At 67.6% G+C, this 55,936-nt stretch carries 54 protein-coding genes, 2 tRNA genes, 1 rRNA gene, 1 other RNA gene and 1 pseudogene (1 of these 59 cut by a window edge); 23 read left to right on the top strand and 36 right to left on the bottom strand.

The genetic code is table 11. The features are described 5' to 3' along the window. A 16S ribosomal RNA gene (locus GO308_RS15585) occupies positions 1–1,315 on the bottom strand; it reaches 170 nt to the left of the window's first position. A 453-nt stretch (positions 1,316–1,768) separates the two neighbouring features. Here GO308_RS15585 and GO308_RS15580 point away from each other — a divergent pair. Beyond that, positions 1,769–3,256, top strand: a complete 1,488-nt coding sequence (locus tag GO308_RS15580) for a lipopolysaccharide biosynthesis protein (protein WP_240886092.1) — start codon at positions 1,769–1,771, stop codon at positions 3,254–3,256. Here the strand turns inward: GO308_RS15580 and GO308_RS15575 are convergent. Continuing rightward, positions 3,181–4,182, bottom strand: coding sequence for a hypothetical protein (locus GO308_RS15575; protein ID WP_240886091.1), 1,002 nt, complete (start codon positions 4,180–4,182; stop codon positions 3,181–3,183). The genes GO308_RS15580 and GO308_RS15575 overlap by 76 nt on opposite strands. A gap of 43 nt (positions 4,183–4,225) precedes the next feature. Then, positions 4,226–4,654 (bottom strand): CBS domain-containing protein, encoded by a 429-nt coding sequence (locus tag GO308_RS15570; RefSeq protein WP_066478993.1) that lies wholly within the window; start codon positions 4,652–4,654, stop codon positions 4,226–4,228. Between the two features lie 76 nt (positions 4,655–4,730). On the opposite strand from GO308_RS15570, the gene GO308_RS15565 reads away from it, so the two are divergent. Continuing rightward, positions 4,731–5,030 (top strand): hypothetical protein, encoded by a 300-nt coding sequence (locus GO308_RS15565; protein ID WP_066478994.1) that lies wholly within the window; start codon positions 4,731–4,733, stop codon positions 5,028–5,030. A gap of 64 nt (positions 5,031–5,094) precedes the next feature. Here GO308_RS15565 and GO308_RS15560 read toward each other — a convergent pair whose 3' ends face one another. From GO308_RS15560 to GO308_RS15530, 7 genes are all read right to left on the bottom strand, one after another. After that, on the bottom strand, positions 5,095–5,640 hold the full coding sequence (locus GO308_RS15560) for an NAD(P)H-dependent oxidoreductase (protein WP_240886090.1): 546 nt from the start codon (positions 5,638–5,640) through the stop codon (positions 5,095–5,097). Positions 5,641–5,752: 112 nt separating this feature from the next. Continuing rightward, positions 5,753–7,324, bottom strand: coding sequence for an alpha,alpha-trehalase TreF (gene treF, locus GO308_RS15555; RefSeq protein WP_240886089.1), 1,572 nt, complete (start codon positions 7,322–7,324; stop codon positions 5,753–5,755). Between the two features lie 22 nt (positions 7,325–7,346). Continuing rightward, positions 7,347–9,983: a TonB-dependent receptor gene (locus GO308_RS15550; RefSeq protein WP_240886088.1), complete on the bottom strand. Its 2,637-nt coding sequence runs from the start codon at positions 9,981–9,983 to the stop codon at positions 7,347–7,349. A gap of 152 nt (positions 9,984–10,135) precedes the next feature. Beyond that, a complete protein-coding gene (locus tag GO308_RS15545; RefSeq protein ID WP_240886087.1) occupies positions 10,136–11,035 on the bottom strand; it encodes a FecR domain-containing protein in 900 nt (299 codons plus the stop codon). A 139-nt stretch (positions 11,036–11,174) separates the two neighbouring features. Further along, positions 11,175–11,741, bottom strand: a complete 567-nt coding sequence (locus GO308_RS15540) for a sigma-70 family RNA polymerase sigma factor (protein ID WP_231727495.1) — start codon at positions 11,739–11,741, stop codon at positions 11,175–11,177. A 54-nt stretch (positions 11,742–11,795) separates the two neighbouring features. Further along, positions 11,796–14,315 carry a DNA ligase D gene (gene ligD, locus GO308_RS15535; protein WP_240886086.1) on the bottom strand — a complete coding sequence of 840 codons (2,520 nt, stop codon included), beginning with the start codon at positions 14,313–14,315 and terminating at the stop codon, positions 11,796–11,798. A gap of 2 nt (positions 14,316–14,317) precedes the next feature. Continuing rightward, entirely contained in the window at positions 14,318–15,205 is an 888-nt protein-coding gene (locus GO308_RS15530; RefSeq protein ID WP_066479085.1) for a Ku protein, read from the bottom strand. Between the two features lie 173 nt (positions 15,206–15,378). On the opposite strand from GO308_RS15530, the gene GO308_RS15525 reads away from it, so the two are divergent. Next, entirely contained in the window at positions 15,379–17,169 is a 1,791-nt protein-coding gene (locus tag GO308_RS15525; protein WP_240886085.1) for an SLC13 family permease, read from the top strand. On the opposite strand, the gene GO308_RS15520 is transcribed toward GO308_RS15525, so the two are convergent. Continuing rightward, complete coding sequence (locus tag GO308_RS15520; RefSeq protein ID WP_240886084.1) at positions 17,163–17,513, bottom strand: hypothetical protein; 351 nt, start codon at positions 17,511–17,513, stop codon at positions 17,163–17,165. The two genes, GO308_RS15525 and GO308_RS15520, sit on opposite strands and share 7 nt — an antisense overlap. A gap of 125 nt (positions 17,514–17,638) precedes the next feature. Here GO308_RS15520 and truB point away from each other — a divergent pair, with 125 nt between their 5' ends. The 4 genes from truB to GO308_RS15500 all read left to right on the top strand — a co-directional run bounded on the left by truB (position 17,639) and on the right by GO308_RS15500 (position 22,621). Continuing rightward, positions 17,639–18,640 (top strand): tRNA pseudouridine(55) synthase TruB, encoded by a 1,002-nt coding sequence (gene truB, locus GO308_RS15515; RefSeq protein ID WP_240886083.1) that lies wholly within the window; start codon positions 17,639–17,641, stop codon positions 18,638–18,640. Between the two features lie 15 nt (positions 18,641–18,655). Then, complete coding sequence (gene rpsO / locus GO308_RS15510) at positions 18,656–18,925, top strand: 30S ribosomal protein S15 (RefSeq protein WP_066479010.1); 270 nt, start codon at positions 18,656–18,658, stop codon at positions 18,923–18,925. Positions 18,926–19,103: 178 nt separating this feature from the next. Next, positions 19,104–21,413: a polyribonucleotide nucleotidyltransferase gene (pnp, locus tag GO308_RS15505; protein WP_240886082.1), complete on the top strand. Its 2,310-nt coding sequence runs from the start codon at positions 19,104–19,106 to the stop codon at positions 21,411–21,413. A 185-nt stretch (positions 21,414–21,598) separates the two neighbouring features. Further along, on the top strand, positions 21,599–22,621 hold the full coding sequence (locus tag GO308_RS15500; RefSeq protein WP_240886081.1) for a histidine kinase dimerization/phosphoacceptor domain -containing protein: 1,023 nt from the start codon (positions 21,599–21,601) through the stop codon (positions 22,619–22,621). A 100-nt stretch (positions 22,622–22,721) separates the two neighbouring features. On the opposite strand, the gene ssrA is transcribed toward GO308_RS15500, so the two are convergent. Continuing rightward, positions 22,722–23,090: a transfer-messenger RNA gene (gene ssrA, locus GO308_RS15495) on the bottom strand. A gap of 48 nt (positions 23,091–23,138) precedes the next feature. Here ssrA and GO308_RS15490 point away from each other — a divergent pair. Beyond that, positions 23,139–23,570 carry an Rrf2 family transcriptional regulator gene (locus GO308_RS15490; RefSeq protein WP_066479029.1) on the top strand — a complete coding sequence of 144 codons (432 nt, stop codon included), beginning with the start codon at positions 23,139–23,141 and terminating at the stop codon, positions 23,568–23,570. Positions 23,571–23,574: 4 nt separating this feature from the next. Here the strand turns inward: GO308_RS15490 and mscL are convergent, their stop codons facing one another. Further along, complete coding sequence (gene mscL, locus GO308_RS15485) at positions 23,575–24,021, bottom strand: large conductance mechanosensitive channel protein MscL (RefSeq protein WP_240886080.1); 447 nt, start codon at positions 24,019–24,021, stop codon at positions 23,575–23,577. 103 nt (positions 24,022–24,124) lie between these two features. Here mscL and GO308_RS15480 point away from each other — a divergent pair, with 103 nt between their 5' ends. Genes GO308_RS15480 through GO308_RS15465 form a run of 4 tightly spaced genes read left to right on the top strand, consistent with a single transcriptional unit; the run spans position 24,125 to position 26,777 of the window. After that, the gene (locus GO308_RS15480) at positions 24,125–24,724 is read left to right on the top strand and encodes a LemA family protein (protein ID WP_240886079.1); all 600 of its coding nucleotides are present in this window, start codon (positions 24,125–24,127) and stop codon (positions 24,722–24,724) included. Between the two features lie 21 nt (positions 24,725–24,745). After that, positions 24,746–25,561 (top strand): TPM domain-containing protein, encoded by an 816-nt coding sequence (locus tag GO308_RS15475; RefSeq protein WP_240886078.1) that lies wholly within the window; start codon positions 24,746–24,748, stop codon positions 25,559–25,561. Further along, positions 25,561–26,241 carry a TPM domain-containing protein gene (locus GO308_RS15470; RefSeq protein ID WP_240886077.1) on the top strand — a complete coding sequence of 227 codons (681 nt, stop codon included), beginning with the start codon at positions 25,561–25,563 and terminating at the stop codon, positions 26,239–26,241. Before GO308_RS15475 ends, GO308_RS15470 begins: the two co-directional genes overlap by 1 nt. Then, positions 26,238–26,777: an NUDIX hydrolase gene (locus GO308_RS15465; protein WP_240886076.1), complete on the top strand. Its 540-nt coding sequence runs from the start codon at positions 26,238–26,240 to the stop codon at positions 26,775–26,777. The genes GO308_RS15470 and GO308_RS15465 overlap by 4 nt, the downstream gene beginning before the upstream one ends. On the opposite strand, the gene GO308_RS15460 is transcribed toward GO308_RS15465, so the two are convergent. The 10 genes from GO308_RS15460 to GO308_RS15415 all read right to left on the bottom strand — a co-directional run bounded on the left by GO308_RS15460 (position 26,774) and on the right by GO308_RS15415 (position 35,240). Beyond that, on the bottom strand, positions 26,774–27,055 hold the full coding sequence (locus GO308_RS15460) for an ETC complex I subunit (protein ID WP_066481649.1): 282 nt from the start codon (positions 27,053–27,055) through the stop codon (positions 26,774–26,776). The genes GO308_RS15465 and GO308_RS15460 overlap by 4 nt on opposite strands. A gap of 34 nt (positions 27,056–27,089) precedes the next feature. Beyond that, positions 27,090–29,603 (bottom strand): ATP-dependent helicase HrpB, encoded by a 2,514-nt coding sequence (hrpB, locus tag GO308_RS15455; protein WP_240886075.1) that lies wholly within the window; start codon positions 29,601–29,603, stop codon positions 27,090–27,092. 173 nt (positions 29,604–29,776) lie between these two features. After that, positions 29,777–29,852 (bottom strand) — tRNA-Val (locus GO308_RS15450). Positions 29,853–29,904: 52 nt separating this feature from the next. Then, entirely contained in the window at positions 29,905–30,813 is a 909-nt protein-coding gene (locus GO308_RS15445) for a MarR family winged helix-turn-helix transcriptional regulator (protein ID WP_240886074.1), read from the bottom strand. Between the two features lie 19 nt (positions 30,814–30,832). Continuing rightward, positions 30,833–32,260, bottom strand: a complete 1,428-nt coding sequence (locus GO308_RS15440) for an NAD(P)(+) transhydrogenase (Re/Si-specific) subunit beta (protein WP_240886073.1) — start codon at positions 32,258–32,260, stop codon at positions 30,833–30,835. A 103-nt stretch (positions 32,261–32,363) separates the two neighbouring features. After that, positions 32,364–32,660 (bottom strand): NAD(P) transhydrogenase subunit alpha, encoded by a 297-nt coding sequence (locus GO308_RS15435; RefSeq protein WP_066481642.1) that lies wholly within the window; start codon positions 32,658–32,660, stop codon positions 32,364–32,366. A 6-nt stretch (positions 32,661–32,666) separates the two neighbouring features. Further along, positions 32,667–33,611 carry an alpha/beta hydrolase gene (locus GO308_RS15430; protein WP_240886072.1) on the bottom strand — a complete coding sequence of 315 codons (945 nt, stop codon included), beginning with the start codon at positions 33,609–33,611 and terminating at the stop codon, positions 32,667–32,669. A 5-nt stretch (positions 33,612–33,616) separates the two neighbouring features. Continuing rightward, positions 33,617–33,988, bottom strand: coding sequence for a PH domain-containing protein (locus GO308_RS15425; protein WP_066481639.1), 372 nt, complete (start codon positions 33,986–33,988; stop codon positions 33,617–33,619). After that, positions 33,988–35,112, bottom strand: coding sequence for an NAD(P) transhydrogenase subunit alpha (locus tag GO308_RS15420; protein ID WP_066481636.1), 1,125 nt, complete (start codon positions 35,110–35,112; stop codon positions 33,988–33,990). Before GO308_RS15420 ends, GO308_RS15425 begins: the two co-directional genes overlap by 1 nt. 2 nt (positions 35,113–35,114) lie before the next feature. Then, the gene (locus GO308_RS15415; protein ID WP_082730865.1) at positions 35,115–35,240 is read right to left on the bottom strand and encodes an aa3-type cytochrome c oxidase subunit IV; all 126 of its coding nucleotides are present in this window, start codon (positions 35,238–35,240) and stop codon (positions 35,115–35,117) included. A 158-nt stretch (positions 35,241–35,398) separates the two neighbouring features. Between GO308_RS15415 and GO308_RS15410 the strand changes: the two genes are divergently transcribed. Continuing rightward, entirely contained in the window at positions 35,399–36,829 is a 1,431-nt protein-coding gene (locus tag GO308_RS15410) for a sigma-54 dependent transcriptional regulator (RefSeq protein ID WP_066481635.1), read from the top strand. A 120-nt stretch (positions 36,830–36,949) separates the two neighbouring features. On the opposite strand, the gene folP is transcribed toward GO308_RS15410, so the two are convergent. From folP to GO308_RS15385, 5 genes are all read right to left on the bottom strand, one after another. Next, positions 36,950–38,080 carry a dihydropteroate synthase gene (gene folP / locus GO308_RS15405; RefSeq protein WP_240886071.1) on the bottom strand — a complete coding sequence of 377 codons (1,131 nt, stop codon included), beginning with the start codon at positions 38,078–38,080 and terminating at the stop codon, positions 36,950–36,952. Positions 38,081–38,289: 209 nt separating this feature from the next. After that, positions 38,290–39,411, bottom strand: a complete 1,122-nt coding sequence (locus GO308_RS15400; protein ID WP_276616613.1) for a site-specific DNA-methyltransferase — start codon at positions 39,409–39,411, stop codon at positions 38,290–38,292. 381 nt (positions 39,412–39,792) lie between these two features. Then, positions 39,793–40,389, bottom strand: coding sequence for a ribonuclease HII (locus GO308_RS15395; RefSeq protein ID WP_066481623.1), 597 nt, complete (start codon positions 40,387–40,389; stop codon positions 39,793–39,795). Next, entirely contained in the window at positions 40,382–41,581 is a 1,200-nt protein-coding gene (thiD, locus tag GO308_RS15390; RefSeq protein ID WP_240886168.1) for a bifunctional hydroxymethylpyrimidine kinase/phosphomethylpyrimidine kinase, read from the bottom strand. Before thiD ends, GO308_RS15395 begins: the two co-directional genes overlap by 8 nt. 159 nt (positions 41,582–41,740) lie before the next feature. Beyond that, complete coding sequence (locus GO308_RS15385; RefSeq protein WP_240886070.1) at positions 41,741–41,965, bottom strand: DUF1272 domain-containing protein; 225 nt, start codon at positions 41,963–41,965, stop codon at positions 41,741–41,743. 160 nt (positions 41,966–42,125) lie between these two features. Here GO308_RS15385 and GO308_RS15380 point away from each other — a divergent pair, with 160 nt between their 5' ends. Next, positions 42,126–42,479 (top strand): GIY-YIG nuclease family protein, encoded by a 354-nt coding sequence (locus tag GO308_RS15380; protein ID WP_240886167.1) that lies wholly within the window; start codon positions 42,126–42,128, stop codon positions 42,477–42,479. 255 nt (positions 42,480–42,734) lie between these two features. Here the strand turns inward: GO308_RS15380 and glmM are convergent, their stop codons facing one another. Beyond that, positions 42,735–44,075, bottom strand: a complete 1,341-nt coding sequence (glmM, locus tag GO308_RS15375; RefSeq protein ID WP_066670837.1) for a phosphoglucosamine mutase — start codon at positions 44,073–44,075, stop codon at positions 42,735–42,737. Positions 44,076–44,147: 72 nt separating this feature from the next. On the opposite strand from glmM, the gene GO308_RS15370 reads away from it, so the two are divergent. Continuing rightward, a complete protein-coding gene (locus GO308_RS15370; protein ID WP_240886069.1) occupies positions 44,148–45,422 on the top strand; it encodes a cation:dicarboxylase symporter family transporter in 1,275 nt (424 codons plus the stop codon). A 36-nt stretch (positions 45,423–45,458) separates the two neighbouring features. Here the strand turns inward: GO308_RS15370 and gorA are convergent, their stop codons facing one another. The 4 genes from gorA to pgi form a co-directional block, all read right to left on the bottom strand. Then, entirely contained in the window at positions 45,459–46,802 is a 1,344-nt protein-coding gene (gene gorA / locus GO308_RS15365) for a glutathione-disulfide reductase (RefSeq protein WP_240886068.1), read from the bottom strand. Then, positions 46,799–47,212 (bottom strand): PIN domain nuclease, encoded by a 414-nt coding sequence (locus GO308_RS15360; protein WP_240886067.1) that lies wholly within the window; start codon positions 47,210–47,212, stop codon positions 46,799–46,801. Before GO308_RS15360 ends, gorA begins: the two co-directional genes overlap by 4 nt. Next, positions 47,209–47,403, bottom strand: a complete 195-nt coding sequence (locus tag GO308_RS15355) for a type II toxin-antitoxin system VapB family antitoxin (protein WP_066481614.1) — start codon at positions 47,401–47,403, stop codon at positions 47,209–47,211. The genes GO308_RS15360 and GO308_RS15355 overlap by 4 nt, the downstream gene beginning before the upstream one ends. Before the next feature lie 186 nt (positions 47,404–47,589). Continuing rightward, positions 47,590–49,083 carry a glucose-6-phosphate isomerase gene (pgi, locus tag GO308_RS15350; RefSeq protein WP_240886066.1) on the bottom strand — a complete coding sequence of 498 codons (1,494 nt, stop codon included), beginning with the start codon at positions 49,081–49,083 and terminating at the stop codon, positions 47,590–47,592. Between the two features lie 292 nt (positions 49,084–49,375). On the opposite strand from pgi, the gene lepB reads away from it, so the two are divergent. From lepB to GO308_RS15330, 4 genes are read left to right on the top strand one after another with little or no spacing between them, the layout of a single operon-like run. Beyond that, positions 49,376–50,185: a signal peptidase I gene (gene lepB / locus GO308_RS15345; protein ID WP_240886065.1), complete on the top strand. Its 810-nt coding sequence runs from the start codon at positions 49,376–49,378 to the stop codon at positions 50,183–50,185. Beyond that, positions 50,182–50,853 (top strand): ribonuclease III, encoded by a 672-nt coding sequence (gene rnc, locus GO308_RS15340; protein WP_240886064.1) that lies wholly within the window; start codon positions 50,182–50,184, stop codon positions 50,851–50,853. Before lepB ends, rnc begins: the two co-directional genes overlap by 4 nt. A gap of 7 nt (positions 50,854–50,860) precedes the next feature. Then, the gene (gene era, locus GO308_RS15335; RefSeq protein ID WP_240886063.1) at positions 50,861–51,775 is read left to right on the top strand and encodes a GTPase Era; all 915 of its coding nucleotides are present in this window, start codon (positions 50,861–50,863) and stop codon (positions 51,773–51,775) included. Continuing rightward, positions 51,772–52,728 (top strand): carbon-nitrogen hydrolase family protein, encoded by a 957-nt coding sequence (locus GO308_RS15330; RefSeq protein WP_066670815.1) that lies wholly within the window; start codon positions 51,772–51,774, stop codon positions 52,726–52,728. Before era ends, GO308_RS15330 begins: the two co-directional genes overlap by 4 nt. A gap of 4 nt (positions 52,729–52,732) precedes the next feature. Here the strand turns inward: GO308_RS15330 and GO308_RS15325 are convergent, their stop codons facing one another. Continuing rightward, on the bottom strand, positions 52,733–53,434 hold the full coding sequence (locus GO308_RS15325; RefSeq protein WP_240886062.1) for an NAD-dependent deacylase: 702 nt from the start codon (positions 53,432–53,434) through the stop codon (positions 52,733–52,735). 99 nt (positions 53,435–53,533) lie between these two features. On the opposite strand from GO308_RS15325, the gene dapB reads away from it, so the two are divergent. From dapB to GO308_RS15305, 4 genes are all read left to right on the top strand, one after another. Then, entirely contained in the window at positions 53,534–54,262 is a 729-nt protein-coding gene (gene dapB, locus GO308_RS15320) for a 4-hydroxy-tetrahydrodipicolinate reductase (RefSeq protein ID WP_240886061.1), read from the top strand. A 16-nt stretch (positions 54,263–54,278) separates the two neighbouring features. Beyond that, on the top strand, positions 54,279–54,938 hold the full coding sequence (gene nth / locus GO308_RS15315) for an endonuclease III (protein ID WP_066481593.1): 660 nt from the start codon (positions 54,279–54,281) through the stop codon (positions 54,936–54,938). 64 nt (positions 54,939–55,002) lie between these two features. After that, positions 55,003–55,341, top strand: a complete 339-nt coding sequence (locus tag GO308_RS15310) for a hypothetical protein (protein WP_231726239.1) — start codon at positions 55,003–55,005, stop codon at positions 55,339–55,341. Between the two features lie 80 nt (positions 55,342–55,421). Next, positions 55,422–55,498 (top strand) — tRNA-Arg (locus GO308_RS15305). Here GO308_RS15305 and GO308_RS15300 read toward each other — a convergent pair. Both GO308_RS15300 and GO308_RS15295 read right to left on the bottom strand, forming a co-directional pair. Next, positions 55,469–55,675, bottom strand: coding sequence for a hypothetical protein (locus GO308_RS15300; RefSeq protein WP_240886060.1), 207 nt, complete (start codon positions 55,673–55,675; stop codon positions 55,469–55,471). The genes GO308_RS15305 and GO308_RS15300 overlap by 30 nt on opposite strands. A gap of 49 nt (positions 55,676–55,724) precedes the next feature. Continuing rightward, positions 55,725–55,936 (bottom strand): annotated as a pseudogene (locus GO308_RS15295) (hypothetical protein); the annotation flags it as partial.

The following is a 55,936-nucleotide window of genomic DNA, read 5'->3' as shown; positions in this document are numbered from 1 at the left end:
ACCGCGGCATGCTGATCCGCGATTACTAGCGATTCCGCCTTCATGCTCTCGAGTTGCAGAGAACAATCCGAACTGAGATAACTTTTGGAGATTAGCTCACCCTCGCGGGATTGCTGCCCACTGTAGTTACCATTGTAGCACGTGTGTAGCCCAGCGCGTAAGGGCCATGAGGACTTGACGTCATCCCCACCTTCCTCCGGCTTATCACCGGCGGTTCCTTTAGAGTACCCAACTAAATGATGGTAACTAAAGGCGAGGGTTGCGCTCGTTGCGGGACTTAACCCAACATCTCACGACACGAGCTGACGACAGCCATGCAGCACCTGTGTTCCAGTCCCCGAAGGGAAGAGACCCATCTCTGGGAATCGTCCGGACATGTCAAACGCTGGTAAGGTTCTGCGCGTTGCTTCGAATTAAACCACATGCTCCACCGCTTGTGCAGGCCCCCGTCAATTCCTTTGAGTTTTAATCTTGCGACCGTACTCCCCAGGCGGATAACTTAATGCGTTAGCTGCGCCACCCAAGCTCTAAGAGCCCGGACAGCTAGTTATCATCGTTTACGGCGTGGACTACCAGGGTATCTAATCCTGTTTGCTCCCCACGCTTTCGCACCTCAGCGTCAATACCAGTCCAGTGAGCCGCCTTCGCCACTGGTGTTCTTCCGAATATCTACGAATTTCACCTCTACACTCGGAATTCCACTCACCTCTCCTGGATTCAAGCGATGCAGTCTTAAAGGCAATTCTGGAGTTGAGCTCCAGGCTTTCACCTCTAACTTACAAAGCCGCCTACGTGCGCTTTACGCCCAGTAATTCCGAACAACGCTAGCTCCCTCCGTATTACCGCGGCTGCTGGCACGGAGTTAGCCGGAGCTTATTCTCCCGATACTGTCATTATCATCTCGGGTAAAAGAGCTTTACAACCCTAAGGCCTTCATCACTCACGCGGCATTGCTGGATCAGGCTTTCGCCCATTGTCCAATATTCCCCACTGCTGCCTCCCGTAGGAGTCTGGGCCGTGTCTCAGTCCCAGTGTGGCTGATCATCCTCTCAGACCAGCTAAGGATCGTCGCCTTGGTGAGCTTTTACCTCACCAACTAGCTAATCCTACGCGGGCTCATCCTTGGGCGATAAATCTTTGGTCTTGCGACATTATTTGGTATTAGCAGCAATTTCTCGCTGTTATTCCAAACCCAAGGGCAGATTCCCACGCGTTACGCACCCGTGCGCCACTAAGGCCGAAGCCTTCGTTCGACTTGCATGTGTTAGGCATGCCGCCAGCGTTCGTTCTGAGCCAGGATCAAACTCTCAAGTTTGATGTTCACATCCAGCGAGGAGGAATAGTCCCCGTCGGACGCGCTCATTTCAAGGAGCCGTTCCTGCACAAATCATTTCACGTATGGAAACGTGTAAGGACATGTTTGAACCGGGCCGCCGAAGCAAACCCAAGTCCATGGAACGGCTTGGCTTTTACCGAGTTACTGACACCTTGAATGCCAGACCCGGGGCCGCCGCCCACATGTCCCTTCATCTAAACTAACAATGTCAAAGAGCGCAAAAGACCGACGCCCTGTCTTACCCCTTTTTCTCGGGGCGACCCGTGCGCCTGGTTTTTGGTGACTGACGAAGCGTTCCGGTGAGGAGCACCGCGTCGGTGAAGGGGCATATATGGGGGGTGTTGGAGGCCGTCAACGCCCTTTTGCAATTTTGTGTCACTTTTTTCTCAGAGCCCGGAAAACACGGGGTTTACGCGATCTAAAGCCGCGCGCGTGCACGACGCCGCGGTGACCAATTCACCCGAATCGCTGGCGACTCGCCCCGCAGAATCGCTGCATGCGCAAGTGCGAAGCGCGGTATTCTGGCGCACCGGCACCCAAATCCTGGGCCAGGCGATCGCGTGGCTGTCCACCTTCGTCGTGATTCGTCTGCTCGACCCGGCCGATTACGGCCTGTTCGCGATGACGCAGGTGGTGTTGTTCCTGCTCAACATGCTCAACGGCTATGGCCTCGCCAATGCCGTCATCCAGAAAGCGGAGGTGACGCGGCGCGACTTGCGCCAGCTGATGGGCATGCTCGTGCTGCTCAACCTCTCGCTTGCGCTCGTTCAGCTCCTGCTCGCCCCCGTTGCCGCCGCCTATTACCGCCAGCCGGTCGTCGCCGACCTGCTGCATGTCCAGGCGCTGCTCTATCTGACCACGCCGTTCAGCGCGTTCGGCTATGCCCTGCTCGCCCGACAGATGCGTTTCGATGCGCAGTCCAAGGTCAATCTGGCCTCCGCTGCGCTCGGCGCGCTCGCCGCGATCGGCGGGGCGAGCCTGGGCTGGGGGGTGTGGACGCTCGTCTACGCCCCGCTCGTCCTGTTCGGCACGCGCGCGGTCGGGATGACGATCGCCACCCGCACGCTGGTCATGCCGAGTTTCGATTTCCGCGGCGCAGGTGCCATGGCGCGCTTCGGCGGGCTGGTCGCCGCCAGCCAGTTGCTCGGCTTCCTCCAGTTCCAGGCCGACGTGCTGATCGCCGGGCGGCTCTTCGCGCCCGAAGCGGTCGGGTTCTACACCACCGGCCTGTTCCTGGCCCAGCTGTTCAACAACAAGTTCCTGCCCGCGCTGAACGAGATCAGCTTTTCGGCCTATGCCCGGATCAAGTCGGATCCGCTGGCGCCGGGGCGCGCGCTGGTGCGGTCGGTCCGTCTGATCATGATCGTCGCCATGCCCTTCTATTTCGGGCTGGCAGTGACCGCCGAGCCCGTCGTCGCGCTCGTGCTCGGTCCCAAATGGCTGGGCGCGGCGGCGCTCGTCCAGCTGATCGCGCTGGCCATGCCGGCGATGACGGTCCAGATGCTGCTGCAACCGGCGAGCGACGCGATCGGGCGCCCCGGCATCGCCGCGGGCAACAGCGCGATCGGCGCGGTGATCGTCCCGATCGCTTTCCTGGTCGGCGCGCAATGGGGGGTGACGGGCATCGCCGCGTCGTGGCTGGTCGCCTATCCGTTGCTGCTGTTGATCTGTGCGCGGCGAACGTTGCCGGTGCTGGGGGTGACGGGGATGAAAGTCGTTCGTGCGGCCGCCCCCGCGGTGATCGCGGCGTGCGCGATGGCGCTGATCGTCACGCTGGCGGATTCGGCCCTCGCTGCGCCGGCCGCGTTCCGCCTGCCCCTGCTCATCGCGCTCGGCGCGGCGAGCTATGCCGGCTGGCTGGCGGTGTTCGCGCGTTCAACCGTGGTCGAGCTGATGGCGCTGGTCCGCCGCACGGGCTGATCGCGCAGCCGCGCAATCGCCGCGCGCGTCGCGTCGATATAGGCCATGCCGTTGAACCGGCACGTACCGATGAAATGGGCAAAGCGCGCATCCGTCGGCACGCCCTCGTCCCAGAAATTGAAATAGCGGTGATAGGGGAGCAGCAGCGGATCGGACTGGTTGGCGACGACGAAATTGGACGTCACCTGCTCGCTGCCCCAGCGTTCCCAGCGCGCGCGCCCGATCTCGCGCTCGACCGCGACCGAGAAGGCTTCGGCGGGCGCACGCCCCTCGCCCGACCGCGCAAAGCCCGCAAAGCCGGCGCAGCCGCGCGCGTAGCGCAGCCGCGCGATGCCCGGCACGGCAATCCTGCCCAGCACCGATTCGGCCGCCTCCTGGACATGCAGGTCCGGCGCGCTCAGGTCGACCGGCGCGCGCGTCGCGGCAAAGGCGACGGCGTCCGCCAGTTCCGCCTCCGCCTCGCCGCGTAGCGTAAAGCTGCGCCCGGCGACGACGGCGGCCCGAACTTCGGGCAGGTCGCCCAGCGTCACCGTGTCCGAATCGGCCTGGATCACATAGGCGTCGCGGCGCAGGTCGAGCAGGGTCAGCAGCCGTTCCCACGTGCCCCCGACCGGACACGGCCCGACATCGACCGCGCTGATCGGAATGATCCGGGGGTCACCCAGATGATGGCGCAGCACCGCGCGATCGCTGGCGGTGAAGGTGCCGTCGTCCAGAATGACGACGCGCCCGATGCCGCCGAGCCCTTGGTGCAGCGACTTGACCGACACGAGATAGGGGTAGAGCACCGCCGTCCCGGCCATGGCGAAAAGGATGACGCCATCGTCAGCCGGCACGATCGGCGGGGTATCGAGCACCGCGCGCGCGATGCGTCGGTGCCACCATTGCTTGGCATAGAAATTGGCGTGTTCGGCGAGCGTCGGCATGGCCGGATGTCCTACGCCCGAATCTTTAAGGGAAGGTGCGCGTTCAGGCCGACTGGATATAGTCGCGCATGGCCGCCGCCTCGGCCTCGATGCGTTCGATCCGGAACTTCACCAAGTCGCCGATCGACACGAAACCCACCAGCGTGCCGTCGTCCACCACCGGCAAGTGGCGGATCCGCCGCTTCGACATCAACGACAGCGCGGCCAGCACCGCGTCGCCTGACGTGACCGTGATCGGCGGCGCGGTCATCAGGTCGCGCACCGGACGATCGAGCGCGGCCGCACCCTCCTGGTTGAGCGCATAAATCACGTCGCGCTCGGAAAAGATGCCGACGACCTTGCCGTCCTTCATCACCGGCACCGCGCCGATCCGCTTGCCCGCGATCAGCGCGACGGCAGCCGCGACCCGCTCGTCGCAACCGACCGAGATCACCTCGGTCCCCTTGCCCTTCAGGATTGCCGCTATCGTCATCGCGTCCCTCCTCGCTACCGCATCATTTCGTGCGCCGGAGGTTGAGCATTCCATGATTCGCCCCCATTGGAAAGGGATGACACCACCTCGCCAAGGCCTCGACGACCCGGACTACGCCGCCCAGGCCTGGGGCCGCTATCGCCGGCTGCTCGGCTGGATGGGACTGTTCTCGGCCGCGTGCGGCGTGCTCGCCGTCTGGGTGCTGTGGCGCTGGACGGGCGCGATGCCGATCCACATGGGTATCGCCACCTTTCTGGGCGTATTCCTCACCATGCTGATCGCCGTCGCGCTGATGGGGCTGGTCTTCCTGAGCTCCGGCACCGGCCATGACGAACAGGTCGAGGACCCGCTGCGCGGTGAGGTGGACGTGGACTGAGTTACCCACGCGGTTCCGCGAAGCTTCCGTGACGACAAGCCGGCAACGGATCCCGCCTGCCGAATCATAGGGCGATGATTAGATTGGCGAGCTTGTCCATCTCGGCCCGGCCCGCAGGCGGAAGCGGCGCCCCGTTGATCCACTCAACATAGAAGGACTGCCGCCACACCATTCGGAAATAGCGGGCGGTCCGTTTGAACGGCACCTCGAAACCCGGAGGCATGCTTCGATCAGCCCCGGTGGCGAGAAGCCAGACGCTGCGCCCGGCGAGGGCGCGACCCGACGTGCGGTCGACCGGATCAAGAAGCAGATCGGTAAGGCGGTCGAAAAATGCCTTCAGGGGCGCGCTCATCGCGTACCAGTAAACGGGGGTGGCGAAGACGATGTCCTGGCTTTCGAGCATCATCGTGACGACGCTGCGGAAATCATCGCGGTCGTCGTGACGCGCATAATCAAAGGGTGCGACCGTCAGCGTGGACAGGTCGACATGCTGTGCCCGCGCGCCCAACTTGCCGCTCAGGTACGCGACGAGCGCCCCGGTATGCCCATCCGTCCGCGCAGAGCCGGAGATCAGTGTGATGCGCCTTGTGCGCTCGTCGCCAGCAGCCATCGGGGCATTCGACCGCGATTGCCGAAACGCGTCAACAGGCTGTAGGTGGGGTTGGCGTGCAATCGCTCGATTTCGAAGCCGCCATCGTTGATGCTCGCGCGCATCCGATCAACTATTCCCCCGCCACACCGCCTCCCTCCCCATAGCGCGCGATCAGCGCGCGGGTGACTCCGTTGGTCCAGCCGAACCCGTCCTGGAGGGGATATTCGCCGCCGCCGCCGGGGCGGCGCTCCTCGACATCGTATTTCTCCAGCATCTTGCCGGTCTCGCGCCAGGCGCGTTCGACATTGCCGATCCACCGCGTCGCGATCTCGCGCGCCAGTTCGTCCTCGCCGTAACGCACGAGACCGTCGACCGCGATCCATTGCAGCGGGGCCCAGCCATTGGGCGCATCCCATTGCTGGCCGGTACGGGTGAGCGTGGTGCGCAGTCCGCCGGGGGCCAGCAGCTTGGCGCGCACCGTCGCCGCCACCGCCGCTGCCTGGTCCTTGCTGGCGATGCCCGCAAACAGCGGATAGAGCGTGGCGGCGGACAGGACGGGCGTCACCTGCCGCGTCTCGCGATCCCAGTCGCCAAAGCGTCCTTCCGCGCTGTTCCACAAATAGCGCGAGATCGCCGCCCGCCGCCGCTCAGCGCGCGTTGCAAAGTCGCGTGCGCATGCGCGATCCCCGCCGGCGCGACACCGCGTCGCGATCGCATCCTCCAGCGTCCACATCAGGCTGTTCAGGTCGACCGGCACGATGTCGGTGGTACGAATCGTCGCCAGCCGCGTGGGATCGCTCAGCCAGCGCGACGAATAGTCCCATCCGCTTTCCGCGCCCGCGCGCAGGTGACGGTACATGAGCGCCGCGTCGCGGTTGCTCTCGCGCGCGGTCGCCACATCCTCGGCCCAGCTTTCGTCGCGAGGGATCGACTTGTCGTCCCAATAGCGGTTAAGCAGCGTGCCGTCGGGCATCCGCACCACCCGCTCGCACGCGCCCTGCCGTTGCGCGCAGGCGGCACCACGCATCCAATAGGCATGCTCGGCCCGCAGCGCCGCCAGCCGCGCCCTGGCGAGCGCGGGTGAGTCGCTGTCGGACAGCCCGACCATCAGCGCGAAGAAAGGCGGCTGCGATCGGCTGAGATAATAGGTCCGCGTGCCATTGGGGATATGCCCATAGCGATCGACCAGGCTGACGAAGTCGGCCAGCATCCCCTCGATCAGGTCGCCGCGGCCATCGACCCTCAGCCCCAGCATCGTGAAATAGCTGTCCCAGTAATAGATTTCGCGGAATCGTCCGCCCGGCACCACATAGGGCGCGGGGAGCGCCAGTGCCGAAGACCCCGCCGGCGGGTCGAGCGGTGGTCGGGTCAGCTGCGGCCACAGCCCCCTGATATGTGCGACGAGGTCGTCCGCGCGGGTCTCCGCGGGTGCATCGGGCAGGATGAAATGCCGCGCGACGAATGCCTTCAACTCGGCGCGCGTGCGGGGCCGCTCGCGGGCATACGCCTCCAGGATCGCCTGCGGCGTCGCGCGCGCGGTGGCGTCGACGAAGGTCTTGCCGTCGTCGAACACCCGCTCGCGCTGCACCGCCTCGAATAGCGGGCCGTACAGCTCCGCCGGGCTCCGGGGCGGGTCGGCCGCGGCGCTCAGCAGCAGCAGCCCCGCCGCCGCCAGGGCGCGCCATGTGTTCGTCAGAGCCATGTCGCGCCCCTTCGTCTTCCGGTCAGAACTGATAGGCGGCCGTGAAGCGGAACGACCGGCCCAGGATCGGCCGCGCCAGGATGGCACCCGACCCCTGCGATCCGATCACGCGCGGATTGCCTTCGGTCAGCCCGATCTCGTCGGTCAGATTGTCGCCATAGAGCTGGAAGGTCCAGCGATCATCGACCTTGAGCGTCACGCCTGCATCCCATTTGACGAAGTTGGGCAGCACCTGAAGGTTCTCGACGTCGGAAAACCGGTCGCCGGTGTAGCCGATCGTCGTGAAGACGGTCCCCTCCATCCGGTCGCCGATCGGCGTCTTGTAGGACGGCGTCACCCGCCATTGCCACTCGGGCTGGCGCTGCACACGATTGCCGGTGTTGTCGATCGTCCCGTTCGCGCTGAAGAAGTCGACATAGCTCGCGTCGAGATAGGTCAGCGACCCGGTGATCTGCAGCCCCTCGAACGGGCGCAGCGCACCTTCCAGCTCGACGCCGTTGGTTTCCGCGCCGCCGATCTGGGTCAGCGGCGGCTGGCCGACGATGATCTGGGTCGACGCCAGCCCCTCGAACTCGTTGCGGAACAGCGTGACATAGAGGTTGAGCAGGTCGGTCGACGCCTTGAGCCCGATTTCATAGCTGTCGACGCGCTGGGTGATGTCCAGCCCGTCGCGCAGATTGTCGAACTGCGGAAAGGTGTGCCCGCGGCTGTAGCGGGCGAACGCGCCGAACTGGCGGCTGAACTCGTAATTGGCACCCAACGTCCACGACCATTCGTCGCCTTCATAGTCGATCGTGTTGAACGTGCCGTTGAGCACGGCGATGTTGCGGTCGAACAGCGTGTTCGGGTTGCCGTCGACATCGGCGATGGTCGAATTATTCTCCACCCGCCCATCGACCGTGTGATTCTGATACCGGATGCCGGCATCGATGCGCAGCTGATCGGTCACCTGCAACTCGTCGACCAGGTAGAAGGCGATGTCCTCGCCCTCATAGCTGGCGTTGACATTGAAGAACGAGCCGCCGGCAAAGCCGTTGCGCGTCGCCTGCTGCAGCACGCCGCCATTGTTGATGACGAGGTCCAGCCGCCGCGCATTCGGCTCGGCCGTAAGCAGCTGGGCGTTGCCCAGATTCCACAGATCGTTCGATTCGTAACGCGTGTAGTAGAACCCGCCGGTCAGCGTGTTGCCGCCCGACTTGAACTCGAGCGCCAGGTCGTTGACGAACGCGTCGATGTCCTTGCGCACCGTCCAGAACCCGATCGGGATGACCAGCTGGTCGGCACCCACGCCTGCGCGATTGCCATCGGCGAAGTTCAGGCTGGCCACCGTTCCGCCCAGCCCGGCGGCATAGGCGGCGGCGGTCTGGGGCGTCGCCCCGCCGGGTACGAAACCGGTCGTGTCGGCACTGCCGGTCAGATAGCTCGCGCGATCGCGCACGGTCAGGCCGTTGGCGAGCTCGTAATCGAAATTGATCCCGACATTGCCGATCCGCGCGCCGCGTCCGTCGGCCAGGTCGGCCGGCGTGCCGTCGGGCAGGATCGCGCGGCGGGTCTGCGGGCTGGCAAAGGTGCCGGTGCCCGCATCAAAGCCCGGAAAGCTGCGGATATTGTTGCCGTCCTGGATCACCGGGATCGGCAGCAGCCACTGGCCGCGATCGTCCAGGTAGCGGCCGAATACGAGCAGCGAACCGCGGTCGAACTCGTGCGACAGGTTGGCGGTGATCTGCCCGCCCTTTTCCGCCGTGAACTCGGCATCGCGAATGCCGTCGGACTGGGCGTAATAGCCGCCGATCATGAACCCGGTATTCGGCCCGATCGGACCCGAAACCACCGCGTCGATCCGTCCTTCACCGAAATCGGTCACGCCCAGCTTGACCAGACCCTCGAGCTCGGAGCCCGCCTGTTTCTGGACGAAGTTGACCGTCAGGCCCGGCTGCCCGGCGGAAAACAGCGCACCGGTGCCGCCGCGCACGGCTTCGACGCGCTGCAACGTCTCGTCGATGCGGATCAGCTGGCTGTTTTCCAGGAACGACAGCGTCGACGGCGGAAAGAACGGCACACCCTGGGTCTGCAGCGTCACGAACTGGGCGTCACCGCCCGAGGGATAGCCGCGCACGAAGATGTTGGCACCGTTCTGACCGCCCGAGCTTTCGGCCGACACGCCGGGAATCGCGCGGAACAGGTCGGCGGTGGACGCGGGCGAAATCTGGTCGATCGCATCGTTGCTCAGCGTCGTTACCGCAAACGCCGCATCCTGGCGCCGCGTGCCCGCCCCGGCGGTGCCGATGACGACGATATCCTCGGCCGGCGCGTCATCTTCGGCCTGCGCCGGGTCGCTGCCGGCGGCGGCGACATCCTGCGGCGTCGCCAGTGCCGCCGTCGCGTCGTCGCGCACGATCAGAAATGCGCCGCCAGGTGCCACGCGATGACGCAGCCCGGTGCCCTTGAGCAACCGGTCGAGCGCCTGTTCGGCGGTATAGTTCCCGCGCAGCGCACGCGCCCGCTTGCCCGCAACGATCTCGGGCGCGAACAGGATCTGCTGGTTGCTCTGGCGCGCGAACTCGGTCAGCGCATCGCCCAGGCTGTCGGCGCGGATCGACAGCTGAAGCGGCGGCGGGGCGGCATGGGCGGCTGCGACCGGCACGACGGGGACGAGCATGGCACCGGCAAGAAGGCGCAGGGCAAGGCGGCTTAAGCGATGTGACTGACGCATCTGGGTCCTCTCTGATGGCGGCCCGTCTGTGCAGGGCTCACTAGGACAAGACGCAATCGGGCGCGAAAGCCGAACCGGACGGGGGAAAATTTAGTCGTTCAGCGGCGCGTCAGCCAGATCGCGTCGTCGCGCGACCGCGCCTCCACGCCGAAACCAGCTTCCAGCGCCCCAATGAACGCGCGTGTGTCCTCCGCCCTGAACGCGCCGCTGATCCGCACCGTTGCCGTCGCGTCGTCGACGATGCGCAACGGGCGCGCGGCATAGCGGTTGAACTCGGCCACCGCCTCGCCGAGCGGCTGGTCGCGGAAGACCAGCAGCCCGCTGCGCCAGCTTTCGATCGGTGCCGGATCGGCGATGCGGCTGACATCGACGCGGTCGGGGGTGGCAACCAGCAGCTGGCTCGGCGCAAGCGCGACGCTTGGCGCGACGTTGCGGTTGTGCGCCGCACCCGGCTGATCGACGCGCACCCTGCCCTCGATCAGCATGACTTCCAGCCTGCCGCGATCGATCCGCACGTCGAACGCGGTGCCCAGCGCGGTAATCTCGCGTCCGGCGGCAGCGACGACGAAGGGGCGCGCCGGGTTCTTGGCGACGTCGAACCAGGCCTGGCCACGCACCAATTCGACGCGCCGCACCCCGGAAGTATAGGCGACGCGCAATGCGCTCCGCGTGTTCAGCATCACCCGCGTCCCGTCGCCGAGCGTCAGGTTGGCGCGCTGGCCGACGCCTGTCGAATAGGCGCTGCCGGCGGCCGCGGCGATGCTGCGACCTTCGCGATCCGGCTGCATCCCGCCCGGGGCTTCGAACCTGCCCCCCGCCCAGCTGGCCAGGCCGATTGCAATGACCAGCGAAGCGGCGATCGGCACGATTGGCCGCCAGCGGTGCCGGGCGCCCGGCGACACCTCGCGCGCGCGTCCGACCCGCGCCAGCGTCTCGTCGCGCAGCGCGCGCAGCTCGGGCGTTGCGGCATAGTCGCGCGCCCACTGCTCGGCGCGCACCGCACGGTCATAGGCGTTGGCATTCGCCGGCGACTCCGCACGCCAGCGATTGAAACGGGCGACCAGCGCCGGTCGCGCCGCGTCGCCCAGCCGCGCCCGCCAGCGCGCTGCCGCCAGTTCGATGTCGGGGGGCGCAGGATCAGTGATGGCGCCAGTCCTCGAGCTGCGCCTGAAGGTGGCGCAGCGCGCGTGCGTAGTGCTTTTCCGCCGCGCGCTTCGAAATGCCCAACGCCGACGCCACGTCCGCCATGCGATATTCCTCGAACAACCTGAGGACGAAGACGTCGCGGGTACGCTGCGGCAATTCGCGCAGCGCGGCCTGGACGCGCATCAATCCTTCCCGTCCCACCAAGACGCGCAGCGGCGAAAAATCCGCACTTTCCAGTTCGATTCCGTCGATTTCGACATGGCGCGACACCTCGCGCACCGCCGCGCGCCGCGCCCGGTCGCGCAGCACGTTGGCGGCGATCACGAACAGGAAACGGTCGGGCGCGTCGATCGCGCGCAGGTCGGGCATCCGCGCGAGGCGCAGGAAAACGTCCTGGACGAGGTCGGCGATGTCGGCCTCCGCCTCCACCCGGCGACGGAAATAGCGAGCGAGCGGTGCCGAAAAGCGCGCGACGAGCGCGTCGAGCTCGGCCGGCCCCGCCGAAGCCGGCACGTGCACGCCGGCGGGCGGCGAATTGATCTTGCGTCCATCGCTCACCCCGCCTTGTGACCATATCGGCCGGCGGGGCGCAAGCGGGCCGCACAGACGGCGCTACAGGTCGGGCAGCTGCTGGGCGGCGTGGCCCCAGCCCCTGAGCGAAGGTGCCGCCGCGCGCTCGACCAGTTGCGCGGCATCGGCGATCGACCATCGCGCGGACGATGCGATCGCGTCCAGCTCGCCCCAGTCGACCGGCACCGCGACGGGCGCGCCCGGTCGCGCCCGCGCCGAATAGGGCAGCACCGCAGTCGCCCCGCGCTGATTGCGCAGCCAGTCGATGAAGATGCGCCCGCGCCGCTTGGCCTTGCGCATCGTCGCGACGAAGCGGTCGGGTTCGGCCAGCGCCATCGCCTCCGCGAAACGTCGCGCAAAGTCCTTGTGCGCGACCCAGTCATGCCCCGGGGTCAGCGGCACGACGACATGCACCCCCTTGCCGCCCGATAGCATCGCGAAGCTCTGGAGACCGAGGTCGTCCAGCCGGTGACGCAGGTCGGCGGCGGCGCGCTTCACGTCGGCAAAATCGAGTTCCTCGTCGGGATCGAGGTCGAGCACCAGCCGGTCTGGCGCCTCGACATCGTCGACGCGCGATCCCCAGCCGTGAAACTCGATCGTCCCCATCTGCACGCACTGCAGGATGCCGGCCGCATCCTCGACATACAGATAGTCCTCGTTGCCGCCGTCCTTCTCGCGGATCGCGACATGATGGACCGCGTCGCCCATGCCGCCGCCGTCATGCTTCTGGAAAAAGCACTGCTTGGCGCGGCCCTGTGGACAGCGGACCAAGCTGACCGGCCGGTGCGCGAGATGCGCGAGCATCAGCGGCGAGACCGCCGCGTAATAGTTGGCGAGGTCGCCCTTGGTCTGGCCACTTTCGGGAAAGATCACCCGGTCGCGACTGGAAATGCGGACGCCCGCCGCCGGTGCGGGCGCCCCGCGCGCGCGTTCCGGGCCGACCTCTGTGGCCGGGCGGTCGCCGCGCAGACCGACGAAGCTGGCATGGCGCACCCGCCCCTCGCCGGTGAATTCGGCAAACGCCACCTCCGCGACCAGCTCGGGCGTGACCCATTGCGCGCCGCGCTGCTCGGCGGCCGCCACGTCCAGCGGCGCGGTCTTGCGCGCCAGACGTTTGAGCCTGCGGGCGAGATCGGCCTGCGCATCGGCATCGAACCCGGTCCCCACCTTGCCCTTGTAGACCAGCGCATCGTCCTCCCGCTGGGCGAGCAGCAGCGACGCGAACGGCCGCCCCTTGGCGCGTGAGGGCGACCAGCCGACGATCACGAATTCCTGGCGGCGGGTGCATTTGATCTTGACCCAGTTCATCGTGCGGGCCGACCGGTACGGCGCGTCGATCCGCTTGGCGATGATCCCTTCCTGCCCGGCCGCGCACATCGCGTCGAACAGTCGCTCGCCCGCGCCGATGACATGGTCGGCGACATGGACGAGTGGTGCCGCATCGCCGAGCAGCGCCGCAAGCCGCTCCTTGCGCGCGATGGTGGGCAGTGCGGTCAGATCCGCACCGTCCAGCGCCAGCAGGTCGAAGGCATGCAGGTCGAGGCGGTGGCGCGCACCTTGTTCGCCGTGCCCCCGCTTGAGCATCGCCTGCAACGCCGAAAAGCTTGGGTTGCCGTCAGGCCCCGGCGCGGTGATCTCGCCATCGATCAGGCACGGCGGCAGGTCGAGCGCGGCGATCACGGCGACGAGCGGCGCGAACTTGTCGGTCCAGTCCAGGCCGTTCCGGGTATAGATGCGTACGGCCGACCCGGCGGCAGCCACCAGCGCGCGATAGCCGTCGAACTTGATCTCGTGCAGCCAGTCATTGCCGGTGGGGACCGCGTCGACAAGCGTCGCGAGCTGGGGCTTGCGGAACGCGGGCGGACGCGCCGGGCGGCGCGCGCGCGGGCTGGCCTTTGCGGCACGCGCATTGTGCCGCGCGGCCTTGGTCATCTCCGCAGCGAAGGCATCGCCCGACTTGCCGGCGAGCGCGCGCTCGCCACCCGTATCGGCGGCAATTTCCGCCATCGAGCGCCCGGTCAGGACACTGGTCAGGCACCGGTCGATCAGGTCGCCGCGCGCGCCCGTATGGTCATCGCCGATCTTGCGGAGCAGCCAGTTCTCGCGCTTCTCGCCGGGCTTGCCGCGCATCCGGACCAGCAGCCACTCGCCCTTCATCCGCTCGCCGTCGAGGCGGAAGTGCAGGTGACCCTTGTCGAGATCGTCCGCCGTCTTGCCCTCGACAGGCGCCCAGCTCCCCCGGTCCCACAGCATCACCGTCCCGCCGCCATATTCGCGTTTGGGGATGACCCCCTCAAACTCGGCATAGCTGAGCGGATGATCCTCGGTCCGCACCGCAAGCCGCTTGTCGGCCGGATCGAGCGAGGGCCCTGCCGTCACCGCCCAGCTTTTGAGGACGCCATCCTTCTCCAGCCGCAGGTCCCAGTGCAGCCGGGTCGCATCATGCTTCTGGACGATGAAACGGTTGCCACCCGGCTTCCCAACCTTGCCGGCAGGCTCGGCGGTCGCCTTGAAATCACGCCGCCGACGATATTCGGCCAGCGGATCGGTCCTCCCCGGCATGTTCAGGCGCGCTTGCGCGCCGCGGCTTTGGCGGCGGGCTTCTTGGCGGCGGATTTCTTCGCGGATGGCTTGGCCCCGGAGGCGCGCGCGGCCGGTTTGCCCCCGTCCACCGACGCCTTGAGCGCGGCCATCAGGTCGATGACGTTCGACTTGCCCGCGGGCGCGGCGGGCTCATCGACATCCTCCAGCACCCTCTTGCCCTTGGCCTTGGCCTTCTTGTCGATCAGCCGGTGGAGCGCGTCGACATAACGGTTGTGATAGTCGGCGGCGTCGAACGTCCCGCTCTTCTTCTCGATCAGCGACGTTGCGAGGTCGAGCAGGTCGGGGTCGGGCTTCGCGTTGCCGATGTCCGCGAAAAAGCCCGTCGCGCGATTGACCTCGTCGGCGTAGCGCAGCGTCTCGAGGATCATGCCGCGACCGCACGGTTTCAGGCTGACCAGATATTCCTGCCCACGCACCGCCAGCTGCCCCACCCCGACCTTGCGCGTCGCGCGCAACGCGTCGCGCAGCACGACATAGGCTTCCTCCGCCAGGTCGTCGGCAGGGACGACATAATAGGGCTTCTCGTAATAAAGAACGTCGATCGCATCGGCATCGACGAACTGGACGAGCTCGAGGGTGCGTTTGGAGTCGAGCTTCACCGCCTCGATCTCGGCATCGTCGAGCAGCACATAGCTGCCACGCGACACCTCATAGCCCTTGATGATCTCGTCTCGGTCGATCGGGCCGACGCCCGGCACCACCTTCTCGTATTTGACCGGCTTGCCCGACGGCTCGTGGATCTGGCGAAAGCTGACCGACGCGCCCGAACGGGTCGCCGCATAGATTTCGACCGGGATCGAAACCAGCGCCAACCGGATCTGTCCCCGCCAATAGGCTCGTGCCGCCATCACCTGCTCCAAATGACCTTGCTGGGAAAGCGCGGCGGGGCGGGGATTGTTCCGGCCCGGCATCCGATCTTCGGCCCGGACGTGACGGACGCACCCGCCCGGCGGATTGGCGCGTTGAGTGGCGCTCGGCTAGACAGGATCGCGATGCCCCTCTTTGCTGCCCTTTGCGCCGGATGATCCCGGCACCCCCGCCGCACGCGATCGGCGCGATCCTGCTGACTGCGGCGATGTTCTACGGCTTCATCTCGGGCCGGGTGCGGGTGGAGATCATCTCGCTGCTCACGATCAGCGCAATCGCGCTGGGGCTCTATCTGCTGCCGCTCCCGGGGCAGGTTCCGACCGACGGACTGAAACTCGCTTTCGAGGGCTTCGGGCATTACGCGCTCGTCACCATCTGTGCGCTGATGGTGCTCGGGCGCGGCCTTGTCACGACGGGTGCGCTGGAACCGGTGTCGCGCCTGCTGACGCGGGTGTGGCAGTTCAATCACCGGATCGGCCTGCTGGTCACGCTGGCGCTCGCATTCGGCATGAGCATGGTGGTGAACGACACCCCGGTGCTCGTCCTGCTGTTGCCGATCATTGCGTCGATCGCGGCCAATGGCGGCATGCCGGCGTCGAAAACGCTGATCCCGGTCAACAGCGCCGTCCTGATCGGCGGCATGTCGACGACGATCGGCACGTCGACCAATCTGCTCGTGGTGTCGATCGCGGGCGATCTCGGCCTGCCGCGCATGACCGTGTTTCACTTCACCCCGATCGTGATGATGGCTGCGGTCGTCGCGCTGCCGTTTGTCTGGCTGGTGATGCCGCGCCTGCTGCCCGATCACTCGACCGCCGCCGGGCACGAGCCGCGTGCGTTCACCGCGACCCTCCGGCTGGGCGATCCGTCGGCCTCGCGCGAACGCACGCGCGAGGCGCTGGCCGAGCGGCTTCCCGCCGGGCTGGAGATTCTGAGCCTGCCCGATGCCGACGGGCGGATGCGGGTGCGCGGATCGCACGCAATGCTCGAGGAGGCGATGCGCGTGCTGGGCGCGACCGCCGCACCGGCCTGGCTGATGGAGCGGCTGAAACGCGGTTATGCCAGCAGCGGTGAGGACCTGACCGTCGCCGAACTGTCGATCAGCCGCGATTCGGCGCTGGTCGGCAAGAGCGTGGTGTCGGCCAACGTCGCCGAGCTCTATAATCTTGCGATCCTCGGCGTGCACCGCGCACGCCGGCCGTGGCAGGGCCGCTGGGACACCAGCGATGCCGGCGACAGCGCCTTTGCGGAGGGCGACATCCTGCTCGTCGCGGGCGCGCTGCCCAACATCCAGCAGATGTCGGCCGGTGAAAACGCGCTGATGCTCGACGGCGCCAAGGAGCTGCCGCGCACGGCAAAGGCGCCGCTGGCGCTCGCCATCATGGCGGCAGCGGTCGTTCCCGCCAGCATCGGCCTGATCCCGATCGCAATTTCGGCGCTGGGCGGCGCGATCGCGATGCTGGTCACCGGCTGCGTGCGCTTCGACCGCATCGGCCGCGCGCTGTCGGCCAAGGTGATCGTGCTGGTCGCCGCCAGCATCGCGATCGGCCGGATCATCCTGGAAAGCGGGGCGGCCGCGTGGCTGAGCCAGCTGATCGCCCTCGGTCTCCAGTTCCTGCCCGCTGCCGGCGTGCTCGCGGCGGTGATGCTGTTCGTGACGCTGCTGACCAACTTCGCGTCGAACACGACCGCGGCTGCGGTCGGAACCCCGATCGCGTTCAGCCTGGGCGAGCAGCTCGGCATTCCGGTCGAGCCGCTGGTGCTGGCGGTGCTGTTCGGCTGCAACCTGTGCTATGCGACCCCGGTCGCCTATCAGACCAACATGCTGATCATGTCGGCGGGCGACTACACCTTTTCCGACTATACCCGCACCGGGCTGCCGCTGGTCGCGATCATGATCGTGACGCTGTCTGCGCTGCTCGTCCTCCGCTACGGGCTCTACTGACCGCGCGACCAGGCACGGCGGGCGTTGACCAGCCCGAGCAGCGCCTGCGCCCGGACCGACAGCTCCGCCCGCTCGGCCTCGGACAATCCGTTGGCGAGATATCGGTCCTCCAGCCCGGCCACCGCCCGCGCCTCGCGACGTAGGCCACGCGCCTCGCGCCGGTCGAGCTGGCCGGCGCGGCGGCCGTCACGAATGTCGCTGCGCGCTTCGGCCAGCAGCGGCCGCACGCTCGGGACCACCGGGGCGGGTTCGCGATCCCCGTCGTCGCCGCCGCCGTCCCAGATTTGCGCACTAGCGGGCGTCGCCGCCAGCAGCCCGATCGCCAGCATCATCACGGCACGCATGGCCCGCTCCCCTGCCCGTCCTGTGTTTCCGGAAAATGGCTGCCTGTGCCTGTATCGCCGATGAACCGGGCATCGGCGCGGCACAGCGGCTTTCGCGGCGGCGCGACACGGCCTAGGGGGGCGCGATGCACGGCTGGATCATCCTCGACAAACCGCTCGGCCTCGGCTCGACACAGGGCGTCAGCGCGGTCAAGCGCGCGCTGCGCACCGCGGGTCTGGGCAAGGCAAAGGTCGGGCATGGCGGAACGCTCGACCCGCTGGCGACCGGCGTGCTGCCGATCGCGATCGGCGAAGCCACCAAGCTCGCCGGGCGGATGCTCGACAGCGACAAGGCATATGACTTCACGATCCGCTTCGGGGCGGAGACCGACACCCTCGACCTGGAGGGCAAGGTCGTGTCGGAGAGCCCAGGCCGCCCGACATCGGCAGAGATTTTGGCGGTGCTGCCCGACTTCACCGGCCCGATCGACCAGGTGCCGCCCGCCTACTCCGCGCTGAAGGTCGACGGCGAACGCGCCTACGACCTCGCCCGCGCCGGCGAGACGGTCACGCTCGCGACGCGCCGCATCACGGTGCACGCGCTACGAATCCTCCCCGAGCTGGCTCGGGGAGGGGGACCGCGCCCGCAGGGCGTAGCGGAGGGGCAGAGACCAAATGATCCGCCTGCGGCTGCCCCCCTCCACCAGCCTGCGGCTGGTCCCCCTCCCCGTGCCGGGGAGGATCTGGAAGAAATCACCCTCACCGCCCATGTGTCGAAAGGCACCTATATCCGCAGCCTGGCCCGCGACATTGCACGGGCACTCGGCACGGTGGGCCATGTCACGATGCTGCGGCGGACGCGGGCGGGGCCGTTCGGGCTGGAAGGCGCGATTTCGCTGGACAAATTGGCCGATGCTGCTAATGCCCGCGCCCTTGAAGACGTGATCCTGCCGTTGAGGGCGGGGCTGGACGACATCCCGGCTCTACCCCTCACCCCCGATCAGGCAGGGCTGCTCCGCCAGGGGCGGGTCTTGGTCGGGATCGCCGCTGACGATGGCCTCTGCTTTGCCGAGCTGGACACGGTTCCGGTCGCGCTCGTGGAGGTTTCGGACGGGATCGTCCGGGTCGTGCGCGGCTTCAACCTCTGACGTGAAAGGACGACGATGTCGATTACGCAAGAGCGCAAGGAAGCGCTGATCACCGAACATGGCCGCGAAAGCGGCGACACCGGCAGCCCCGAAGTGCAGGTCGCGATCCTGACCGAACGGATCCAGAACCTGACCGAGCATTTCAAGACGCACGCCAAGGACAATCACTCGCGCCGCGGCCTGCTGATGCTGGTCAACAAGCGTCGCGCGCTGCTCGACTATCTGCGCAAGAAGGACGAGAGCCGCTATACGGCCCTCATCGCGAAGCTCGGGCTTCGCAAGTAGTTTCGAAGGGCGCCTCCGGGCGCCCTTCTGTTATTCCCGGTAACCAATCGGGAAGTTCGAAGGGGCGCAATCCGGTTGCCCCTTCACCGAGCCACGAACGGCTCCCCAAACGGGTCCGATGGGCGGACCCACTCTAGAGGCCCCCGTTGCATTGGGCAGCGGGAGTGAAGGAAACGAAATGTTCGACAAGAAAACCGTATCGATCGAGTGGGGAGGCAAGACCCTCACCCTCGAAACGGGCAAGGTTGCCCGTCAGGCCGACGGCGCCATCATGGCGACCCTCGGCGAAACCGTTGTGCTCTGCGCCGTCACGGCCGCCAAGAGCGTGAAGGACGGGCAGGATTTCTTCCCGCTCACCGTCCATTATCAGGAAAAATACTCGGCCGCCGGGCGCATTCCGGGCGGCTTCTTCAAGCGTGAGCGCGGCGCGACGGAAAAGGAGACGCTGGTCTCCCGCCTGATCGACCGGCCGATCCGCCCGCTGTTCCCCGAAGGCTTCTACAACGAGATCAACGCCATCGCTCAGGTGCTGAGCTATGACGGCGAGAACGAGCCCGACGTGCTGGCGATGGTCGCCGCGTCGGCCGCGCTCACCATCTCGGGCGTGCCCTTCATGGGCCCGATCGGCGCGGCGCGCATCGGTTACCTGAATGGCGAGTACATCCTGAACCCGACCGACGAGCAGGTCGCGGAAGGCGAGCTCGATCTGGTCGTCGCCGCGACCTATGACGCGGTGATGATGGTCGAATCCGAAGCCAAGGAGCTGTCGGAAGAGGTCATGCTCGGCGCCGTGCTGTTCGCGCACGACGCCTGCCGCGAAGTCATCAAGGCGATCGTCAAGCTGGCCGAACAGGCCGCCAAGGATCCGTGGGAAATGGCGTCGTCGGACGACAATGCCGCGATCAAGGACAAGCTGAAGAAGCTGATCGGCAAGGACATCGCCGCAGCGTACAAGCTGACCGACAAGTCGGCGCGCTCGAACGCGCTCAACGAGGCGCGTGCAAAAGCGAAGGCGCAGTTCGTCGAGGACGGCCTTGATCCGCAGGCGGTGATGGCCGGCATCAAGCTGACCAAGAAGCTGGAAGCCGAAATCGTCCGGGGTGACATCCTCAAGACCGGCAAGCGCATCGACGGTCGCACCACGACCCAGATCCGCCCGATCGTCGCGGAAACCCATTTCCTGCCGCGTGCGCATGGCTCCGCCCTGTTCACCCGCGGCGAGACCCAGACGATCGCGACCTGCACCTTGGGCACCAAGGATGCGGAGCAGATGATCGATGGCCTGGGCGGCCTGCGCTACGAACATTTCATGCTGCACTACAACTTCCCGCCCTATTCGGTCGGTGAAGTCGGCCGCTTCGGTGCGCCGGGGCGTCGTGAAGTCGGGCATGGCAAGCTCGCCTGGCGCGCGCTGCACCCGGTGCTGCCGACCAAGGAGGAGTTCCCCTACACCATCCGCCTGACCAGCGACATCACCGAGTCCAACGGCTCGTCGTCGATGGCGTCGGTCTGCGGCGGGTCGCTCGCCATGATGGACGCCGGCGTGCCGATCAAGCGCCCGGTCAGCGGCATCGCGATGGGCCTGATCCTGGAGGGCAAGGATTTCGCGATCCTGTCCGACATCCTGGGTGACGAGGACCATCTGGGCGACATGGATTTCAAGGTGGCCGGCACGTCCGAAGGCATCACCACGATGCAGATGGACATCAAGATCGCCGGGATCACCCGCGAGATCTTCGAAAAGGCGCTGGCGCAGGCCAAGGATGGCCGCGCGCACATCCTGAACGAGATGAGCAAGGCGCTCGGCGAGGTCCGCTCGGAACTCTCCGCGCACGCCCCGCGCATCGAGACGATCACGATCGACAAGTCGAAGATCCGCGACGTCATCGGCACGGGCGGCAAGGTCATTCGCGAGATCGTCGCGACGACCGGTGCGAAGGTCGACATCGACGACGAGGGCGTCATCAAGATCAGCTCGTCCGACGTCAGCCAGATCGAGGCCGCGAAGAACTGGATCCTCGGCATCGTCGAGGAGCCCGAGGTCGGCAAGGTCTATTCGGGCAAGGTCGTGAACCTCGTCGATTTCGGCGCCTTCGTGAACTTCATGGGCGGCCGTGACGGCCTGGTCCATGTGTCCGAAATCCGCAACGAACGCGTCGAGAAGGTCGCCGACGTCCTGTCCGAAGGACAGGAGGTCAAGGTCAAGGTGCTGGAGATCGATCAGCGCGGCAAGGTCCGCTTGTCGATGCGCGTCGTCGATCAGGAAACCGGTGCCGAGCTGGAAGACACGCGCCCGGCCCGCGAACCGCGCGAGCCGCGTGAACCGCGCGGGGACCGTCCCGATCGCGGCGATCGCCGTCGCGACGGCGGCGGCGGGCGCGATCGCGGCCCGCGCCGCGATCGCGGTGACCGGCCGCGCCGCGACGAAGCGGCCAAGGACGAGGGCGGCGACGAGATCGGCCTGCCGTCGTTCATCACCGAAAGCTGATCGGAATCGCCGCACGGCGATGCCAACCGGCGCTGGATCGGGCCCGCTTCGGCGGGCCCTTTTCATTTCGGCCGCGAGGTAGATCGGTTTTGAATGATATTGCATTTACGCAATGATCGCCGTAGCTTACGCTTGTCGAAACGGCCTGGATACTCCGGCTTCGGAACGAAAAGGGCCGAACGGCAATGACGCCTTCCCGCACCGACGGTCCGCGCCGTCATTGGATCGAACGCTTGCCCATCGCGCGCGACCGGCCCTGGCTGGCGCTGGCGGCAACGCTCGCGATGGCGGCGGCCGCGCTGCTGCTGCGCATCATGCTCGACCCCCTGCTGCCGGGCGGCTTTCCGTTCCTGACCTTCTTTCCGGCAGTGATCATCACCGCGGCCTTGTTCGGGGCGCGGTTCGGCGGGCTTTCGGCGCTGCTGTGCGGAGCGGCATCCTGGTGGTTCTTCCTTGCGCCCGACAATGGCTGGACCGTCAACCGCGGTGCCGCGCTTGCCTTTCTCCTCTACGTGCTGGTCGTCGGGACCGAGCTGACGATCATCCATCTCCTGCAACGCGCCAACGCCAATCTAGCCCGCGAACGCGAGGTGAGCCGCTCGCTCGCCCAGACCAGCGAACTCCTGTTCCGCGAACTGCAGCACCGCGTGTCCAACAACCTTCAGGTCGCCGCCGGGCTGCTGATGCTTCAGAAGCGGCACATCGTCGATGCGCAGGCGCGCGCCGCGCTGGACGAGGCGACTCGCCGGCTCGCCGTCATCGGACGGATCAGCCGTCAGCTCTACAATCCGGACGGGAATGCCCGGGGGATGCGCGCTTTCCTCGAGGAGCTCTGCCGCGACGTGATCGAGGCCAGCGGCCGGCGTGACATCGTTTTGCGGGTGAATGCCGAACATGACCAGCCGCTTGCCCCCGACGCGGCGATTCCGCTGGCGCTGATCGTCGCCGAATCGGTGTCCAACGCGATCGAACACGGCTTTGCCGGGCGCGACGCCGGCATCATCGACGTCGAACTGACGCGCGACGCGGAGGGCCGCGTCTGCGTCGAGGTCCGCGATGACGGCCATGGCCTGCCCGAGACCTTCGATCTTGAGGACAGCGACAGCCTGGGCCTGCGCATCGCGCGCATGCTCGCCGGCCAGTTGAGCGGCCAGTTCGCCCTGCTCCGCGGATCGGGCACGATCGCGCGCCTGGTGCTGCCCGCCTGACCCGGCGGGCCGGGCGACATCGATCAGAAGATGTGCGTGGCCGGACGGCGCGTCGCGGCAAGGTGCCGGGGGTTCTGTTGCCCGGCCCCCCGGCGGCCGCTGGAATCCACTTCTGTTGCCCGGTGTGGCCCGACCGCGCTTTTGTCTGACTAACCTAGACCGTTAGGTCTTGGGTTAGGCCGCAATCGCGAGTGCTTCGTTATCGTTAGCACTTGTGTGATGGGCCGTTGCGGTGGTCCCATTCCGAGCGAAAACAGCGCCTTTCAACACACGTCGATCCTGGTTCGGCCCCGTCAGCTGAGCCGCTCGGCCGGCACGCTTTACGCGTACTGGCCAACCGGCTCACCTGGTGGAGCCGCCGGGTACTGCCCCCGGGTCCGCTGCGTCTATTTCACGCCGCAGTTTATCGCCATAGCCGGGCGAACCCGGCACCGTCGGATATAGGCGCTTCGGGAAAATAGGAAAGAGGCGCGCTTTCGCCTTTTCGTTGCCGCATTGCCCTGATTATAGGGAATGCATGCTTACCCAGCGTTCCCGGTATGCACTTCGTGCCATGATCTTCCTTGCGGGCCAGCCGGCGGGCGGCACCCCCGTGCCAATGAACCGGATTGCGGAGGCCGCGAACGTACCGCGCAAGTTCCTCGAGCTGATCCTGGCCGATCTGCGCGAGGCGGGGTTCCTGCACAGCTTTCGCGGCAAGGCCGGGGGCTATTGCCTGGCGCGTCCGGTCCACCTGATCTCGCTCGGCGAAATCATCCGGGTGATCGAGGGGCCGTTGGCGCTCGTCCCATGTGTCAGCCGGACGGCCTATCGCCCGTGCAAGGACTGTCGCGACGAGGCGACCTGCGCGATCCGTCATGCCATGGCGCGCGTGCGCGACGAAACCGCGCGCATCCTCGACGGCACCAGCCTCGCCGACACGCTGGCGGAGGATCTCGCCGCGGCCTGACGCTTCAGGCGCCCGGCCGCTTCTTCAGCTCGTCGCGGATCTCGCGCAGCAGCACGACGTCTGCCGGATCGGCGGCGGGTGCCGCTTCCTCGGCCTTGTGGACCGCGGCGATCGCGCGGTTGACGAAGCGGATCAGCAGGAACACCAGAAAGGCGAGGATCAGGAAGTTGATCACCACGCTCACGAACGCGCCATAGCCGAACAACGGGACACCCGCTTCCTTCAGCGCGGCATAATTGGTCGGCGATCCGGTGTAGCTCGCCGGGATCGGGCCGAGCCGGACAAAAAAGCCCGAAAAGTCGAGTCCGCCGAAGACCGCCCCGATGACCGGCAGGATCAGGTCGTCGGTCAGCGATTTGGTGATCGTCGCGAATGCGCCGCCGATGATGACGCCCACCGCCAGGTCGAGCACGTTGCCGCGCGCGATGAAGGTCCGAAATTCCTGCAACATGGCTCTAGCCTCCCTGCCGGGCCGTTGATGGCCCCGATTTTCCTTCGCGCGCAAATACTGGTCCGCTAGAAGGGCGATCGACAAGGGGTCGATGGAGGGTTTGATGCGATTTCGCGCGATGACGGTCCTGTTTGCAGCGGTGCTGCTGTCCGCCTGCGGCCTGAACAGCGTGCCCACCGCCGAGGAGAACGCCAAGGCGAAGTGGGGCGAGGTGGAGAACCAGTATCAGCGCCGCGCCGACCTGATCCCCAATCTGGTCGCGACGGTGAAGGGGTTCGCCGCGCAGGAGGAGCGCGTCCTGACCCAGGTGACCGAGGCACGCTCGCGCGCCACGTCGATCAACATCACCACCGACGACCTGTCCGATCCGGCGACGTTCGAACGGTTCAATGCCGCGCAGAACCAGCTGACCCAGGCGCTGGGCCAGCTGCGCACCGTGGTGGAGAATTATCCGCAGCTCACCTCGAACCAGAATTTCCTGGCGCTGCAGTCGCAGCTGGAGGGCACCGAGAACCGCATCACCATCGCCCGGCGCGATTATAACGAGGCGGTACAGGCATATAACACGCGCATCCGCACCTTTCCCGACGCGATCGGTGCACGGATCTTCTACGGCGCGAAGCCGCTGACGCCGTTCAAGGCGACAACGCCGGGGGCGGACACCGCGCCGCCGGTCGACCGCCTTTTGAACAACGCCAACTGAGCGGCAAATGGGATCCGGTCTATGACCCTGCGCCGGCTAATCGCCGGCCTTTGGCTGATGCTGCTGGTGGCGGTGATGCCGGCGGCGGCGCAGACCTTTCCGAAGCTGACCGGTCGGGTGGTCGACGCGGCCAACTTGCTTGACGCGGACCAGAAAGCCCGACTGAGCGCGCTGTCGGCAGAAATCGAGCAGGCCTCGTCGCGCCAGTTCGTGGTCGCGACCGTGCCCAGCCTTGAGGACTATCCGATCGAGGAATATGGCTACCGCCTCGGTCGCGCGTGGCAGATTGGCCAGGGCGAGGCGAACAACGGCATCATCCTGCTGATCGCCCCCAATGAGCGCAAGGTGCGAATCGAGGTCGGCTACGGCCTGGAACCGGTCATGACCGACGCCTTGGCCAGCGTCATCATCAATCAGACGATCCTGCCGCGCTTCAAGGCCGGCGACCTGCCCGGCGGCATCCTTGCGGGTGCGGAGGCGATCGGCGAACAGATGCGCCTGCCGCTCGAAGTCGCCGAGCAACGCGCGGTACAGCAGACCACACGGGCACAGTCGTCGCGCAAGCGCGACGGCATTCCCGTCGCGCTGATCTTCTGGGGCGTGGTGCTGATCTTCATCGTCCTGCCCATCCTGTTCGGCGGCCCGCGTGGTCGGCGCTATCGCCGCGGCGGCGCGCCGGTGGTGATCTGGGGACCCGGCTGGGGCGGCGGATCGTCTTGGGGCGGCGGGTCGTCCCCGGGCAGATCATGGAGCGGCGGATCGTCCTGGGACAGCGGCGGCGGCTTTTCGGGCGGCGGCGGATCGTTCGGTGGCGGCGGCGCATCGGGGGGATGGTGATGGCGGGGATCGTCTTTTCGGACACCGACCATGCACGGGTCACGCACGCGGTTGCGGAGGCCGAACATGGCACGGACGGCGAGATCGTGACGATCGTGACGCCGCGGTCGGACGAATATCATGACGTCGCCCTGCACTTCGCGGTCGCCGCGATGCTGCTCGTTCCCGCGCTGCTCGCCGCCGCCCCCGCGCTGCTGGCGCGCAAGCTTGCGCTGTTCGGCGGCGGCTGGGATGCGGGCGCGGACCTGGCGCTGCTGCTGGTCGGCGTGTTCGTCCTTCAGGCTGTCGTCTTCCTGTTCGTGCGGTACGGGCTCGCGTGGCGGCGGCTGCGGATCCGGATCGCGCCCTTGTCGACCCGCGAGCGCCGGGTACGCCGGCGCGCCATCCAGTTCTTCAAGGCGGGCGCGGAGAAGCGCACGCGGCAGCGCGTCGGCATCCTCCTGTTCCTGTCGCTCGATGAACGCATCGCCGAGATCGTCGCGGACGAAGCGATCCATTCCAGGGTCGCACCCGAAATCTGGGGCGAGGCGATGGCGGCGCTGGTCGACCGCGTGCGCGCTGGTGACGCGGCGGGCGGGATGGTGGCGGCGGTCACGCGGATCGGCGCGGTGCTGGCCGAACATTTCCCCAAGACCGCCGACGACGTGAACGAGCTGCCCGACCGGCTGATCGAGCTATGACCCTGCCCCCCGACCATGACGCCCCGGTCGAGACGATGTGGGAAGGCCGCTACATCGTCGCGAAGAAGCGGGGGCGGTGGGAATATGTCGCACGTGCCCGCGGCATCCGCGCGGCGGTGATCCTGGCGGTCGAGGATGGCCATGTCCTGCTGGTCGAGCAATATCGCGTGCCGCTCGGCCGGGCTTGCCTGGAATTGCCGGCCGGGCTGATCGGCGACGAGACGGAGGGCGAGGACGCGCTCGCCTCCGCCGCGCGCGAGCTGGAGGAGGAGACGGGGTGGCGTCCGGCGCACGTCGAATCGCTGGGCCAGTTCCATTCGTCGCCGGGCATGGTGTCCGAAAGCTTCACGCTGGTCCGCGCGACGGGCCTGACCCGCGTGTCCGACGGCGGCGGCGTCGCGGGCGAGGGGATTACCCCCTATCGCGTCGCGCTCGACGCGCTGCCGGCCTTCATCGCCGCGCGCCGCGCGGCCGGGGTAGCGGTCGACGTCAGGCTGATGCTGCTGCTCGCCGACGCGCTCCTGCCGCTGCCCTAGCGGAAATTGTCGGCATAGGCCTGGAGCTTGAGCTTGCGCGCGGGAGCGGGCACGACCCGATAGGCGATCCCTTCGCGCTCGGCATAGGCGGTCGCGGCTTCCACCGTCGGAAAGCTCAGCCGCAGCTGGTTGCGAGTGTCGCCCGATCCCGCCCATCCGGTCAACGGATCGGGCCGCTGCCCTTCGGCCGCGTCGAATTCCAGCATCCAGCGGTCGGTATTGGCGCGGCCGGACTGCATCGCGTTCTTGGGGCGCTGATAGATGCGGGCGGTGGGCAAGGTACACTCCGTAAATGGCAGTTCGCCGGGTGATCTAGCGCGATCCGCCGCGCCGTGCATCCGCATTCTTGGTGCGCAGCGTCGCGGTGGCGGCGGCCGGATCGTCGGGCCACGGATGCCGGGGATAGCGGCCGCGCATCTCCTTTGCCACCGCCGCCCAGCTGCCCGCCCAGAATGCGGGCAGGTCGCGCGTAGTCTGGATGGCGCGCCCGGCCGGCGAGGTCAGGCTGAGCACCAGCGGGACGCGGCCCTGCGCGACCGCCGGATGGACCGAGAGCCCGAACAGGCTCTGCACGCGCAGTTCGACGCGCGGCCCCCCTTCAGCGGCATAGTCGATCGCGTGGCTCGACCCGGCGGGCGTTTCAAATCGTGCGGGGGCGAGGCGCTGAATTGCCTGAACCGCGTCCCAGCCGAGCAGCCCCTCGATTGCCTGGGTGAGCGCACCCGGGTCGATCGTGTCGAGCCGGCGCTTGCCCGCAAGCAGCGGCGCGAGCCATTCGTCGAGCCGCGCAAGCAGCGCGGCGTCGTCGAGCGCGACATCCGCACCGCCATGCGCGGCGGCAAAAGCGGCACGGATACGCAGCGCGCGCGCCGTGTCGTTCCAGGGCAGCAGGTCGAGGCCATGGTTGCGCACGCCGTCGAGCAACGCCGCCTCGATCGCGGCGGGCGTCGCCGCGCTGTCGGGTCCGCTTGCCAGCCGGATCGTGCCCAGCCGGCGGGCGCGCGTCGCGGTGACGCCCCCGGTCGCGGGATCGAAGCGCACCTCGCGCACCACTTCGATCCGGTCGCCGAACATCGCCTCGACCGTCTCGATCGTCAGCGGCACGGCCGACAGGATGCGCGCGCCCGCCGCCATCCCCTGCGTTTCGGCCACCGCCAGCCATTCGCTGCGCGCCAGGCTGCTGGCCGGATCGAGCCGGAAGCCGCGCCCGCCGACCGACGCCCAATGCTCGCCGCTCGCGTCGCGGCGTCGCGCGACGCGGTCTGGATAAGCGAGCGCGACACAGATGGCAGGCGCATCTAGCCCCCTCCCCATTTGGGGAGAGGGTTGGGAGAGGGGCTGGCGAGGGTTGCGCTCTCCCCCCGGGGGGAGAGGGAGTTTTGACCAGCGTTGGGCAAGCTTGCGGGCGCTTTCGGCGCGCGCACCGCGTTCGCTGCGCCAGCGTTTCAGGCGCAGGTCGAGATCGGGGTCGTTGCCGCCCAGCCCGCGCTCGCCCAATAGCACCGCAATCTCGGCCGCGGTCTGCCCGAGACCAAGCTCGGCGGCGCGCACCAGCATATGGCCCAAACGCGGGCTGAGCGGCAGCGCGGCGATCGCACGGCCATGCGCGGTCGGGCGACCATCATTATCGATGGCGTCGAGCGCAATCAGCCGCGCACGCGCCTCCGCGATCGCGGCATCCGGCGGCGGATCGATCCAGCGCAGGTCGCGCGGATCGCCGACCCCCCAGATCGCGCAATCGAGCGTGAGCGCCGACAGGTCGGCCTCGAGGATCTCGGGCGGGTCATAGGCGGGCAGGCCGGCGGTCGCCGCGGCCTCCCACAAGCGATAGGCGATGCCCGGCCCCTGGCGCGCGGCACGCCCGGCGCGCTGGGTGACCGCGGCCTGGCTGGCGCGTTCGGTGACCAGCCGCGTCATTCCGGCCGCGCGGTCATAACGCGGGCGGCGCGCCAGCCCGGCATCGACGACGATACGGATGCCGTCCAGCGTGAGCGACGTTTCGGCGATCGACGTCGCCAGCACCACCTTGCGCCGACCATCGGGGTCGGGCGCGATCGCGGCGCGCTGGGCGGCGGGATCGACCTGGCCATGCAGGAGGTGGAGGATCAGGCCGGGGCCAATCGGCTCGAGCCGTTCCGCGGTCCGTTCGATCTCCGCCACGCCGGGCAGGAAGGCGAGCACCCCGCCCTCGCCCTCCCCCAGCGCCTGACGAATCGCGGCGGCGACCGACTGGTCGATCCGGGTTTCCGCGTCGCGGCCCATGTGGCGCAGTTCGAGCGGATGGCTGCGCCCCTCGCTTTCGATGACGGGGGCATCGTCCATCAACCGGGCGAAGCGCGCCCCATCGAGCGTCGCCGACATCGCGACGATCCGCAGCTCGGGCCGCAGCCCCGATTGCGCATCGAGGGCGAGCGCCAGGCCGAAATCGCTGTCGAGGCTGCGTTCGTGCACCTCGTCGAACAGCACCGCCGCTACGCCGGGCAGATCGGGGTCAGCCTGGATACGGCGGACGAAAATGCCCTCGGTCATCACGGTCACGCGCGTTGCCGCCGACCGCTTGCTGTCGAGCCGTGTCGCATAGCCATAGGTCCGCCCGACCGGCTCGCCCGCCAGCGCGGCCATGCGCTCGGCCGCCGCGCGCGCGGCGATGCGGCGGGGTGAGAGCAACAGAACTTCGCCGTCGCACCAGGGCTGATCGAGCAGCGCGGGGGCAACCGCCGTCGTCTTGCCCGCGCCCGGCGGGGCGACGAGCACTGCGCTCGACCGCTCGCGCAAGGCGCCGAGCAGCTGCGGCAGCACCGCGAAAATCGGCAGGTCGGCGCTCATGCGGGCGAGCGAAGGTGCGGAAGTTGCCGACTGTGCACGCCTTCGCATCGACCCCCGCGCCAGCGCATGGCGCGCGCGGAAACAGGAAGGGCGGCAGGACAACGCATGCGGCGGAGGATCGCAGAAAAGCGGCGGCTAGGACAGCGATGCACGTTGCGTGCTAACGTCCGGAATGGTGGGCGCTGACGGGCTCGAACCGCCGACCCTCTCGGTGTAAACGAGATGCTCTACCAACTGAGCTAAGCGCCCGGCGACGGTGGCGATAGGCGAGTGGATCGGGCGGAGCAAGCCCACGCGCGCGCTAACCGACCAACGGCAGGCCCTGGCGGATCAGCGCGGCGAAATAGCTGCGCATCGCCGCGCTGGCCGACGTGCCGAGCGCGATGAAGATGCGGCGCTTGTCAAAAGGATCGGCGGTGCGCACGAACAGGCCGCGCGCGGTCATCGACGTGATCCAGCGCAGTGCGGTGGTCGGCGGCACGGCGGCGGCGATGCACAGGCTGGACACCGACACCTGGCCGCGATCGAGTTCGGCAGCATAGAGATCGAGCAGCATGTCCCAGGCAGGGTCGGCGAACAGCGTCGCGTCGAAATGCTGGTCGCGCAGCCGGCGCGCGCGGATGATGCGGCGGACAAGCGCGGAATTGACGGTGACCGGCGCGCCGGCGCCCGTCCGGGGCGGCCCCGGATCGTAAGCGAGTTCCCGGTCGCCGAGCGCCCCCGGCGCCTCGCGGCCCGCGGTCAGCCGTGCCAGCACCTGGGCGATCCGCGCCACTTCCTCGTCGATACGGCGCAGGCGTTCGGCTTCGCTGTCGTCGCCCTGTTCGCGGACATGGCCGTCACCGCCCGAGGTCGCGCGCAGGAACTCCGCCTCGGTCGGATCGCACAGGAAGCGGACGTCATCGCGGGTCACGCCCGCGACGACCGCGTCGACCTGGTCGAAAGTCAGCAGGACGAGCACCGGAACTGCGGGGTCGATCGCGTCGACAGTGGCGAGCAGCGCGTCGACCTCATCGCGGACGCATCCCGCGACATCGGCGACGACCAGCCGCGCGTCGTCGGGGACCTGTTCGCCCGGACCGATCATCGTGGCGGGCGCGCGCCCGGCCGCGCCGAACTGCGTGCCGAGCAGGGCCGCGCGCGCCGGCACGGCGATCAGCGCGAACGGCAGCGGACCGACCGGGTCGAGACGTTGATCGAACGGGTTCATCGGCCGGGCACGATCCGCATCAGTCGAGCGACTTCACGATTTCCTCGACCATCTTCTTGGCATCCGCCAGCAGCATCATCGTGTTGTCGCGATAGAAAACCTCGTTGTCGACGCCGGCATAGCCGACGCCGCCCATGCTGCGCTTGATGAACAGCACGGTCTTCGCCTTCTCGACATCGAGAATCGGCATCCCGTAGATCGGCGAGGACTTGTCGGTCTTGGCCGCCGGGTTGGTCACGTCGTTGGCGCCGATGACGAATGCGATGTCGGTCTGGCTGAACTCCGAATTGATGTCCTCCAGCTCGAACACCTCGTCATAGGGCACATTGGCCTCGGCGAGCAGCACGTTCATGTGGCCCGGCATGCGGCCGGCGACCGGGTGAATCGCGTATTTGACGCGGACGCCATGCTCCTTGAGCTTGTCGGTCATCTCGCGCAGCGTATGCTGCGCCTGCGCCACCGCCATGCCATAGCCGGGGACGATGATGACCTGTTCGGCCTGGCTCATCAGGAAGGCGGCATCCTCCGCCGATCCGCGCTTCCACGGGCGGTCGACCGCCGCGGCCGCGCCCCCGCCGCTGTCGGTCGCACCGAAGCCGCCGGCGATGACGCTGATGAAGCTGCGGTTCATCGCGGTGCACATGATGTAGGACAGGATCGCGCCCGACGATCCGACCAGCGCGCCGGTGATGATCATCGCGGTGTTGCCGAGCGTGAAGCCCATCGCTGCCGCCGCCCAGCCCGAATAGCTGTTGAGCATCGACACGACCACCGGCATGTCCGCGCCGCCGATCGGGATGATCAGCAGGAAGCCGATCGCAAAGGACAGGATGGCGATCCACCAGAAGAGCTGGCCACCGCCCGATGCCGCCCCGTTGCTGAGCGCGAATGCCGCGATCATGCCGAGGATGGCGAGCAGGGTGCCCAGGTTGATGACGTGGCGGCCGGGCAGCAGGATCGGCTTGCCGCTCATGTTGCCGTTCAATTTCAGGAACGCGATGACCGAGCCGCTGAAGGTGATCGCGCCGATCGCGACGCCGAGGCCCAACTCGATGCGGCTGACCGCCAGGATGTCGCCATTGGCATCGACAATGCCGAAGGCGTCCGGGTTCAGATAGGCGGCGGCACCGACCAGCACCGCGGCCAGGCCGACCAGGCTGTGGAAGCCGGCGACCAGCTGGGGCATGTCGGTCATCTGGATGCGGCGTGCGGCGGCGATGCCGATCGCGCCACCGACGGCGATGGCGCCGAGGATTTCGGGCAGGCTGGCGATGCTGTGCGTGACCAGCGTCGTCACCACCGCGATCGCCATGCCGATCATGCCGAAGCGGTTGCCCGTCCGGCTCGTCTGGGGGCTCGACAAACCACGCAGCGCCAGGATGAACAGGACGCCCGCGACCAGGTAGGCCAGGGCTACCCAGGGATTGACGGGTGCGGCTTCATGCATCGAACTCATTCCCCCCAAAACGTCGCCCCAGCGAAGGCTGGGGCCTTAGGCCATTTTCCGCGCCGCTATTGGCAAGAGATCCCGGCCTTCGCCGGGATGACGATTAATGTTTGGCCGCGGGCCGCTCCTTTTTCTTGTACATGCCCAGCATCCGTTCAGTGACCGCGAAGCCGCCGAAGATGTTGATGCTGGCCAGCACCACCGCCAGCAGGCCGAGCCACTTCGCGACCAGCGACCCCGCGGCGGCGCTGGCGACCAGCGCGCCGACGATGATGACCGACGAGATTGCGTTGGTCACCGCCATCAATGGCGTGTGCAGCGCGGGCGTCACCGACCAGACGACATAATAGCCGACGAAACAGGCCATGACGAAGATCGACAGGATCGAGATGAAGTCCATGGAAGATCAGCCTTTCATGAGCGCGTCGGCAAGTTCGCGCGCGGCCTGAACGATGGCCTCGCGGCTTGCTGACGAGATGCCGGTGATTTCGGGAAATTGGTGGACCAGACCGGCGTGTCGGGTGAGCGTGACCGAAACGCCGGCGGCGTGTGCGCGTTGGGCAAGCTGCTCACCGTCATCACGGGCGGGGTCGTACTCGGCAGTGTGGATCAACAGGGCAGGCATCCCGGCCAGGTCGGCCAGAGCCGGGACGATCGCCGGATCGCTGCGCTGGGCTTCATCCGGCAGATAAAGGCTCCACAGATACGCAAATTCCTGCGCGGTGCGACCGGCCCCGTTGGCGAAATCGCGATGGCTGGCGGTGCTGCCCGCCGGATCGGTTGCCGGGACCAGTGCCCAGACAATCGCGGGCACGTCACCGCCCGACCGAACCAGCTCAAGCGCCGCCATGATCGCGTGAGTCGCGCCGGCGCTTTCGCCCCCAAGTGCGATGCGCCGCGCATCTATGCCGAGCGAAGCGGCATTCGCCCGCACCCATTCAAACGCGGCGACCACCGCATCGCGCGCCGCCGGAAACGGATGCTCGGGAGCAAGCGGATAGTCGAGACACAGGACCGTGAGGCGAGATGCCGCAGCGATCAGCCGCACCAGTCGATCGTGCGAATCGAGATCTCCGACCGCGAACCCGCCGCCATGGACATAGATCAGCAGGCCACCGCCCTCGCGGCTCGACTCCGGCACATAGAGCCGCGCGGCGATTTCGCCCGTTTCGCCCGGGATCGCCAGATCGCGGGTCGTCACGCCGGAGTCCGGTTCGACCGAGTTCGCGATCACGGTGGCCCGATAGCCGTCGCGAAGTGCCGAGATCGACAGCCCCTCGGTCGGCGGCCCCTGCTCGACCGACCGGACGAAGGTCGCCGTCTCCGGCTCGAAGGCAAAAGGCACGCGCATCCCCGTCACTTCCCCCCGCCGAGCACATAACGGGCCAGCACCTGCTGGACCGCGACGATGTTTGCGCCGGCGCTCACCTTGACTAGCAGCGGCTCGGCGGTGCCGGTCATCCAGATCTTCATGTCGGAATCGAGGTCGAAGGTGCCGGCGCGCTCGATCGAATAACGGATGATCGAGCGATAGGGGATGGTCAGGATATCGACCTTGCGCCCGGTCAGCCCCTGGACGTTGGTCGTCACCACGCGGCGGTCGGTGAGGAAGACGAGGTCGCGGATCGTCTTGAACGCAATCAGGATGCGCTCGTCGGGCAGCAGGATCGGGCCATATTCGCGCGCGACCGCGTCGACACTCGCCTCGGTCGCGTTGAGCAGGCCCATCAGGCGGCCAGCAGCCGTGGATTGACCACCTGCCCGCCCTGGGTCACGCGGATCGCGTCGCCGATCTCCGCATCCAGCACCGGCTTGCCCGCTTCCTTGTCCCAGAAGGCCGACAGGAAGTTGAACAGGTTCCGCGCGAACAGTGCCGACGCATCCGCCGCCAGCCGCGCGGGCACGTTGCGATGGCCGACGATCCGGACGCCGTGGCGCACCACGACTTCGCCCGCGACCGATCCCTCGACATTGCCGCCGCTTTCGACCGCCAGATCGACGATGACGCTGCCCGGCTTCATCGTCGCGATCTGCGCGTCGGTGATCAGCCGCGGCGCGGGGCGGCCGGGGATGAGCGCGGTGGTGATGACGATGTCCTGCTTGGCGATGTGGCTTGAGACCAGCTCGGCTTGAGCTGCCTTGTATTCGTCCGACATCTCGGTCGCGTAACCGCCGGTGCCCTCGCCCTCGATGCCCTTCACATTCTCGACGAAGATCGGCTTGGCACCCAGCGACAGGATCTGCTCCTTGGTCGCGGCGCGCACGTCCGTCGCGGACACCTGCGCGCCCAGCCGCCGCGCCGTTGCGATTGCCTGGAGCCCGGCGACGCCGACCCCCATCACGAACAGCTTGGCCGCCGAAACCGTGCCGGCGGCGGTCATCATCATCGGAAAGGCGCGGCCATATTCCGCCGCGGCATCGAGCACCGCCTTGTACCCCGCCAGGTTCGACTGCGACGACAGGATGTCCATCGACTGCGCGCGGGTGATGCGCGGCATGAACTCCATCGCCAGCGCCTCGACGCCCAGCGCGGCATAGGCATCGACCCGCGCCCGCTCACCGAACGGATTGAGCCCGGCGACCAGCCATGCGCCCGGTTTTACACCCGCCAGGCTGGCGGGATCGGGGCCCTGCACGCCCAGCAGGATGTCGGCATCCTTCACGATGTCGGCGCGCGCGCCGGTCGTCGCGCCGGCGTCGACATAGCCCTGGTCGGGGACCATCGCCTGTTCGCCCGCCCCCGCTTCGACCGCGACGGTCGCACCGAGCGCGATGAACTTCTTGACGGTTTCGGGGGTGGCCGCGACGCGGGTTTCGCCCGCAGCCTGTTCGCGAAGGACGGCGATCCGCACCTTTAAGCCGCGATCAGCCAGATCACGAACGCGGCAACCACGATCGTGATCACCGTGCTGACCTTCAGCAGCGACATGAAGAAGTCGAATGTCGCCTGATGGTCCTTGATGTCGCCGTTTCCGGCCATTTGCCATTCCCCTCCATCATTGCCTGTCCCCCGCTTTAGCTGCGACCCGCCCGCCCCTCAAGAGCCGCGACGGCGCAACGAAGTGCGGGGCATTTAAGCCCCCCTTTACCGCTGACGGTTAAGGCAGTGACCGGAATCGGGACAATAAGGACGGTTTGATGACGCGAGATCGCCAGCGCCTGCTGATGCTGATCGACGATGAACCGGCGCAGCGCCGCCTGATCGCGGCGATCGCGGCGCGGCGTGGCTGGCGCACCGTCTTTGCGACCGGCGCGGAAATGGCGCTGGCAATGCTGGGGACGCCCGACGGGATGGCGCTGGAGGCGATCATCCTCGACCATTGGTCGCCCGATCTGGATGCGGCGGAATTGATCGCGGAGCTGCGCGTCAACCGCCCGGCGCTGCCCATCCTGATCCTGACCGCCGACGATTCGGTCGCGACCGCGGTCGGCGCGATGCGTGCGGGGGCCAGCGACTTCCTGGTCAAGCCGCTCGCCGCCGAACGGCTGCTCGCCGCGCTCGATTCGGCGGTCGGCGCACGCACCGCGGGCGAGCTGCGCCCGCTGACGGAGAAACTGTCGATGCCGCTGGCCTTTGACGAGATTGTCGGCTCCGCCCCGCAATTCCGCGCCGCGCTGGCGATCGCGGCAAAGGCGGCGCGTGCGCGCGTCCCCGTGCTGATCGAAGGCGAAAGCGGGGTCGGCAAGGAAGTGGTGGCGGAGGCGATCCACGCCGCATCGCCGCGCGCGAAGAAGCCGATGATCCGCGTCAATTGCGGCGCGATCCCCGCCAACCTGGTCGAAAGCGAGCTGTTCGGGCACGAACGCGGCGCATTCACCGGCGCGTTCGAGCGCAAGCTGGGCCGTTTCGCCGAGGCCGATGGCGGCACGATCTTCCTCGATGAAGTCGGCGAAATGCCGCTGGACGCGCAGGTGAAGCTGCTGCGCGTGCTCCAGTCGGGCGAAATCCAGCCGCTGGGCGCGCGCCATGTCCGCGAAGTCGACGTCCGCGTGATCGCAGCGACCAACAAGACGCTGCTGACCGAGGTCGAGGCCGGCAATTTCCGCGAGGACCTGTATTACCGGTTGAACGTCGTCCAGGTGACGATCCCGCCGCTGCGCGAGCGCGCCGGCGACATCGCGCCGCTCGCCCGCCACCTGCTGGCGCGGATCGCCCAGCAGCCGGGCTTGCGCCCGCTGGGCATCACCGACGAGGCGCTGGCGCTGCTCAACGCCTATGACTGGCCGGGCAATGTCCGCCAGCTTCAGAATGCGCTGTTCCGCGCCGCGGTGCTGTGCGACGGGCTGGCGCTGACCGAATCCGATTTCCCCCAGATCGCCCAGTTGTCGACGCTGCGCGCGACCGGCGGCGGGCCGCCGGCGGCCAGCCATGGGGGCAATGCCGGGGTCACCTTGTTCCGGTCCGACGGCAATCTGCGCGCGCTCGAGGAGATCGAGGCCGATGTGATACGGTTGGCGATCGGCCATTATCGCGGGCGGATGACCGAAGTCGCGCGGCGGCTGGGGATCGGCCGATCGACGCTGTACCGCAAGCTGGGTGAACTGGGGATCGACCAGAGCGCGGCGTGAATATCGTTGGACGTCGCCCCAGCGCAGGCTGGGGCTTCAAGCCATGCTTGGCGCTTCGATTGGCTTGAGATCCCGGGTTTCGCTGGGATGACGTCGTCACGTCATGAAGTAGCTGCGTCCCTAAGCTCCCGGCACGCGCGCGGTCAGCGCGGCATCGATCATGCCCCGCCGCACGCGCAGCGCCTGCACCGTTTCCGCCACATCGTGGACGCGGATCAGCTGCGCGCCCTGCGCCGCACCGGTCAGCGCCAGCGCGAGCGAACCGCCGAGACGCCGGTCCACCGGCGCTTCGTTCGCCAGCGCGCCGATCAGCCGCTTGCGGCTCGCGCCCAGCAGGATCGGGCAGCCGAGCCCGTGGAACAGCGCCAGGCCGTTCAGAAGCGCGAGATTGTCCGCAACCGACTTGCCGAAGCCGATACCCGGATCGACGACGATATTGGCGCGATCGACGCCGCGCGCCACGACCGCATCCACCCGCGCCTCCAGCCAGTCGAACACCTCGATCAGCGGGTCGGCGTAACCGGGGTCGCCGTGCGGGCCCTTTGTGGGATCGGGCGAGTGCATCAACACGACCGGGCAGCCGGCGCCGGCCGCGACCTCGACCGCGCGCGGATCGAAGGCGAGCGCCGCGACATCGTTGATCAGGTGCGCGCCGGCGGCGAGCGCGGCCTCCATCACCGCCGCCTTGCGCGTGTCGATCGACACCGGGGTGCCGGTGCGCGCGAGGCGTTCGATGACGGGGACGACGCGGGCGACCTCATCGCCCTCCCACACCGTCGCCGCACCGGGGCGGGTCGATTCGCCGCCGACATCGATCAGCGCCGCGCCCTGCTCGGTCATTTCGACCGCCGCGCGCACCGACGCGTCGACGTCGCCGAGATGCTTGCCGCCATCGGAAAAGCTGTCGGGCGTAAGGTTGAGGATGCCCATCACCTGGGGCTGGTCGAGCCGCAGCGTGCGCTCGCCCAGCTTGAGCGGCGCGCGCGGGCGCTGGATCGCGGTGGCGAGCGATTGCAGGCGCTGCGCCTGGGGTTCAGCCAGCGTGGCGGCGAAGGCATCGAAATCGGCGACGGCGACATGGCGTTCGGCCACTCGCGCCCCGCCATCGACGGCGATGACGTGCCAGCCGGCAAACCAGCTCATCCCGCCCGCCAGCCGCGCGACCTGGCCGTCACGACCGACCGGCGTATCGACGAACTGGACCGGGCGGAGATAGACGCCGGCGGCGGTCGGAATGGCGGGTGGGTTCAAGGCCGGGCTCCATGCATGACGCAACGGGATGTCACCGTACGCCGTCCAAACTCAACCCGCTCATCCTGAGTAGGGACTGAGCGAAGCCGAAGGCCCGTATCGAAGGAGGCACCCGCGCGTTCGTCCTTCGATGCGCCGCTTCGACAAGCTCAGCGACTACTCAGGATGAGCGGGTCCGAAAAAAAGGTCGATTAAGCAACCATCCCCCCTCAAGGCTGGGTGGCGAGCAGATAGCGTTGACGCAGCGCATCGATCGGTTCGAGGCCGCGGTCGCCCTCGACATGCCAGAAGGTCCAGCCGTTGCACGACGGCGCGCCTTGCAGGATCGCACCGACCTTGTGGATCGAGCCTGCGACATCGCCGCACGCCAGTGATCCGTCCGCCAGCACCGTCGCGTGCCAGCGCCGCTTGGCATCACTAAGCACCGTGCCGGGGGCGATCAGGCCGTTTTCGACGAGCAGGCCGAAGGCGACGCGCGGCGCCTTCACTGCAGACTTCATCGTCGTCACCGCCGATTCATCCAGCGGCAGCGCGGCGTCGATGCGCGCGCGCGCGGCGGCGACATAGGCGGGCTCGCGCTCGATGCCGATCCATTCGCGGCGCAGACGCCGGGCAACCGCGCCGGTCGTGCCAGTGCCGAAGAACGGGTCGAGCACTACGTCGCCCGGCTTGGTGCACGCCAGCAGGATGCGATAGAGCAGGGCTTCGGGCTTCTGGGTCGGGTGGACCTTGTGCCCGTCCTGCTTCAGCCGCTCCTGCCCGCCGCAGATCGGAAATTCCCAGTCGGAGCGCATCTGAAGCTCGTCATTGAGCGTCTTCATCTGGCGATAGTTGAAGGTGTATCGCGCCTTTTCGCCCATCGACGCCCAGATCAGCGTCTCATGCGCGTTGGTGAACCGCGTGCCCTTGAAATTGGGCATCGGATTGGCTTTGCGCCAGATGATGTCGTTGAGGATCCAGAAGCCGAGATCCTGGATCGCCGCGCCGACCTTGAAGATGTTGTGATAGCTGCCGATCACCCAGATCGTGCCGTCGGGCTTGAGGATGCGGCGCGCCTGCGCCAGCCAGTCGCGGGTGAAGCGGTCATACACCGCCAGGCTGTCGAACTTGTCCCAGTCGTCGGTCACCGCGTCGACATGGCTGCCGTCGGGGCGGTTCAAGTCGCCGCCGAGCTGGAGGTTGTAGGGCGGATCGGCGAAGATCATGTCGACCGACGCCGCCGGCAGCGCGCGCATCGCGGCGATGCAGTCGTCCATCAGGATCTGGCCGAGCGGCAGCACGGGGGCCGGCGTGGCGACCGATCTTTGTCGAACCCTGGTCAGCACGGTCATGCTCTTCCCCCCTCAAACCGGAGCGCGAAGGTCGGCAAATGGCCCGCCGCGTCAAGCAAACATTGGTTAACGAAAAGACTGAGCAAATCGTTAACGCCGAAGGAAATGCGGCCCGGCCACCAGATATTGAGTCCGCGCCGAAACGACTTCACCCAGTAATGGGGGTGTGGCCGAAAAGACTCTGGCCGTGGAATTGTTCGCCCGCACGCGCGTCACCCCGGCCTCGTGCCGGGGTCCACCGAGCCAATCGCGCTGTGGTTGGATAGCGCGGCGAAAGTTCGCCAATGGCGCCGATGACGCCCGGATCGGATTGGACAGCCACAGGTGGCACGGTGGACCCCGCAACAAGTGCGGGGTGACGGAAATTGGCAGTAAGCGGCCTTACAACGGCAGCAGCGCCTGAGCGACGGGGGCGAAGCTGCGGCGGTGGAGCGGGGTCGGGCCGAGGTCGCGCAGCGCGGCGAGATGCTGACGGCTGCCATAGCCTTTGTTCGACGCCCAGCCATAGCCGGGATGCGCGCGATCGGCCTCCGCCATCAGGGTATCGCGGTGATGCTTGGCCACGATCGACGCCGCGGCGATCGACAGGCAGATGGCGTCGCCGCCGACCAGCGCACGGCTGGGCCAGGGCCAGTCGGGACAGCGATTGCCGTCGACCAGCACCATGCGCGGGGCGACCGCCAGCGCGTCGACCGCGCGGCGCATCGCCAGCATCGTTGCCCACAGGATGTTGAGCCGGTCGATTTCCTCGACACTGGCGACGCCGATGCCGATGCGCGCGCACCCCAGCAGCTCGCCCGCCAGCCGCGCGCGGGCGATGGCGCTCAACGCCTTGGAATCATCGATACCGTCGGGAATGCAATCGGGGTCGAGGATGACGGCGGCGGCCACTACCGGACCGGCGAGCGGACCGCGCCCGGCCTCGTCCACGCCGGCGACCGGAGGCCCGTGTTCCAGCTCATGCGCGAAATCAGGCATCGTCGTCGATCCGCCACGGCGGATAGCGGCGCATCTCGCCCGCCTGATACAGGCAGATCGCGTTGCCGGCGGGATCAGTCAGCCGCGCCTCGCGCCAGCCCCAGTCCTGGTCGACCGGCCCTTCGTCGATCATCACCCCCTGCGCGCGCAGATAGGACAAGGTGACGTCGAGGTCGCCGCATTCGAAATAGACCATCGGGCGGGCATGCGCGCCCGCGTCGCGCTGGGCGATCGAGAAGGTCGCCCCGCCCTCGCTCTCGAAGCGCGCATAGCGCGGCTTGGCGCGGACGATCTGGCGAAGGCCGAGCAGGCGATAGAAATGCTCGCTGGCGGCATAGTCGTCGGCGGGGACGGTCACCTGGTTGAACATCGGCGCGAAGCGGCTGAGGTTGAGGTCGAGCCGCACCGATTGCTGCGCCATCGGGCCATGGCCATGGCCGAGCCCGGCCGCATCCTGCATCGCGATCCGCACGAAGCTGCGCGCGCGCGCGATCGCCTCGGCCAGCGTCCAGTCCTTGGCGAGTTCGGTCGCGATCGCGGCCGACAGCGTGCAGCCGGTGCCATGGGTCGCGTCGCCGTCGATGCGCGGCGCGCTCCATTCCATCTCGGGCGGCGCATCGGGCGCGACCTGGAACAGCCGGTCGGTGACCTGGCGGCCCTTGCCATGCCCGCCCTTGACCAGCACCGCGCACTGGCGGCGATCGGCGAGCGAGCGCGCGCTGGCGCGCTGGGCGTCGCGGTCGAGGATCGACATGCCCGACAGTGCCTTCAATTCGGGCAGGTTGGGCGTGGTGAGCGTGGCGACGCGCATCAGCCGCTCGAACGCGCCGATCGTCGCATCGTCGGCCAGCGCCGCGCCGGAGGTTGCGACCATGACGGGATCGAAGACGATCGGTACGCCCTTCAGCTCGGCCAGCCGCTCGGCGACGGCGAGCGCGGTGCGCGCCGATCCGATCATGCCGATCTTGATCGCGTCGACGCCGATATCGCCGACCACCGCGTCGATCTGGGCCAGCACTATGTCGGCGGGCACCGCGTGGACGGCGTCGACCCCCTGCGTGTTCTGGGCAGTGATCGCGGTGATCGCGGTCATCGCATGGCCGCCCAGCATCGTCACCGTCTTGATGTCGGCCTGAATGCCCGCGCCCCCGCCCGAATCGGACCCGGCGATGATCAGGATGCGCGGAGTCATGACGGCGAAGTTGCGGAAGTTGCGGGCATGGCGCGATGTCTGTCCCACCGGCGCGGCGGGGGTGTCAAGCCGGGGTTCCGGCGAAGGCGAAGGTGCCGCGACATCGGCGGTGGGTGTGCCACGATGGGGTGGATGTAGGACAGGGTCGTGGCGTGCCGATCAACCCTTGTGCCGGCGTTCGGTGCTGGCGGGGTGGCGCTTCAACGCCGCGCCGGTGCGGGTCGGCCGGTCCATCAGCTCGCCGCCGCAATTGGGGCAGCGATCGTCGAGCGCGTCGGCGCATTCGGCGCAGAAGGTGCATTCGAACGAACAGATGAACGCCCCCGGCGCGGCGGCGGGCAGATCGACGCCGCAGCGTTCGCAATCGGGGCGCATGTCGAGCATGGCGGCGGTGGTAGCGGTGGCGGGCGCGGTTGGAAAGATGGTCGGGCGCAGCGCCCGGTTGCCCGGTGGACCCCGGCACGTGGGCCGGGTAACGGGAATGTTGCCTAGAGTCGTCACCCCGGACTTGTTCCGGGGTCCACCGGGCGGCACGCTCCGGCCCATGATCGTTGAGCGGAATCCCTGCGTCTACATTCTCGCTAACGGGTATAATGACACGCTGTATGTCGGCGTGACGTCCAACCTGCTTGCTAGGATCGTGCAGCATCGCGACGGGACATTTGGCGGGTTCACCGCAAAGTTTGGCGTCCATCGGCTGGTTTATTTCGAAGTCGCCGCGACGATGGACGCAGCGATTTCGCGCGAGAAACAGCTGAAACGCTATCGGCGCGAGTGGAAGCGCAACCTGATCGAGGCGCAGAACCCGGCGTGGAATGACCTGGCGGTGGGGTTCGGGCTTGAACCTCTGAGGGTGGAGCCCGGCGGCCCGGTGGACCCCGGCACGAGGCCGGGGTGACGATTGTCGCGTTACCAGGCTTGTCACCCCGGACGTGTTCCGGGGTCCACCGTGCCGCCGGGGCTGGCTTGCGTTACGATGTGCGACGTCGGCAATAGGGCGGAAGGAGCGCGACCTCCGCCCGGCTCGGCAAGCGTTGCGTCTGGCGGCGCGGTGGACCCCGGCACGTGGGCCGGGGTGACGAGCGAGGAAAAGTGACCAACGTCAACCGGGCCGGGGCCAAGGTGACGCTCGCGCTTTATGGTCCCCGGACCCCTACCCCGCCGCTACCCTGACCGCGTCGCAGATGCGGTCGACTACCGCCTCGACCTGATCGGCATCGTCGCCTTCGGCCATCACGCGGATTACCGGTTCGGTGCCCGACGGGCGGATGACGAGGCGGCCGCGGCCGTCGAGTTCGGCTTCGGCGGCGGCGATCACGTCCTGAACGCGCGGGTCGTCGAGCGGCTTGCCGCCGGTGAAGCGGACGTTGCGGAGGAGCTGGGGCAAGGGATCGAAGCGGTGGAGCACTTCGCTGGCCGGCGCGCCGGCGCGGACCAGTTCGGCGAGCACCTGAAGTGCTGCGACCAGGCCGTCGCCGGTGGTTGCATAATCCGCGAGGATAATGTGCCCCGATTGTTCCCCACCGACATTGTAGCCGGAGCTACGCATTTTTTCGAGGACATGACGGTCGCCGACCTTGGTGCGGACCATGCCCAGCCCCTGGGCGGACAAATGCCGTTCCAGCCCCAGATTGGACATCACCGTCGTCACCAGGCCGCCGCCGGCGAGCCGGCCCTGGCGCGCCCAGCCGGTCGCGATCGTCGCCATCAGCTGGTCGCCGTCGACGATATGCCCCTGTTCATCGACCACGATCAGCCGGTCGGCGTCGCCGTCGAGCGCGATGCCGATCGCAGCCCCGCTGGCGACCACGGTTTCGCATAGTGTTTCCGGTGCCGTCGAGCCGACGCCGGCATTGATGTTCTTGCCATTTGGGGTGACGCCGATGGTGATGACTTCGGCCCCCAGCTCCCACAGCGCCGACGGCGCGACCTGATAGGCGGCGCCATTGGCGCAATCGACCACCAGCTTGAGCCCGTCGAGGCGGAGGTCGGCGGGAAAGGTCGACTTGGCGAAGTGGATATAGCGGCCGCGCGCATCCTCGATCCGGCGGGCGCGTCCGATTTCGGCCGAGGGCGCGAGCGGCACGTCGCCGTCGATCAGCGCCTCGATCGCTTCCTCGTCCGCGTCCGACAGCTTGTAGCCATCGGGCCCGAACAGCTTGATGCCGTTATCGGCATAGGGATTGTGGCTGGCCGAGATCATCACGCCGATATCGGCGCGCATCGACTGGGTCAGCATTGCCACCGCCGGGGTGGGCATCGGCCCGACGAGCACCACGTCCATGCCGACCGAAGTGAAGCCCGCGGTCAGCGCGTTTTCGAGCATATAGCCCGATAGCCGCGTATCCTTGCCGATGACCACGCGGTGACGATGATCGCCGCGCTGGAAATGCGCGCCGGCCGCCATGCCGACCTTCATCGCGGTCGCAGCCGTCATCGCCGATGCGTTGGTGGGTCCGCGAATTCCGTCGGTTCCGAAATATTTTCTTGCCATTACGCTGCCTGTCTTCACCTTGCGCAGTCTGTTGGGCCGGTGTGATAGCGCCCGTTTTCAAGAAGGGCGAGCATGTCACAGGCAACCCGCATCCTGGCCGCGCTGATCCTGGGGCTGGTGGCCGGCATCGCCATGGGCGAATGGGCCCCCGACGCGACGAGCCGGATCGCGGGCTGGACCGACCCCATCGGGACGTTGTGGCTGAACGGGCTGCGCATGACGATCGTGCCGCTGGTCGTCGCGTTGCTGGTGGTCGGCATCGCCAGGGCGGCACGCGCGGCGAGCGCCACCGCTTTTGCGGCCAAGGTACTGGCGCGCTTCGTCGCGCTGCTATGGGTGTTTTCGGCGCTGGGCGGGCTGATGACGCTGGGACTGCTGGCCCTCTTCCCGATGCCGCGGGCATCGGCCGATGCGCTGAAAAGCGCGCTGAGCAGGGCCGGCGACGTGGGCGAGGTGCCGCCATTCGTCGAGTTCATCAAGGGCATGGTGCCGACCAACCCGATCAACGCGGCGGCGACAGATCAGCTATTGCCGCTGATCGTGTTCACGCTGATCTTCGCCTTTGCGGTCGTGCGCTTGCCCGAACCGCATCGCGGCACGCTGGTCGGGCTGTTCGATGCGATCGGTGAGGCGATGATCATCATCATCAACTGGGTGCTGTGGCTGGCCCCGGTCGGCGTTACCGCGCTCGCATTCGGGCTGGGCGCGCGGACGGGCAGCGCGGCGCTGGGGGCACTGGCCCATTATGTGCTGATCGTCTCGTCGGTGGGGCTGATGATTTTTCTGCTCGCCTTTTTCGTTGCCCTGGCGGGCAAGCGATCGCCGGGTGCGTTTGTCCGCGCGATGCTGCCCGCATGGGCGGTGGCGATCAGCACGCAGTCCTCGCTGGCCAGCCTGCCCGCAATGCTGCGCGGCGCGGATGCACTGGGCGCAGCCCATGCGCAGTCGAGTGTCATCCTGCCGATGGCGGTGGCGATCTTTCGCGCGACCAGCCCGACGATGAACGTCGCCGTCGCCTTCTACATCGCGCATTGGTACGGGATCGAGCTGACCCCCTACAGCGTCGCGATCGGCATTGCGGCGGCGGCGATCACGACGATGGGGTCGGTCGGCTTGCCCGGTACGATCAGCTTCGTGACCTCGATCGCCCCGATCAACTCGGCCATCGGCGTCCCGATCGAGCCGCTCGCGCTGCTGGTCGCGGTCGAAACCCTGCCCGACATCATGCGCACGCTCGGCAATGTCACGATGGACGTCGCGGTGACCGCCACGATCGCCGACCGCGGGGACGGCGACGACCCGCGCGAAGCCGACGTGGTTCCGGCTCCCGGATCAGGTCGGGGGTGACGGGGGTCGGTTTCGGGCGTCCGCGCCCGACGCCCGTCAGCGCATCAGCACCAGTTCCTCCGACATGGTCGGGTGGAGCGCGACCGTCTGGTCGAACGCGTCCTTGGTCAGCCGTGCCTTGATCGCGATTGCGGCGACCTGAAGGATCTCGGGCGCGTCGGGGCCGATCATGTGCAGCCCGACGATGCGGCCGGTGTCGCTTTCGCAGATCATCTTGTAGAGCGCGCGCTCGTTGCGGTCGGCGAGCACGTTCTTCATCGGCCGGAAATCGGACTGATAGACCTTGATCGAGCCGAGCCGGTTGCGCGCCTCGCCCTCGGTCATGCCGACACCCGCCATCGGCGGATGGCTGAACACCGCGCTGGGGATGCAGCTATAGTCGACCCGCGTCGGCTTGTTGCCATAGATGGTATCGGCAAAGGCCTGACCCTCGCGGATCGCGACGGGGGTGAGCTGGACCCGGTTGGTGACGTCGCCGACCGCATAGATGCTGGGGCAGCTCGACTGGTTGTCTGCATCGACCTTGACCGCGCCCTTGTCGAGTTCGACCCCGGCAGCTTCGAGGCCGAGGCCGCGGGTATTGGGGACGCGGCCGGTGGCGAACAGCACGGTGTCGACCTCCATCGCGTCCGAGCCGTCGAGATCGACGCGCAAAGTGCCGTCGTCGCGCTTCTCGATCGACTTGAAGCTGGTGTTGAAGCGGAAATCGATGCCCTTGGTCATCGAGATCTGGAGCAACCGGTCGCGGATCGATTCGTCATAACCGCGCAGGATCACGTCGCTGCGGTTGATCAGCGTCACTTGCGCGCCGAATTCGTTGAAGATGCCGGCAAATTCGTTGGCGATATAGCCCGCGCCCGCGATCAGCACCCGCTTGGGCAGGGTTTCCAGATGAAACACGTCGTTCGAGGTGATGCCATGCTCGCACCCCGGGAAATCGGGAATGTGCGGGCGCGCGCCGGTGGCGATCAGGATGCGTTCGGCAGTAACCGTCCGCCCGCTGGCCAGGGTCACCTCTTGCGGGCCGCTGACCGTCGCGCGCTCGCGGAAGATCTCGACCTGATGATGCTCCAGGGTCGAGGTGTAGGAATCGATGATGCGGTCGACCGCGGCCAGCACGTTCGCCTGCAACCTCGGCCAGTTGAAGCCGCAGGTCGGCACGTCCCAGCCGAAATTGCGTGCGTCGCTCAGATCCTCGGCGAAATGCGCGCCGTAGACGAGCAGCTTCTTGGGCACGCAGCCGCGCACGACGCAGGTGCCGCCGACCTTGTGCTCCTCCGCCACGGCGACGCGCGCGCCATGCGCGGCGGCGACGCGCGAGGCGCGCACGCCGCCCGATCCCGCGCCGATCACGAAGAGGTCGTAGTCGAATGCCATCAATTCACTCCGGATGCGGGGTCGAGCACGGGGATCAGCCCCAGATGCTCGACAAAGGGGTCGAAATCACGGTCGCTGTAGAGCAGCGCCAGCCCGTCGCGAATACAGCGCGTCGCGATCAGCGTGTCGATCGTCTTGCGGACCGTGACACCCTTTGCGCGCAAGATGCGATAATTGCGCGCGGCGGCGATGGCGATTTCCTCGCCGCCGATCTCGATCACCGGGAATACCTGCATGTCGCGTCGAAACGCTTCAAACAGCTTGTCCTCGCGAATCCCCTGGAGGACCTCCATCAAAACAAGATCACCGACGATCACCTCGTCACTCATCGTCATTGTCTTGAACGCCGCGACCGCTCGGGTGTGGTTGCCCCGCAGCGCGTCGATCCAAACGCTCGAGTCAACGACGATCAATCGTCGCGCCGCATGGCATCGAGATCACCTTGCCAGTCGATCTTGCCGAAATATTTGAGGATTTCGCGCTGGCGACCGATCTGCACGGTCTTGCGGAGCGCGATCTCCACGGCTTCCTTCTTGGTCTTGGCTCCGGTTGCCTTGATGGCCTCCGCCATCAAGTCGTCGTCGATGTCGATGTTGGTGCGCATGATGTGTATCCTCGGGCGACTCTATACACATAGGGTGGCAGCCTGACCGGCGCAAGGACGAAGGCCAATCCGCCCATGACGCCCCGTCACCCGGTGTTGTAGCCGGAGTCCTGCTGCCTGATCCGGCGCGAGAAGCAGCGGGCCCCCGGCACGAGGCCGGGGTGACAAGGTTCTCAGTTGCAGGGTCTAGCCAAACGCGCGGGCGATCAGGTCCTGGGTCGAGGGATCGAAGTCGAGCCCGCCCTGGTCGGCGGCCTTGGCCATTTCCTTGCCGAGCTCGACCCCGAACTGGTCGAACGGGTTGATGCCGAGCAGCGCCGCATTCACGAAGGTACGCTGTTCGTAGAAGGCGATCAGCGCGCCGAGCGTGCGCGCGTCGAGCCGGTCGAGCAGCAGCGTCGACGATGGCCGGTCGCCGGGATAGGCGCGCGCCGCATCGTCGTTGGCGCGGCCCTTCATCAGCGCGGCGCCCTGGGCGAAGGCGTTGAGCAGCAACTGGCGGTGGTGCGCGTCGGCGAGCGCGTCCTCGGGCTCCACCACGGCCACGAACTCGACGGGGACGACATGCGTACCCTGATGGAGCAGCTGGAACACCGCATGCTGGGCATCGGTGCCGACCCCGCCCCAGGTGATCGGCGCGGTCGCGCGGGCCACCGGCCGGCCATCGGCGGTCACGCGCTTGCCGTTCGATTCCATTTCGAGCTGCTGGAGATAGCTGGGCAGCAGCCGCAGCCGCTCGTCATAGGCGAAGGTCGCGCGGGTCGCGCAGCCCATCACCTGAGTATAGAACAGGTCGGCGAACGCGGCGAGCACCGGCGCGTTGCGATCGAGCGGGGCGAGGCGGAAATGGCGGTCCATTTCGGCCGCGCCCTCCAGCAACTCCTCGAACTGGTCCCAGCCGAGCCCGAGCGCGGCGGGAAAGCCGATCGACGACCACAGCGAATAGCGCCCGCCAACGCTTTCGGCGAACGGCAGGATACGGGTTTCGTCCACGCCCCACGCCATCGCCTTGTCGGGCGCGGCGGTCAGCGCGACGATGCGGCCATAGGGGTCGGCGACGCCGCTTTCGGCGAGCCACGCGATCGCGCTTTCCGCGTTGAGCAGCGTTTCGGTGGTGGTGAACGTCTTCGACGCGATTGCGATGAGGGTCGCGGCGGGATCGAAGTCGCGAATCGCCTCCTCGAGCGCCAGGCCGTCGACATTCGACACGATCGCCACGTCGTAGCGGTCGGCATCGCGGCCGAGCGCGTCGACGATCAGGTCGGGGCCGAGCGCCGAGCCGCCAATGCCGATGTGCAGGATGTGGCGGACGGGGCCGAGCGCCTCGGCCTCGATTGCGTCGATCAGCGCGCGCATCCGGGATTGAAAGCCACGTGCGCGCTCGACGCTGTCGGGGGCACCTTCGCCGCGTTCTGCGCTGTGTTCGGCGGCGCGGCCTTCGGTCACATTGATCGCGGCGCCGGCGAACAGCTGGTCACGCTTGGCCACAAGACCCGCCGAGGTGGCGAGCGCCTGAAATGCATCGAGCGCGGCGGCGTCGAGATGCGTTTTCGACCAGTCGAAATGGATGCCGGCGATATCTAGCGTGAGGCGTGCCAGCCGGTCGGGATCGCCGTCGAACAGGCTGGCGATCGGCGTAGGCTTCAGCGCGTCAATGGCGCTCCAGTCGGCTTCACTCATACTGCGACTCCTCTGCGGGCTCACCACCCGGTCTTAATCAATCGCGTGACTCGGAACATCGGACCGCTCCCCACGCCCCGGCTCCACCGTCACCCCGGCCTTGCGCCGGGGTCCCGCTGCCGGACCGGTCGCGAGAAAGCGGGACCCCGGATCAAGTCCGGGGTGACGCCCTCCCTGAACCAAACCATCAGAAGCGCGGGCGAGCCTGGTTGGCGTTGCCCTAACCGCCCGTCCCGCAATCCGCCACCCGCAAAGCTGGCGCGGCGCAAAAATTGGCGCTACGCGGGCGGTCATGGCCAGATCGATCCGCGCAGCCGCGCAACCGCCCCGTTCCGAGTGGCGCGAAACCCTCTCCTTTCTGCTCAAGCTCGCGATCCTGATGTTCGTGGTCAGAAGCTTCATCTTCTCGCCCTTCAACATCCCGTCCGGGTCGATGCTGCCGCGCCTGCTGATCGGCGACTATCTGTTCATCACCAAGTGGAATTACGGCTATTCGCGCCATTCGCTGCCGTGGAGCCTGCCGCTGATCCCCGGTCGCATCCTGGCGTCGGATCCCGCGCGCGGCGACGTGGTGGTGTTCAAGGCACCGCCGGCGGACGAGCAGGACTGGATCAAGCGGGTCATCGCCCTGCCCGGCGATACGGTGCAGGTGCAGGGCGGCGTCCTGTACCTGAACGGCAAGCAGGTGCCGCGCCAGCGCGTCGCCGATTTCGTGCTGCCGGTCACCCCCAATTTCGGATGCCGCGGCGCGTTCCAGGACCAGGCCGCCGACGGCACCCCGATCTGTCGCTATCCGCAGTTCCGCGAGACGCTGCCCAACGGCAAGAGCTATCTGGTGCTCGACCAGGGGTTCAGCCCCGGCGACGATACCCCCGTCTTCACCGTGCCGGCCGGCCATGTGTTCATGATGGGCGACAATCGCGACGATTCGACCGACAGCCGCTTCGCGCGCGAGGCGGGCGGGCTGGAATATGTCCCGATGCAGAATCTTGAGGGCAAGGCGGTGGTCAATTTCTGGTCGACCGACGGCAGCGCCCAGTGGCTGCTGCCCTGGACGTGGTTCACCGCCGCACGCTGGGGGCGCATCGGGGAAGGCTTTTGAGCGACACGGACGTGGCGGGATGGGTTGCGACCCATTTCCGCCACACGCCCGCCGACCTGGCCCCTTATCTGCGCGCGGTGACCCATGGCAGTCAGCGCGCCGAGAATTACGAGCGGCTGGAGTTTCTGGGCGACCGGGTGCTGGGGCTGCTGATCGCCGAATGGCTGTATGAGCGGTTCGGCGGCGAGCCGGAGGGCGCGCTGTCCAGGCGTCTCAACGCGCTGGTGACCGGACCCGTCTGCGCCGCGGTCGCCCGGCAGCTGGGCCTGCCCGCGCTGCTGCGGCTGGGCAAGCAGGCACGCGACGACGGTGCGGCACAAAGCGACAATGTGCTGGGCGATGTCATGGAGGCGCTGATCGGCGCGCTCTATCTCGACCAGGGCATGGGTGCCGCGCGCGATTTCGTCCGCCGCGCCTGGGCGGACCGGATCGACACCCAGACGCACGCGCCGCGCCACCCCAAGTCGGCGTTGCAGGAATGGGCGGCCGCGCATCAGCGCCGCGCGCCGGTGTACGAAGTCGTCGAGCGCGCCGGGCCGCACCATGCGCCGCGTTTTCGCGTGCGTGCCTCGATCGGCAAACTGGCCGAGGCCGAAGCCGAAGGCGCATCGAAGCAGGAAGCCGAAACCGCCGCCGCCGCCGCGCTGCTTGCGCAACTGACAAAGTGACCGGACGATGACCGAAACCCCCGAAACCCAGTTACAGCATTGCGGTCTGGTCGCGATCGTCGGCGCACCCAATGCCGGCAAGTCGACCCTGGTCAACGCGCTGGTCGGCCAGAAGGTGGCGATCGTCAGTCCCAAGGCGCAGACGACGCGCGCGCGGCTGATGGGCCTGGCGATCGAGGGTGCGACCCAGCTGTTGCTGGTCGACACGCCGGGCATCTTTACCCCCGAACGCAGGCTCGACCGCGCGATGGTCGCCGCCGCCTGGGGCGGGACCGAGGGCGCGGACGTCATCGCGCTGGTCGTCGATGCCAAGGGCGGGCTGCCCCAGCGCGTCGCCGACATCGCCGAGGGGCTGGCGGCGCGGCACGAGCCCAAGTTCCTGGTGCTCAACAAGGTCGACATCGCCGACAAGCCGCGCCTGCTGACCCTCGCCGCAAAGCTGAACGAACGGGTGGGGTTCACCGAGACCTATTTCGTGTCGGCCACCACCGGCGACGGGGTGGCCGAGCTGAAGACGGCGCTGGCGGCGCGGATGCCCGAAGCGCCGTGGCATTTCCCCGAGGACCAGGTGTCCGACGCGACCGACCGGATGCTGGCCGCCGAGGTGACCCGCGAGCAGCTTTACCTCCAGCTCCACGCCGAGCTGCCCTATGCCAGCGCGGTCGATACCGAGCTGTACAAGGAGCGCGAGGACGGATCGGTCGAAATCCACCAGCAGATCCTGGTCGCGCGCGAAACACAGCGCGCTATTGTCCTAGGCAAGGGCGGCAGCCGCATTAAGGAGATCGGCGCGCGGGCGCGGGCCGAGCTGTCGCGGATCATGGGGGTGCGCGTGCACCTGTATCTCCACGTCAAGGTCCGGCCCGAATGGATGGAGGATCGCACCCTCTATCGCGACATGGGGCTGGACTGGGTGGAATGACGAAACAGATACGCGCAGCAATCGTTCAGGCGGCACCGTTGCCGCTGGCGATCGGCGAGGGCATCCGCGAACTGATCGGCCATGTCGAACGCGCGATCGACGCGGGCGCGCAGGTGATTGCGTTTGGCGAGACGTTTCTGGGCGGCTATCCGCTCTGGCTCGACGAAGCCCCCGACGCGGCGATGTGGGACCATCCCGGCACGCGCGCGCTGCACGCCATCCTGCTCGACCAGGCGGTGCGTGACGACGACCCGCGGCTGGAGCCGCTTCAGGCGCTGGTCGACAAGGCGGGCGTGCTGGTCAGCGTCGGTGCGCACGCCCGCGTGCGGTCCAGCCTGACCAACACGCAATATCTGTTCCGTCCCGGCCAGCCGCCGCTACCCCACCGCAAGCTGGTGCCGACGCATGGCGAGCGGCTGATCTGGGCGCGCGGCGACGGGTCGACATTGGACGTGCATGCGGCGGACTGGGGCGCGGTCGGGTCGCTGATCTGTTGGGAACACTGGATGCCGCTGGCGCGCGCGGCCATGCACCATGCCGGTGAAGCGGTACACGTCGCCGCCTGGCCCACGGTGCGCGAGATGTATGCGGTCGCCAGCCGCCACTATGCGTTCGAGGGCCGCTGCTTCGTGCTGGCCGCAGGCACGATCCAGCACCGTGACGAGGTGCTCGACGGGCTCGCGCGGGTCGGCGGCGATACGGACGCGCGCGCGCTGCTGATGGGCATGGCCGATGGCCAGCTCCAGATGGGCGGCAGCGCAATCATCACCCCCGAAGGAACGGTCGCAGCGCAGGCTGGCGCGCAGGCGGAGTTGCTCGTCGCCGACCTCGACCTCAGCCAGATCGGCCGCGCGCTGACCGCGCTCGACACCGACGGCCATTATGCCCGCCCCGACGTGTTCGAACTGCATGTCGACCGGCGCGAAAAGGCTGGGCTGGTCGAGCGGGGGTGAGCGGTCAGCCTGCGAGCACCGCATTCACCCAGGCAGGGACCAGCTCCCCCGCCCGCCCCAGCCGGGTTTCGTCGAAGAACAGGCTGCCCTCCGAGGGATCGAGATTCATCTCCAGCGTGTGTGCGCCCCAGTGGCGGGCGGTGCGGACGAAGCCGGCGGCGGGATAGACCGCGCCCGACGTGCCGATCGACACGAACAGGTCGCAATCGGCAATCGCGGTGTCGATTTCGTCCATCCGATAGGGAATCTCGCCGAAGAACACGATGTCGGGACGCAGCGCCGGCAGGCCGCAGCGGCCGCATTCGGTGGCGGGCGGCAACGCCGCTTCCCACGCCCGCCGATCGCCGCAATGCGCGCACAGCGCCGATTTCAGCTCGCCATGCATGTGGATCGGTCGTTTCGCCCCCGCGCGCTCGTGCAGGTCGTCGACATTCTGGGTCACGATCAGCAGCCCGCCCGGCCATTCGGCATCGAGACGCGCAAGTGCGACATGCGCGGCGTTGGGCGCGACCCGCGCCAGCGCGGCACGGCGTTCGTCATAGAAGCGGTGGACCAGCACCGGATCGCGCGCCAGCGCCTCGGGCGTGCACACGTCCTCGACCCGGTGCCCCTCCCACAGCCCGCCCGGCCCGCGAAAGGTGGCGATGCCGCTTTCCGCCGAAATGCCCGCGCCGGTCAGCACGACGATGTTGCGAATTTCCGTCATTCCCCGTCCTTATCCCGCGCCGCGCCCCGCGAACAGGCTGGGCGCGCCTGCCGCTTTCTGCCAAAGGCGCGGGCAACGTCGAACGCGCAGGAGAGCAGCATGACCCGGATCGGCATCTACGGCAGCCATGGGCGCATGGGCCGGGCGATCGCCGCGGTGGTCGGCGAGATGGGCACCGTGACCGCCAGCGGCGCCGACGCCGGCGACGATCCGGTCGCACTGGCCCGCGACAGCGATGTCCTGGTCGATTTTTCCGCCCCCGGGGCGCTGGAGGCGCATCTCGATGCGGCGCGCGCGCACCGGCGGCCAATCCTGGTCGGCACCACCGGCCTCAACGCCCAGCATCATGCGCTGATCGACGCAGCGGCGGGCGAGATCGCGGTGCTGCAGACCGGCAACACCTCGCTCGGCGTCGCGCTGCTGTCGCGGCTGGTCGCCGAAGCCGCCGCGCGGCTCGGCCCCGACTGGGACATCGAGATCGTCGAGGCGCATCACCGCGAGAAGCGCGACGCACCATCGGGCACCGCGCTGATGCTGGGCGAAGCCGCCGCGCGCGGGATCGGCAGCACGCTCGCCGAGACCGCGGTCACCGGACGCGCCGGGCTGACCGGTGCGCGCACGCCGGGGACGATCGGTTTCGCCAGCATGCGCGGCGGCACCATCGTCGGCGACCATGTCGTACTGTTCGCGGGCAATGGCGAGCGGATCGAACTCGCCCACCGCGCCGACGACCGCGCGATCTTTGCCCAGGGCGCGGTGCGCGCTGCCCTTTGGCTGATCGACCAGCCGCCGGGGCGCTTTGCCATGGACGCGGTGCTGGGCCTTTGAAGGAAGAGCCGCGCCCTTGAAGAAAGCCGACGTCATCGAATTCTACGCCCGGCTGGCGGCGGCGAACCCGCATCCGGAAACCGAGCTGGCCTATGGCAATGTCTATCAGCTGCTCGTCGCGGTCGTGCTGTCGGCGCAGGCGACCGACGCCGGGGTCAACCGCGCCACAAGCCGCCTGTTCGCCGAAGTGACGACGCCCGAGCAGATGGTCGAACTGGGCGAGGATGGCCTGAAGACGCATATCAGGACGATCGGCCTGTTCAATGCCAAGGCGAAGAACGTGATCGCGCTGAGCCAGGCGCTGATCCGCGATCATGCGAGCCAGGTGCCCGCCGACCGCGACGCGCTGGAGCGGCTGCCCGGCGTCGGCCGCAAGACCGCCAATGTCGTGATGAACGTCGCGTTCGGTGCCGAGACCTTTGCCGTCGACACCCATTTGTTCCGCGTGTGCAACCGCACCGGCCTGGCGCGCGGCAAGACGCCGCTCGCGGTCGAGCTGAAGCTGGACAAGGCGACGCCGGCGCCGTTCCGCCTGCACGCTCATCACTGGTTAATCCTGCACGGACGATATATCTGCAAGGCGCGCAGGCCCGAATGCTGGCGATGCAGCGTGGTCGAGCTGTGCGCGTTCAAGGCCAAGACGCCCGAACCGGCCGTCGACCGTGCCGGGCGATGAAGGAGCAGGACCGATGCGCCACCCGATCGCCGCCGCCATGCTGATGACCATTGCCGTGCCGGGCATGGCCAAGGACCGCAACCAGGTGCCCGAGGCGACGCCGGTCGGCAAGCCGGTGAGCTGCATCCCGCTGCGCCAGATCCGCCAGAGCATCGTCCGCAACGACCGGGTGATCGATTTCACGACGACGAACCGCAAGGTGTATCGCAACACCCTGCCCCAGTCGTGCCCGCAGCTCGGATTCGAGCGGCGCTTTTCCTATTCGACGACGATTTCGCAGCTGTGCTCGGTCGACATCATCACCGTGCTGCTCAACCAGGGACCGGGGCTTCAGGCCGGCGCGGGCTGCGCGCTCGGCGAATTCCAGCCGGTCGAGCTGGCGAAGCCGCCAGCCAGTAAATAGCCCCGGAGATCGGATCGCGACCCGCCCTCACTCCGGGCTGGCGCACGCCGCAACGCTTTGCTAGGCACGCCCTCGCGCCGGCACCCGTAGCTCAGCTGGATAGAGCGCTGCCCTCCGAAGGCAGAGGTCACAGGTTCGAATCCTGTCGGGTGCGCCAGTTTTTCACGAGCTTGGCAGCAGTCGGACGGAAAATCTGCGCAAGAACGCTGTCGGTTGAAGTGTGCTTGAACGAATTCGCACGGCGACGATTCGTCGGGCGCAGCCAGGCGGCACGTTGCTTCTCGATGGCGTCGGGGTTCCAGATGCCCAGCGCGTCGTGCAGCGGTGCAGCCACACCCCGGGCAATGGCCTCGTTCGTCTGACAGCGCCTGACTAAAAGTTCATCACCCGAGTCTCTGGTAGAGCGCATCGGGGACTGACTGGTAGCAGACGGGGCGGAGGAAGCGGTCGATGGCGAGGGTGCCGACCGAGGTGGAGCGGCCGTCGGAGGTGGCGGGGAACGGTCCGCCATGGACCATGGCGGGTGAGACCTCGACCCCGGTCGGCCAGCCGTTGACGAGGATGCGGCCGACCTGGTGCTCGAGCCGGGCGATGA

The organism is Sphingomonas sp. SFZ2018-12 (assembly GCF_022496715.1).
Classification (GTDB): domain Bacteria; phylum Pseudomonadota; class Alphaproteobacteria; order Sphingomonadales; family Sphingomonadaceae; genus Sphingomonas.
This window is presented reverse-complemented; position numbering and strand designations above follow the sequence as displayed.

Bases quoted from the DNA above. Each gene is read 5' to 3' on its own strand.
- GO308_RS15470 (WP_240886077.1), top strand. From the start codon at position 25,561: ATGGCGGGGATCGTCTTTTCGGACACCGACCATGCACGGGTCACGCAC.
- GO308_RS15560 (WP_240886090.1), bottom strand. From the start codon at position 5,640: ATGGCTGCTGGCGACGAGCGCACAAGGCGCATCACACTGATCTCCGGC.
- GO308_RS15370 (WP_240886069.1), top strand. From the start codon at position 44,148: ATGTCACAGGCAACCCGCATCCTGGCCGCGCTGATCCTGGGGCTGGTG.
- GO308_RS15410 (WP_066481635.1), top strand. From the start codon at position 35,399: ATGACGCGAGATCGCCAGCGCCTGCTGATGCTGATCGACGATGAACCG.
- GO308_RS15570 (WP_066478993.1), bottom strand. From the start codon at position 4,654: ATGACGATAGCGGCAATCCTGAAGGGCAAGGGGACCGAGGTGATCTCG.
- GO308_RS15500 (WP_240886081.1), top strand. From the start codon at position 21,599: ATGACGCCTTCCCGCACCGACGGTCCGCGCCGTCATTGGATCGAACGC.
- GO308_RS15355 (WP_066481614.1), bottom strand. From the start codon at position 47,403: ATGCGCACCAACATCGACATCGACGACGACTTGATGGCGGAGGCCATC.
- hrpB (WP_240886075.1), bottom strand. From the start codon at position 29,603: ATGAGCGCCGACCTGCCGATTTTCGCGGTGCTGCCGCAGCTGCTCGGC.
- GO308_RS15525 (WP_240886085.1), top strand. From the start codon at position 15,379: ATGATCCCGGCACCCCCGCCGCACGCGATCGGCGCGATCCTGCTGACT.
- ligD (WP_240886086.1), bottom strand. From the start codon at position 14,315: ATGCCGGGGAGGACCGATCCGCTGGCCGAATATCGTCGGCGGCGTGAT.
- glmM (WP_066670837.1), bottom strand. From the start codon at position 44,075: ATGGCAAGAAAATATTTCGGAACCGACGGAATTCGCGGACCCACCAAC.
- GO308_RS15400 (WP_276616613.1), bottom strand. From the start codon at position 39,411: ATGACCGTGCTGACCAGGGTTCGACAAAGATCGGTCGCCACGCCGGCC.
- rpsO (WP_066479010.1), top strand. From the start codon at position 18,656: ATGTCGATTACGCAAGAGCGCAAGGAAGCGCTGATCACCGAACATGGC.
- GO308_RS15490 (WP_066479029.1), top strand. From the start codon at position 23,139: ATGCTTACCCAGCGTTCCCGGTATGCACTTCGTGCCATGATCTTCCTT.
- GO308_RS15435 (WP_066481642.1), bottom strand. From the start codon at position 32,660: ATGGACTTCATCTCGATCCTGTCGATCTTCGTCATGGCCTGTTTCGTC.
- thiD (WP_240886168.1), bottom strand. From the start codon at position 41,581: ATGACTCCGCGCATCCTGATCATCGCCGGGTCCGATTCGGGCGGGGGC.
- GO308_RS15385 (WP_240886070.1), bottom strand. From the start codon at position 41,965: ATGCTCGACATGCGCCCCGATTGCGAACGCTGCGGCGTCGATCTGCCC.
- dapB (WP_240886061.1), top strand. From the start codon at position 53,534: ATGACCCGGATCGGCATCTACGGCAGCCATGGGCGCATGGGCCGGGCG.
- GO308_RS15475 (WP_240886078.1), top strand. From the start codon at position 24,746: ATGACCCTGCGCCGGCTAATCGCCGGCCTTTGGCTGATGCTGCTGGTG.
- pgi (WP_240886066.1), bottom strand. From the start codon at position 49,083: ATGAGTGAAGCCGACTGGAGCGCCATTGACGCGCTGAAGCCTACGCCG.
- GO308_RS15565 (WP_066478994.1), top strand. From the start codon at position 4,731: ATGACACCACCTCGCCAAGGCCTCGACGACCCGGACTACGCCGCCCAG.
- GO308_RS15415 (WP_082730865.1), bottom strand. From the start codon at position 35,240: ATGGCCGGAAACGGCGACATCAAGGACCATCAGGCGACATTCGACTTC.
- GO308_RS15520 (WP_240886084.1), bottom strand. From the start codon at position 17,513: ATGCGTGCCGTGATGATGCTGGCGATCGGGCTGCTGGCGGCGACGCCC.
- pnp (WP_240886082.1), top strand. From the start codon at position 19,104: ATGTTCGACAAGAAAACCGTATCGATCGAGTGGGGAGGCAAGACCCTC.
- mscL (WP_240886080.1), bottom strand. From the start codon at position 24,021: ATGTTGCAGGAATTTCGGACCTTCATCGCGCGCGGCAACGTGCTCGAC.
- GO308_RS15445 (WP_240886074.1), bottom strand. From the start codon at position 30,813: ATGAACCCGTTCGATCAACGTCTCGACCCGGTCGGTCCGCTGCCGTTC.
- GO308_RS15465 (WP_240886076.1), top strand. From the start codon at position 26,238: ATGACCCTGCCCCCCGACCATGACGCCCCGGTCGAGACGATGTGGGAA.
- GO308_RS15325 (WP_240886062.1), bottom strand. From the start codon at position 53,434: ATGACGGAAATTCGCAACATCGTCGTGCTGACCGGCGCGGGCATTTCG.
- GO308_RS15530 (WP_066479085.1), bottom strand. From the start codon at position 15,205: ATGGCGGCACGAGCCTATTGGCGGGGACAGATCCGGTTGGCGCTGGTT.
- GO308_RS15330 (WP_066670815.1), top strand. From the start codon at position 51,772: ATGACGAAACAGATACGCGCAGCAATCGTTCAGGCGGCACCGTTGCCG.
- treF (WP_240886089.1), bottom strand. From the start codon at position 7,324: ATGGCTCTGACGAACACATGGCGCGCCCTGGCGGCGGCGGGGCTGCTG.
- GO308_RS15550 (WP_240886088.1), bottom strand. From the start codon at position 9,983: ATGCTCGTCCCCGTCGTGCCGGTCGCAGCCGCCCATGCCGCCCCGCCG.
- GO308_RS15395 (WP_066481623.1), bottom strand. From the start codon at position 40,389: ATGCCTGATTTCGCGCATGAGCTGGAACACGGGCCTCCGGTCGCCGGC.
- GO308_RS15575 (WP_240886091.1), bottom strand. From the start codon at position 4,182: ATGCCGACGCTCGCCGAACACGCCAATTTCTATGCCAAGCAATGGTGG.
- GO308_RS15440 (WP_240886073.1), bottom strand. From the start codon at position 32,260: ATGCATGAAGCCGCACCCGTCAATCCCTGGGTAGCCCTGGCCTACCTG.
- lepB (WP_240886065.1), top strand. From the start codon at position 49,376: ATGGCCAGATCGATCCGCGCAGCCGCGCAACCGCCCCGTTCCGAGTGG.
- GO308_RS15480 (WP_240886079.1), top strand. From the start codon at position 24,125: ATGCGATTTCGCGCGATGACGGTCCTGTTTGCAGCGGTGCTGCTGTCC.
- GO308_RS15430 (WP_240886072.1), bottom strand. From the start codon at position 33,611: ATGCGCGTGCCTTTTGCCTTCGAGCCGGAGACGGCGACCTTCGTCCGG.
- truB (WP_240886083.1), top strand. From the start codon at position 17,639: ATGCACGGCTGGATCATCCTCGACAAACCGCTCGGCCTCGGCTCGACA.
- GO308_RS15380 (WP_240886167.1), top strand. From the start codon at position 42,126: ATGATCGTTGAGCGGAATCCCTGCGTCTACATTCTCGCTAACGGGTAT.
- GO308_RS15310 (WP_231726239.1), top strand. From the start codon at position 55,003: ATGGCCAAGGACCGCAACCAGGTGCCCGAGGCGACGCCGGTCGGCAAG.
- GO308_RS15425 (WP_066481639.1), bottom strand. From the start codon at position 33,988: ATGGGCCTGCTCAACGCGACCGAGGCGAGTGTCGACGCGGTCGCGCGC.
- era (WP_240886063.1), top strand. From the start codon at position 50,861: ATGACCGAAACCCCCGAAACCCAGTTACAGCATTGCGGTCTGGTCGCG.